The 57671-nt window shown below is 60.3% G+C and carries 36 protein-coding genes (2 of these 36 cut by a window edge); 25 read left to right on the top strand and 11 right to left on the bottom strand.

Features of this window, described 5'->3' with window-relative positions:
* On the bottom strand, nt 1–172 hold the beginning of the coding sequence (locus tag ABNP46_RS13110) for a questin oxidase family protein (protein ID WP_349918345.1). Its footprint begins 815 nt before the window's first position; only the first 172 of its 987 coding nucleotides appear in the window; the start codon lies at nt 170–172; its stop codon lies off the left edge, out of view.
* 72 nt (nt 173–244) lie between these two features.
* Here ABNP46_RS13110 and soxR point away from each other — a divergent pair, with 72 nt between their 5' ends.
* A complete protein-coding gene (soxR, locus tag ABNP46_RS13105) occupies nt 245–703 on the top strand; it encodes a redox-sensitive transcriptional activator SoxR (RefSeq protein ID WP_349918344.1) in 459 nt (152 codons plus the stop codon).
* Nucleotides 704–839: 136 nt separating this feature from the next.
* Here soxR and ABNP46_RS13100 read toward each other — a convergent pair whose 3' ends face one another.
* Both ABNP46_RS13100 and gltB read right to left on the bottom strand, forming a co-directional pair.
* The gene (locus ABNP46_RS13100) at nt 840–2255 is read right to left on the bottom strand and encodes an FAD-dependent oxidoreductase (RefSeq protein WP_349918342.1); all 1416 of its coding nucleotides are present in this window, start codon (nt 2253–2255) and stop codon (nt 840–842) included.
* Between the two features lie 12 nt (nt 2256–2267).
* Nucleotides 2268–6725: a glutamate synthase large subunit gene (gene gltB, locus ABNP46_RS13095; protein ID WP_349918341.1), complete on the bottom strand. Its 4458-nt coding sequence runs from the start codon at nt 6723–6725 to the stop codon at nt 2268–2270.
* A gap of 612 nt (nt 6726–7337) precedes the next feature.
* Here gltB and ABNP46_RS13090 point away from each other — a divergent pair.
* From ABNP46_RS13090 to ABNP46_RS13050, 9 genes are all read left to right on the top strand, one after another.
* Nucleotides 7338–8282: a TIGR01212 family radical SAM protein gene (locus ABNP46_RS13090; RefSeq protein WP_349918339.1), complete on the top strand. Its 945-nt coding sequence runs from the start codon at nt 7338–7340 to the stop codon at nt 8280–8282.
* A 351-nt stretch (nt 8283–8633) separates the two neighbouring features.
* Nucleotides 8634–10778 (top strand): type I secretion system permease/ATPase, encoded by a 2145-nt coding sequence (locus tag ABNP46_RS13085; protein ID WP_349918338.1) that lies wholly within the window; start codon nt 8634–8636, stop codon nt 10776–10778.
* Nucleotides 10771–12186 carry an HlyD family type I secretion periplasmic adaptor subunit gene (locus ABNP46_RS13080; protein ID WP_349918336.1) on the top strand — a complete coding sequence of 472 codons (1416 nt, stop codon included), beginning with the start codon at nt 10771–10773 and terminating at the stop codon, nt 12184–12186. Before ABNP46_RS13085 ends, ABNP46_RS13080 begins: the two co-directional genes overlap by 8 nt.
* 35 nt (nt 12187–12221) lie before the next feature.
* Nucleotides 12222–13553, top strand: coding sequence for a TolC family outer membrane protein (locus ABNP46_RS13075; protein WP_349918334.1), 1332 nt, complete (start codon nt 12222–12224; stop codon nt 13551–13553).
* A gap of 167 nt (nt 13554–13720) precedes the next feature.
* The gene (locus ABNP46_RS13070) at nt 13721–14419 is read left to right on the top strand and encodes a transglutaminase-like cysteine peptidase (protein WP_349918333.1); all 699 of its coding nucleotides are present in this window, start codon (nt 13721–13723) and stop codon (nt 14417–14419) included.
* Between the two features lie 3 nt (nt 14420–14422).
* A complete protein-coding gene (locus ABNP46_RS13065) occupies nt 14423–16348 on the top strand; it encodes an EAL domain-containing protein (RefSeq protein ID WP_349918331.1) in 1926 nt (641 codons plus the stop codon).
* 266 nt (nt 16349–16614) lie between these two features.
* Complete coding sequence (locus ABNP46_RS13060) at nt 16615–29469, top strand: retention module-containing protein (protein WP_349918330.1); 12855 nt, start codon at nt 16615–16617, stop codon at nt 29467–29469.
* Nucleotides 29470–29558: 89 nt separating this feature from the next.
* Entirely contained in the window at nt 29559–30113 is a 555-nt protein-coding gene (locus ABNP46_RS13055) for a hypothetical protein (protein ID WP_349918329.1), read from the top strand.
* A gap of 57 nt (nt 30114–30170) precedes the next feature.
* Nucleotides 30171–30872, top strand: coding sequence for an SIMPL domain-containing protein (locus ABNP46_RS13050; RefSeq protein WP_349918328.1), 702 nt, complete (start codon nt 30171–30173; stop codon nt 30870–30872).
* Nucleotides 30873–31028: 156 nt separating this feature from the next.
* On the opposite strand, the gene ABNP46_RS13045 is transcribed toward ABNP46_RS13050, so the two are convergent.
* Nucleotides 31029–31928, bottom strand: a complete 900-nt coding sequence (locus ABNP46_RS13045; protein WP_349918327.1) for a LysR family transcriptional regulator — start codon at nt 31926–31928, stop codon at nt 31029–31031.
* Between the two features lie 130 nt (nt 31929–32058).
* Between ABNP46_RS13045 and ABNP46_RS13040 the strand changes: the two genes are divergently transcribed.
* On the top strand, nt 32059–32733 hold the full coding sequence (locus ABNP46_RS13040) for a carboxymuconolactone decarboxylase family protein (protein ID WP_349918326.1): 675 nt from the start codon (nt 32059–32061) through the stop codon (nt 32731–32733).
* On the top strand, nt 32730–33140 hold the full coding sequence (locus ABNP46_RS13035; protein WP_349918325.1) for a cupin domain-containing protein: 411 nt from the start codon (nt 32730–32732) through the stop codon (nt 33138–33140). Before ABNP46_RS13040 ends, ABNP46_RS13035 begins: the two co-directional genes overlap by 4 nt.
* Nucleotides 33141–33209: 69 nt before the next feature.
* On the opposite strand, the gene ABNP46_RS13030 is transcribed toward ABNP46_RS13035, so the two are convergent.
* Entirely contained in the window at nt 33210–34586 is a 1377-nt protein-coding gene (locus tag ABNP46_RS13030) for an amino acid permease (protein WP_349918323.1), read from the bottom strand.
* Between the two features lie 358 nt (nt 34587–34944).
* Here ABNP46_RS13030 and ABNP46_RS13025 point away from each other — a divergent pair, with 358 nt between their 5' ends.
* Nucleotides 34945–35238 carry a hypothetical protein gene (locus ABNP46_RS13025; RefSeq protein WP_349918322.1) on the top strand — a complete coding sequence of 98 codons (294 nt, stop codon included), beginning with the start codon at nt 34945–34947 and terminating at the stop codon, nt 35236–35238.
* 123 nt (nt 35239–35361) lie between these two features.
* Here ABNP46_RS13025 and ppsR read toward each other — a convergent pair whose 3' ends face one another.
* On the bottom strand, nt 35362–36174 hold the full coding sequence (ppsR, locus tag ABNP46_RS13020; RefSeq protein ID WP_349918321.1) for a posphoenolpyruvate synthetase regulatory kinase/phosphorylase PpsR: 813 nt from the start codon (nt 36172–36174) through the stop codon (nt 35362–35364).
* A gap of 307 nt (nt 36175–36481) precedes the next feature.
* Between ppsR and ppsA the strand changes: the two genes are divergently transcribed.
* A complete protein-coding gene (gene ppsA / locus ABNP46_RS13015; protein WP_349918319.1) occupies nt 36482–38854 on the top strand; it encodes a phosphoenolpyruvate synthase in 2373 nt (790 codons plus the stop codon).
* A 243-nt stretch (nt 38855–39097) separates the two neighbouring features.
* On the opposite strand, the gene ABNP46_RS13010 is transcribed toward ppsA, so the two are convergent.
* Both ABNP46_RS13010 and asp read right to left on the bottom strand, forming a co-directional pair.
* A complete protein-coding gene (locus tag ABNP46_RS13010) occupies nt 39098–39553 on the bottom strand; it encodes a serine protease chaperone (RefSeq protein ID WP_349918318.1) in 456 nt (151 codons plus the stop codon).
* 18 nt (nt 39554–39571) lie between these two features.
* On the bottom strand, nt 39572–41446 hold the full coding sequence (gene asp, locus ABNP46_RS13005) for a serine protease Asp (protein WP_349918316.1): 1875 nt from the start codon (nt 41444–41446) through the stop codon (nt 39572–39574).
* A gap of 317 nt (nt 41447–41763) precedes the next feature.
* Here asp and modF point away from each other — a divergent pair, with 317 nt between their 5' ends.
* Complete coding sequence (gene modF, locus ABNP46_RS13000; RefSeq protein ID WP_349918314.1) at nt 41764–43224, top strand: molybdate ABC transporter ATP-binding protein ModF; 1461 nt, start codon at nt 41764–41766, stop codon at nt 43222–43224.
* Here the strand turns inward: modF and ABNP46_RS12995 are convergent.
* Complete coding sequence (locus ABNP46_RS12995; RefSeq protein WP_349922482.1) at nt 43217–43756, bottom strand: hydrolase; 540 nt, start codon at nt 43754–43756, stop codon at nt 43217–43219. The genes modF and ABNP46_RS12995 overlap by 8 nt on opposite strands.
* Before the next feature lie 550 nt (nt 43757–44306).
* Between ABNP46_RS12995 and ABNP46_RS12990 the strand changes: the two genes are divergently transcribed.
* Complete coding sequence (locus ABNP46_RS12990) at nt 44307–46352, top strand: EAL domain-containing protein (protein ID WP_349918312.1); 2046 nt, start codon at nt 44307–44309, stop codon at nt 46350–46352.
* 112 nt (nt 46353–46464) lie between these two features.
* The gene (locus tag ABNP46_RS12985; RefSeq protein WP_349918311.1) at nt 46465–46659 is read left to right on the top strand and encodes a hypothetical protein; all 195 of its coding nucleotides are present in this window, start codon (nt 46465–46467) and stop codon (nt 46657–46659) included.
* A gap of 83 nt (nt 46660–46742) precedes the next feature.
* Here ABNP46_RS12985 and ABNP46_RS12980 read toward each other — a convergent pair whose 3' ends face one another.
* On the bottom strand, nt 46743–47135 hold the full coding sequence (locus tag ABNP46_RS12980; protein WP_349918310.1) for a VOC family protein: 393 nt from the start codon (nt 47133–47135) through the stop codon (nt 46743–46745).
* Between the two features lie 361 nt (nt 47136–47496).
* Between ABNP46_RS12980 and ABNP46_RS12975 the strand changes: the two genes are divergently transcribed.
* Entirely contained in the window at nt 47497–48318 is an 822-nt protein-coding gene (locus ABNP46_RS12975) for a MetQ/NlpA family ABC transporter substrate-binding protein (protein WP_349918309.1), read from the top strand.
* Nucleotides 48319–48394: 76 nt separating this feature from the next.
* Here ABNP46_RS12975 and ABNP46_RS12970 read toward each other — a convergent pair whose 3' ends face one another.
* Nucleotides 48395–49117 (bottom strand): phosphatase PAP2 family protein, encoded by a 723-nt coding sequence (locus tag ABNP46_RS12970; protein ID WP_349918307.1) that lies wholly within the window; start codon nt 49115–49117, stop codon nt 48395–48397.
* 268 nt (nt 49118–49385) lie between these two features.
* Here ABNP46_RS12970 and ABNP46_RS12965 point away from each other — a divergent pair, with 268 nt between their 5' ends.
* From ABNP46_RS12965 to dedD, 7 genes are all read left to right on the top strand, one after another.
* Entirely contained in the window at nt 49386–50516 is a 1131-nt protein-coding gene (locus ABNP46_RS12965) for a 4-phosphoerythronate dehydrogenase (RefSeq protein WP_349918305.1), read from the top strand.
* Nucleotides 50517–50661: 145 nt separating this feature from the next.
* Nucleotides 50662–51678 carry an aspartate-semialdehyde dehydrogenase gene (locus tag ABNP46_RS12960; RefSeq protein WP_349918304.1) on the top strand — a complete coding sequence of 339 codons (1017 nt, stop codon included), beginning with the start codon at nt 50662–50664 and terminating at the stop codon, nt 51676–51678.
* A 285-nt stretch (nt 51679–51963) separates the two neighbouring features.
* On the top strand, nt 51964–54099 hold the full coding sequence (locus ABNP46_RS12955; protein ID WP_349918302.1) for a FimV/HubP family polar landmark protein: 2136 nt from the start codon (nt 51964–51966) through the stop codon (nt 54097–54099).
* A gap of 207 nt (nt 54100–54306) precedes the next feature.
* Nucleotides 54307–55116: a tRNA pseudouridine(38-40) synthase TruA gene (gene truA, locus ABNP46_RS12950; RefSeq protein WP_349918300.1), complete on the top strand. Its 810-nt coding sequence runs from the start codon at nt 54307–54309 to the stop codon at nt 55114–55116.
* 119 nt (nt 55117–55235) lie between these two features.
* On the top strand, nt 55236–56099 hold the full coding sequence (gene accD / locus ABNP46_RS12945) for an acetyl-CoA carboxylase, carboxyltransferase subunit beta (protein ID WP_349918298.1): 864 nt from the start codon (nt 55236–55238) through the stop codon (nt 56097–56099).
* A gap of 13 nt (nt 56100–56112) precedes the next feature.
* Nucleotides 56113–57366: a bifunctional tetrahydrofolate synthase/dihydrofolate synthase gene (gene folC, locus ABNP46_RS12940; protein WP_349918297.1), complete on the top strand. Its 1254-nt coding sequence runs from the start codon at nt 56113–56115 to the stop codon at nt 57364–57366.
* Between the two features lie 153 nt (nt 57367–57519).
* Nucleotides 57520–57671, top strand: partial view of a cell division protein DedD gene (dedD, locus tag ABNP46_RS12935; RefSeq protein WP_349918296.1) — the start only. 625 nt of this gene lie beyond the right edge of the window; 152 of the gene's 777 nt are visible here — the first part of the coding sequence; it begins with the start codon at nt 57520–57522; its stop codon lies off the right edge, out of view.

The raw sequence follows: 57671 nt of genomic DNA, 5'->3' as shown, positions 1-57671 counted from the left end.
CAGCGGGCAGGGCATGGGTGCGCTGCCAGTGGTTGAAAAATTGCCTCAACTGCAGCGGGGTCGCGCCCATCTCGTGCAGGGCGTGCAGCGCCATGGGGCAGTGATTGGTGGTATCACGGCCGTTGAGGGCGAAGGCCTGGTTGGCATCGAGCAGGGCATGGAGATTATCCATAATCGTTTGACTCCTTTTGTCGGGGGAGACAGGATTATGCAAGTTCAAGTTAACTTGAGATCAAGGACGAAGATGGATCGCAAATGGCTGGCCATCGGCCAGATAGCCAAACGCGCAGGGGTCAATGCCAGCGCCCTGCGTTTCTACGAGGAAAAAGGTTTGCTTGGCAGCGTGCGCAGCGAGGGAGGGCGGCGGCTCTACCCTCAGGATGCCCTGCGCCGTATCGCCTTCATTCGGGTGGCGCAGAGCGTGGGACTGAGCCTTGGGGAGATTGCCGAGGCCCTGGCCGGGCTGCCCGATGGCCGCACACCGGATCGCCACGATTGGAATGGGATCGCCGGCCAGTGGCAGGCGTTGCTCGATCGGCGTATCGAGACCCTGCAACTGATGAAACGCAAGCTCGGCGCCTGCATCGGTTGCGGCTGTCTGTCGCTGGAACATTGCGCCCTCTACAACCCGGAGGATAGGGCAGCCCACCAGGGAAGCGGCCCTCGCTATCTGCTGGGGGATCAAGCACCCACCGAGGATTGACCATGCAAGAGATGGATTGGCTAGGCCACGGTGCACTGGAAGCAGATTGTTGCGCTTTATCCTTCCTCTGAGGCGCATATAAAAAACAACCCCGCATGGCGGGGCTGTTTTTGGGGTAGGGGTTTCGAGCGGCCGCTTACACGGCCAGGTAGTCCATGATCCCTTCGGCGGCCTTGCGGCCCTCGTAGATGGCGGTGACCACCAGATCCGAGCCGCGCACCGCGTCGCCACCGGCAAACACCTTGGGGTTGCTGGTCTGGAAGGGGTAATCCGCCTGCTCGGGGGCCTTGATTCGATCCCGGCTGTCGAGGGCGATGCCGTATTCCGCCATCCAGGGCTGGGGGTTGGGCTGGAAGCCAAACGCCATCACCACCGCATCGGCGGCCAGCACCTGCTCGGAGCCTTCGATCACCACAGGGTTGCGACGACCGTTGGCATCGGGGGCGCCAAGGGTCGTGCTCACCACCTTGATACCGCAGGTGCGGCCATGGGCGTCCAGTTCAACCCCGATGGGTTGCAGGTTGAACATAAACTCCACCCCTTCTTCCTGGGCGTTTTTCACTTCCCGCTTGGAGCCCGGCATGTTCTCGGCGTCACGGCGATAGGCGCAGATGACCTTGTCGGCCCCCTGGCGGATGGCGGTGCGCACGCAGTCCATGGCGGTATCGCCGCCGCCGAGTACCACCACCTGCTTGCCGGCGAAGTCGATGTAATCGGCCTGGGCCTTCTCGAAGCCGAGCAGGCGGTTGGCGTTGGAGATGAGATAGGGCAGGGCGTCATAGACACCCGGCGCAGTTTCGTTCTCGAACCCGCCCTTCATGTACTTGTAGGTGCCGACCCCGAGGAAGACCGCATCGAACTCGCCGAGCAGATCTGCGAAGGTGACATCCTTGCCCACTTCGGTCTCGAGACGAAACTCGACGCCCATGCCCTCGAAGATCTCGCGCCGGCGCTGCATCACCTCCTTTTCCAGCTTGAAGGAGGGGATGCCGAAGGTGAGCAGGCCACCAATCTCGGGGTACTTGTCAAATACCACTGGGGTGACGCCGTTGCGGGCCAGTACGTCGGCACAGGCGAGGCCGGCCGGGCCGGCACCGATGACGGCGACCCGCTTGTCGGTCTTCACCACCTTGGAGAGATCCGGGCGCCAGCCCATCTCGAACGCCTTGTCGGTGATGTACTTTTCGATGTTGCCGATGGTGACGGCACCGAAGCGATCGTTGAGGGTGCAGGCCCCCTCGCACAGTCGGTCTTGCGGACAGACACGGCCACACACTTCCGGCAGGCTGTTGGTCTGGTGGGAGAGCTCCACCGCCTCCAGAATGCGCCCCTCGTTGGCCAGTTTCAGCCAGTTGGGGATGTAGTTGTGGACCGGGCACTTCCATTCGCAATAGGGGTTGCCGCAGTCGAGGCAGCGATCTGCCTGCATGCCGACCTGGGCCTGGTTGAAGGGCTCGTAGATCTCCACAAACTGGATCTTGCGGATCTTGAGCGGCTTCTTGGGCGGGTCGACCCGCTGGACATCGATAAACTGGAATACGTTCTGGCTCATAGGGTTCCCTCCTTATTGCGCCTGGATTCTGAGTTCTGCACTGGAACGGCTGGTGTGACCGAGCAGGGACTTGACGTCGCTGGACTTGGGTTTGATCAGCCTGAACTTGGGCACATAGGAGTCGAAGTTGGCCAGGATCTCCTCGGCGCGTGAGCTGCCTGTCTCGTTGAGGTGCGCCGTGATGATGCCGCGCAGGTGCTCCTGGTGGATGGCGAGGTCCGCCACGTCCAGCAGTTCCACCAGCTCGGGGTTGGTGCGTTTGGCAAAGTTGCCGCACTCGTCCAGCACATAGGCGAAACCGCCCGTCATGCCGGCCGCGAAGTTGACGCCGGTGGTGCCCAAAATGGTCACGATACCGCCGGTCATGTACTCACAACCGTTGTCACCGATGCCCTCGACTACCGCCAGGGCGCCTGAGTTGCGCACCGCGAAACGCTCCCCTGCGGTTCCCGCCGCATAGAGTTTGCCGCCGGTGGCCCCATAGAGACAGGTGTTGCCGATGATGGCCGCCTCGTGGGATTTGAAGGCCACGCCGAGGTGGGGTTTGACCACCAGCTTGCCGCCGGTCATGCCCTTGCCCACGTAGTCGTTGGCATCCCCGGTGAGTATGAGTTCGAGGCCGCCCGCGTTCCAGACGCCGAAGCTCTGGCCGGCGGTGCCGTTGAAGTGTACCCGCACCGGATCCGCCGCCATGCCCTGGTTGCCGTGACGCTTGACGATTTCCCCTGACAGGCGTGCCCCCACGGAGCGGTCGGTGTTGCGGATGTCGTAGCGGAACTCGCCGCCGCTCATGTTCTCTACCGCGCCCAGCAGATCCTCAACCATCTGGAGGTTGAGCGGCCCCTTGTCGAAGGTGGGGTTGTGCTGCTGGCTGAACAGGCTGGAACCCGCCGGTGCCACCGGGCTTGCCAGCACGCCGGACAAGTCCAGCTTGGACTGGCGGGCGGTGAGGCCGGGCAGGGCTTCGAGCAAGTCGGTGCGACCGATGAGGTCGGTGAGCTGGGCGACGCCAAGCTCTGCCATCAGCTCGCGGGTCTCCTCGGCGATGAACTGGAAGTAGTTCATCACCATCTCCGGCAGGCCGGTGAAGTGCTCCCGGCGCAGCTTCTCATCCTGGGTCGCGACGCCGGTGGCGCAGTTGTTCAGGTGACAGATCCGCAGGTATTTGCAACCGAGCGCCACCATGGGGCCGGTACCGAAACCGAAGCTCTCGGCGCCGAGGATGGCCGCCTTGATGATGTCCAGACCCGTCTTGAGACCACCGTCCACCTGCAGACGCACCTTGTGGCGCAGACCGTTGGCGACCAGCGCCTGCTGGGTCTCGGCCAGACCCAGCTCCCAAGGGGATCCGGCGTATTTGACCGAGGTCAGCGGGCTTGCACCTGTGCCGCCGTCGTAGCCGGAGACGGTGATGAAGTCCGCGTAGGCCTTGGCCACGCCGCAGGCGATGGTGCCGACGCCAGGCTCGGACACCAGCTTGACCGACACCAGGCAGTCGGGGTTGATCTGCTTAATGTCGAAGATGAGCTGGGCCAAGTCTTCGATGGAGTAGATGTCGTGGTGCGGCGGCGGGGAGATGAGGGTCACGCCGGGCACGGAATAACGCAGCTTGGCTATCTGTGCTGTCACCTTGTCACCGGGCAGCTGCCCCCCTTCGCCGGGCTTGGCGCCCTGGGCGACTTTGATCTGCACCACGTCCGCGTTCATAAGGTAGTGGGGAGTGACGCCAAAGCGCCCCGACGCCACCTGCTTGATGCGGGAGTTCTTCTCGGTGCCGAAGCGCTTGGGATCTTCGCCGCCTTCACCGGAGTTGCTCTGACCGCCGAGGCGGTTCATGGCGATGGCGAGCGCCTCATGGGCCTCGGGGCCCAGGGCACCGATGGACATGGCGGCGGAGTCGAAGCGCGGGAACATCCTGGCCGCGGGTTCCACCTCTTCCAGAGCGATGGGCGTCGTGCCCTTTTTCAGGGACAAGAGGTCGCGCAGGGTCGCCACCGGGCGCTCGTTGACCAGACGGGCGTACTCCTTGTAGTCGGCGTAGTTGCCGGAGCGCACCGCCACTTGCAGGGTCTGCACCACGTCCGGGTTGTAGGTGTGGTACTCGCCACCGTGGACGAATTTGAGCAGGCCGCCCTGAGTGAGCGGCTTGCGGCCGAGCCAGGCCTGGCGGGCCAGATTGACCTGATCCTGCTGGATATCGGCAAAATCGGCGCCCTGGATGCGGCTCGATACGCCGCGGAAGCAGAGCTCCACCACCGCCTTGGAGAGGCCGATGGCTTCGAACAGCTGGGAGCAGCGGTAGCTCGCCACCGTGCTGATGCCCATCTTGGACATCACCTTGTAGAGGCCCTTGTTGATGCCGTTGCGGTAGTTGAGCATGGCCTGGCGCAGGCTCATCTTGAGCACGCCTTCCTCGACCTGTTTGGCCAGAGTCTCGTAAGCCAGATAAGGATAAATGGCGGTTGCACCGAAGCCCAGCAGTACGGCGAACTGGTGCGGGTCGCGTACGCTGGCGGTTTCCACCAGAATGTTCGCATCGCAGCGCAGATTGTTGTCCACCAGGGTGCGCTGCACCGCCCCCACCGCCATGGCGGCCGGGATGGGCAGGGTGTCCTGGCTGATGTCTCTGTCCGACAGCACGATGAGCACTGTGCCGGCGCGGGCCGCGTCGGCGGCTTCACGGCAGAGGCGCTCGAGGGCCGCCTGCAGCCCCTCTTCGGGCTGGTAGTTGAGGCTCAGTACCGCGTGGCGGTAGTGCTCCCCTTCCAGGGCCAGCAGCTGGTGGAAGTCGGAGTAGAGCAGGATCGGCGACTGGAACAGCACCCGGTGGGCGTGGCCGAAGGTCTCGTTGAACACGTTCTGCTCGCGGCCGATACAGGTGGCCAGCGACATGACGTGGTTTTCCCGCAGGGGATCGATGGGCGGGTTGGTCACCTGGGCGAACATCTGGCGAAAGTAGTCGTACAGGGTGCGCTGGCTGGAGGAGAGCACCGCCATGGGGGTGTCATCCCCCATGGAGCCCACCGCCTCCTGGCCGTTCTCGCCGAGCACGCGGATCACCTGATCCAGCTCCTCGTAGGAGTAGCCGAACAGCTTCTGGTAGGTCTTGAGGCGATCGTCCGGGAACTCGCGGGCACCGGTGCTGGCGTCGTCCATCTGCTCGAACGGCACCAGGCGCTTGCAGTGCTTGTCCATCCACTGCTTGTAGGTGTGACGGCTCTTGAGATCGTCATCGATCTCGAAGCTGGTCCAGATCTTGCCGTTGCTGGTATCCACCACGAACAGCTCGCCCGGGCCGACCCGGCCCTTCTCCAGTACCTCGTCCGGGGTGTAGTCCCAGGTGCCCACTTCGGAGGCCAGGGTGATGAACTTGTCCTTGGTGATGACGTAGCGGGCCGGGCGCAGGCCGTTGCGGTCGAGGGCACAGGTGGCGTAGCGGCCATCGGTCATGACGATGCCGGCCGGGCCATCCCAGGGCTCCATGTGCATGGAGTTGAAGTCATAGAAGGCGCGCAGATCGTCATCCATGTTCGGGTGCTTCTGCCACGCAGGCGGGATCAGCAGGCGCATGGCGCGGAACAAGTCCATGCCGCCGGCGAGGAAGAGATCCAGCATGTTGTCGAGGCTCGAGGAGTCCGAGCCCGTGGTGTTGACGAAGGGGGCGGCTTCCTGCAAGTCCGGAATGAGCGGAGTGGCAAACTTGTAGCTGCGGGCCTTGGCCCACTGGCGGTTGCCGGCGATGGTGTTGATCTCGCCGTTGTGAGCCAGGTAGCGGAACGGCTGTGCCAACGGCCAGCGCGGGCTGGTGTTGGTAGAGAAACGCTGGTGGAACACGCAGATGGCGGCCTGCATGCGGATGTCGGCGAGATCCAGATAGAAGCGCGGCAAGTCCACCGGCATGCACAGCCCTTTATAGACGGTGACCAGGTTGGAGAGACTGACCACGTAGAAGTAGTCGTCGCTGATGCGCTTCTCGATGCGGCGGCGCACGATATAGAGGCGGCGCTCGAGATCCTTGTCGACCCAGCCCGGGGGGGCGTTGACAAAGACCTGTTCGATGCTGGGCAGTGAGGCCTTGGCGATGGGACCGAGTACATTGGTATCGATGGGCACCTTGCGCCAACCGACCAGACTCAAGGTCTCTTTCTCAAGCTCCTCGTCGATGATGTCGCGAGTGGCCTGGGCCAGGACGGGATCCGGGTTCAGGAACAGCATGCCGACCGCATAATTGCGGCCAAGGTGCCATCCCTTCTCTTCGGCGACAGCGCGATAGAAGCTGTCCGGTTTTTGCAGCAGCAGGCCGCAGCCATCGCCAGTTTTGCCATCGGCGGAGATACCGCCGCGGTGCTGCATGCGAGCCAAGGCTGACATCGCGAGACGGACAAGCTTGTGGCTGGCTTCCCCTTCCATGTGGGCCAACAGGCCGAAGCCACAGTTATCCCTCTCCAGCTTTGGATCATATAGTGACATTGCATTTCTCCCTTGCTCGGCCTTCCATCGCTCTGTCATCGACAGACTGCATAAATTGCGATTGGCTCTTGTGGTTCCGTCCGCCTGAGGTGGCGAATCTCCAAACTAATGGGAATTTTCGGCAAGGTCAATTGGACATCCCTGCTGTTTGCAATGTTACATCGGCATAACAAAATGCGGGATTGGGGGGGTAATTCTGATTAAACCTATATATTAATCTGATATTTATTTAAATAGTGGTTTTTTGCTCTGCCAATGGTGGGTTTGGTGGTTGACTGCATCGTGCCCGTTTCCTGTAGTAATCTTACCAATTCATCTCGTCAGGGGAGGGCGGGGATCACATTTCAGGATCCTGTGTCTTGCATTTACAGATTGCCGGGCTATATGGAAATTATTCATGATTAACAGTTGTTTATAGCCACTCCCGGTTTACCGCTGGCAACCTTGCCGGGAGAGAGAAGGTTTCCAAAAGTACCCTGAATAGCATGGTTGTGTATATTTATTCGTGAATTGATGAATATTTATATGATTTCTGGCCAAAGAGAGGCTTGATCCAGCTCACTCCCTCCCAAGGACCTAGCCCTTACAATGTCGCCTCATCACGGAGGCGTCATGCAGTTACACGAACTCATCAATACATTCGGCCAGGATCTCAAGCAGCGTCATGGCCAGAAGATCCATAAACTCTCCATTCACGGTGCCTTTACCTGCCCGAATCGGGACGGCACCCTTGGCCGTGGCGGCTGCACTTTCTGTAACGTCTCCTCTTTTGCCGACGAGTCGGCCCAGCAGCTTTCCGTCGTGCAGCAACTGCTGGCGAGGCGGGATGAGGTGACCCGCGCCAAGCGTTATCTCGCCTATTTTCAGGCCTACACCAGTACCTACGCCGAGGTGGAGTACCTGCAGCGCATGTATGAAGAGGCGTTGTCGGTGAGCGACATGGTGGGGCTCTGTGTCGGCACCCGCCCGGACTGTGTGCCGGATGCGGTGCTGGACTTGCTGGCCGGCTATCAGGCGAGAGGCTACGAGGTGTGGCTGGAGCTCGGGCTGCAGAGCGCCAATGACAAGACGCTGCAGCGGATTAACCGGGGTCATGGCTATGGCGCCTATGAAGATGCGGTGCGCCGCGCCCATGCCAGAGGCATTAAAGTGTGTGCCCACCTCATCGTCGGTCTGCCGGGGGAGGCGGCCATGGACAGCCTGGGGACTCTGCACCGCATCGTCGAGACCGGGGTGGAAGGGATCAAACTGCATCCGCTGCACGTGGTGGAGGGGAGCTCCCTTGGCAAGGCCTGGCAAGCAGGGCGTCTCGTGGTTCCGACCCTGGAGGAGTATGTTGCGGCAGCGGTGGCCATGATCCAGCACACTCCTCCCGAGGTGGTGTACCACCGCATCTCGGCATCGGCCCGCCGCCCGACCCTGCTGGCGCCTGCCTGGTGCGAGAATCGCTGGACGGCCATGGCCGATATCGCGGCGGAACTGAGTCGCATGGGCCCCCAGGGGGCCAGCCTGGGTCGACCCTTCTCCCTGCTGGGCACTAATGAGCAGTCACTCTAATTTCATCAAAAAAACAGGGGCTTATTAGAAGAAATTCAGTCTTTGCGGTATAGTTTCATTCAAGTCGCCTTGTTATCATGGTCGGCTTGAAAAATACATTGTTATCAATAAGCTTGTAGTGTTTACGAATCGGACAGGACGCGTCGGTATTCGGGCCGCCACCTCACGCCATCCGGGTTTCATATCCGGGGCCAGATGAGGGAGTGAGGCGCGTCATGGAAAGTCCTGTCACCGTGCGCTAATCAGGTTGTCGATCCCGGGGTCTGTACATGATGTCTTTTGCCGATCCCCGCCGCCTCGGGTGGCGACACTCCCGCGACAACCGTTTGAAATCATATTTAACGGGATGCTATGCAAGCAGAAACTAGCCGTATTGATGAGCTACTGGAATGCCTGGTCTTCTTGACCCGCTTTTATGGCGTACCCAACAGCCAGGATGCCCTGACCAACGGCTTGCCGCTGGTATCCGGCCGTCTGAGTACCGCACTCTTCAGCCGCGCTGCCGAGCGGGGAGGGCTCTCGGCCCGTGAGGTGATCCAGCCGCTCGAAAACATCTCTTCTCTGCTGCTGCCCTGCGTGTTGCAGACCCGCAACGGCGGGGCTTGCATCCTGCTGGAATGGAGTGAAGACAGAAGCCAGGGCAAAGTCATCTTTCCCCAGGCCGGTGATGCCGCCCAGTGGGTGAGCGTTGCCCAGCTCGGTGACGAATACAATGGCCGATGCTTCTTCGTCAAGAAGCAGTTCAAGTTTGACGAGCGCTCCCCCAAGGTCCTGGAGACCCGGGATGGCCACTGGTTCTGGAGCACGCTGTTCGAGTCCCGTGGTATCTATCGGGACGTGCTGATCGCCTCCATCCTCATCAACCTGTTTGCGGTGGCCAGCCCCCTGTTCACCATGAACGTCTACGACAAGATTGTGCCTAACCTGGCCTTTGACTCCCTCTGGGTGCTGGCGGTCGGGGCCATGGTGGTGTTTACCTTCGACTTCGTCATGCGCCAGTTGCGCAGTTACTTCATCGATATCGCGGGCAAGAAATCGGACGTGTTGTTGTCGGCCAAGATCTTCGCCAAGGTGATGGGGATGAAGATGGAGTCGCGTCCCGCCTCGACGGGGGCCTTTGCCAAACACCTGCAGGAGTTCGAGTCGGTGCGGGAATTTTTTACCTCCGCCACCGTCTCCACCCTGATTGATCTGCCCTTTGCCATCTTCTTCCTGTTCATCATCTGGATCTTCGCCGGTGTCATGGTAGTGGTCCCCATCGTCGCCATCCTGATCCTGGTTGCCTACAGCTTCTATATTCAGGAGCCCCTCAAGCAGTCCATTGAGGAAGGCTCCCGTCTCGCCTCCCAGAAGAACGCGAACCTCATCGAGAGCATCTCAGGCCTTGAGACCGTGAAGATCTTCGGCGCCGAGAGCCTGTTCCAGCACCGCTGGGAGCAGGCGGTATCCCATATCTCCACCTGGGGTGTGCAGACCCGCCGTATTACCAACTCCATGTCATCACTGGCGAGTTACATCCAGCAGGTGGTGACCGTGGGGCTGGTTATCGTCGGGGTCTATCAGATCTCGGAAGGATTGGTGACCATGGGGGGCATGATCGCCGCCGTCATGCTGTCGAGTCGCGCCATCGCGCCCATGGTGCAACTCTCCGTGCTCTCCACGCGCTATAACCAGGCCAAGTCGGCCCTCGAGATCCTCGAGAAGATCATGATGACCCCGGGGGAGCAGGAGGAAGGCAAGCAGTACATCCACCATCCGGTGATCCAGGGGCGCATCGAATTCGAGAATGTCTCCTTCAAGTACCCGGGGATGGAGAGCAGCACCCTGCACAACATCTCCCTGCGCATCGAACCCGGCGAGAAGGTGGCCATCATCGGCCGTATTGGCGCGGGCAAGACCACGCTGGAGAAGCTGCTGATGGGTCTCTATCGTCCGACCGACGGCTCGGTCAGGCTCGATGGTTTTGAACTGGATCAACTGCCGCCGGCGGCCATCCGCCGCAATATCGGCTGTGTGCCCCAGGACGTGACCCTCTTCTTTGGCTCGGTGCGGGACAACATCATGCTCGGCAACCCGCTGGTGGATGATGCGCGGGTGATGCGCGCCGCCAAGCGCGCCGGGGTGACCAATTTCACCAACCGGGATCCCAACGGGCTGGACAGACAGATAGGTGAAGGTGGACGCCAGCTCTCCGGTGGCCAGCGTCAGGCCATCTTGCTGGCTCGCTCCCTGCTCAATGATCCACCCATCCTGGTGATGGACGAGCCGACCTCCAACATGGACAACCAGTCCGAGATGCTGGTGAAGCAGGAACTGGCGCGGCTCGGGCCCGAAACCACGCTGATCCTCATCACCCACAAGACCTCCATGCTGGATGTGGCTTCCCGGGTGATCGTGGTGGAGCAGGGCCAGATAGTGGCCGATGGTCCCAAAGAGGTGGTATTGCAACAATTGAAGGAAGGCAAGGTACGCGTGCAGGAGACGGCCCATGGCTAACAACTGGTTCAAGAAAACGGCCCCCGACACCGTCCTGCCTTCCCCGGAACAGCTGGAGTTCGTGGATGACGGGGCCGCCGCCGTCCTGCTGACCACGCCGACCCGTGCCAGGGTTCTGCTGTGGGCCTGCTTCCTGTTCTTCGTGAGTGCCATCGTCTGGGCCGCCTGGGCGAAGCTCGATGAAGTCACCGTGGGCCAAGGCAAGGTGATCCCGTCTCGCCAGCTGCAGGTCATCCAGAACCTGGAAGGGGGGATCGTCAAGGAGATCTTCGTCAAGGAAGGGGACATCGTCGAAAAAGGGGAGCCTTTGCTGCGCATCGACGACACCCGCTTCAAGTCGGATTTTCGGGAGCGTGAGCAAGAGCTGGTGACCCTCAAGGGGGATATCGCCCGTCTGCGCGCAGAGATAAAGAGCGTGATCGTAAAGAATGAGCCGAATCTGGGCTGGCGTGAGCAAGTGGTCATCGACAAGCAGCCCATCGTCTTCCCGGATGGCTATGAGAATGTGTTCGCCGAATATGCGAACCGGGAGAAGTCGGTTCAGAACGATCGTCTCAACAATCTGCAGAACCAGCTTTATATCCTTGGTCAGCAGATAGAGCAGAAAGAACAGGAAACCATAGAGCTCAATGCCAAGATCCGCACCGTGAGCCGCAGCGTCGACCTGGCGCGTCAGGAGCTCAACATCAGCCGTCCGCTCGCGAAAGAGGGGATAGTGCCTCAGGTGGAGCTTATCAAGCTGGAGCGGCAGGTGAACGAGATGCAAGGGGAGCTGGAAGCCAATCGCCTGCTGATCCCCAAGCTCAACTCTGTGCTCCGTGAAACCATCTCCAAGCGCAATGATATCGCCCTGAAATTCCGGGCCGACTCCCAAACTGAGCTCAACGAGCGTCAGGGCAAGTTGGGTCAGCTCTCAGAGGGGCAGGTCGGGCTGCGTGACCGGGTCGATCGGACCAGCGTCATCGCCCCGCTCAAGGGCACCATCAAGAAACTCAAGATCAATACCCTGGGGGGCGTCGTGCAGCCCGGGATGGATCTGATGGAAATAGTACCGCTGGAAGATACCCTGCTGGTGGAGGCCAAGGTCTCGCCGAAGGACATCGCCTTCCTGCGTCCCGGGCTCGAGGCCGTGGTCAAGATAACGGCGTACGATTTCACTGTTTATGGAGGTTTACATGGCAAGGTTGAACAGATAAGCGCGGACTCCATTCAGGATGAGGAGGGCAACTCCTTCTATCTGGTGCGGGTCCGAACCGAGAAGAGTTATCTGGGCGATGAGCTTAACGCACTTCCCATCATCCCCGGTATGTTAGCCAGTGCAGATATCATAACTGGTAAAAAAAGTGTCTTAGACTACTTGCTAAAGCCGATCTTGCGGGCTAAGCAGTCGGCACTGAGAGAACGATAAGCCAACAATCTAAAAACAACATGACTGGAGATACCATGAAGAAGACGATTGTTGCCATGCTGGTCAGTGGCGCAGTGCTGTTCCCTGGCCTTGGCCAGGCTCAAACGCTGGAGCAGTCAGTGGCACAGTCACTGGCCACCCATCCTAAAATCAAGGAAGCTTTTGACCTCTATCAGGCACGACTGTATCAGCATGATGGAGCCAAAGGTGGCTATTATCCCACCATCGATCTGCGTGGCGGTGTCGGTTATGAAAAGACTGACAGCCCCTCGACCCGCGCTGCTGGCGCGAACTCGCAGACCATCGATGATTCCATGACTCGTAAAGAGGCCGGGATCAGTCTGCGCCAGATGCTGTTCGACGGCTTTGACGTCAGCAGCAACGTGGCCCGTACCGATGCCGCCGCCGAGGCCCAGCGCCTGGCCATGATCTCCGAAGCAGAGAATACCGCGCTGCGCGTGGCAGAGGTGTACCTCAACATGCTGCGTCAGCAGGAGATCCTGGAGCTATCCAAGCAGAACCTGGAGACTCACGAACAGATCCGCAGTGACATCCAGAAACGGACTGACTCCGGCCTGGGGTCGACCGCAGACCAGACCCAGATCGATGGTCGTGTGGCCCGAGCCTATTCCAACCAGGCGGCAGCCGAGAACAACTATCGGGATGCCGAGAGTGAGTTCATCCGTGTCGTGAACGAGGTACCCAAGGATCTGGTTCAGCCCGCGCCTAACAGCCAGCTGATCCCGGCGACCCTTGAAGATGCGCTCAAGACGGCGACCGAGCTGCATCCGACGCTGTTGTCATCCCTGCAGGATATCGAAGAGGCGAAATACCAGCACGAAGGGTCCAAGTCCGGCTTCTATCCGAATGTGGCATTCGAAGTGGATCAGAACTGGAACGAGGATATCGACGCGGTCAAGGGCCGTAACGACGACCTGACCGCCATGGTCCGGATGCGCTACAACCTGTTCCGTGGTGGCTCCGATCTGGCGGAAAGCAAAGCCACCTCGGCGCTCTATTCCCAGGCGAAAGACATTCACTTGAATGCCTTCCGTCAGGTGGAAGAGGGTACCCGTCTTGCCTGGAACGCCAAAGAGTCTCTGGCCAAGCAGAAGGTGTTCCTCAAGGAACACGTGGATGCGAGCTATGACACCGTTCAGGCGTACAAGAAGCAGTTTGGTCTGGGCCAACGGACCTTGCTGGACGTGCTGAACACGGAGAATGAACTGTTCGAAGCGCGTCGCAGCTACATCACGGCCGAGTATGACTCCTTGCTGGCGGACTACCGGATCCTCAACGCCACCGGGGGTCTGCTCAATGCCATGAACGTGCAGCAGCCAGCCGATTGGCAGGCCAACAACAACTGATGTCCATCCCGTTGACATGAGTTCAGACAAAGCAATGGCTGCAGCTCGCTGCAGTCATTCTTTTATGTTGTTGTCTCACGGGACGTTTTGATGCACTGCCGCAGGGGAAGAATGTGACGTTCGGCTACAAAGCAAGCAGCAACGGGATGACCAGGTGGGGACGGCTTATGCGTCTGTCTCTGCGTGGTTCTCGTTCGATGCTCTGGTTGTGCCTGCTGTCGCTCCCCTTGCTGCTCAATGCCAGCCAGCCTCTCTCATCGGAAGATCTCAAACTGGTCAAGCGTGCGGAAGAGACCTATGGCGTGAGGGCAGGCAAGCGGGTGACCGGTTGGCGCACCCTGGCCATGCAGAATCGGGATGCGGGCCTGTCGGATCGGCAGAAACTGGAGAAGGTGAACCAGTTCTTCAATCAGATGCGCTTCATCGACGACATCAAGCTGTGGCACAAGAAAGATTATTGGGCGACCCCGTTGGAATTTTTGGGGGCTGCCGGCGGAGATTGTGAAGACTTCAGCATTTCCAAATATTTTACGCTGCTGGAGCTTGGCATCCCGGATGAAAAAATGCGAATGGTATATGTCAAGGCATTGGATTATAACCAGTTTCATATGGTGGTTGCGTATTATGAGACGCCCGCCTCCGTGCCATTGATTTTGGACAATCTGGTCGGCGCCATTCGACCGGCCAGTCAACGGGCGGATCTGCTGCCCATTTACAGCTTTAACGGTAGTCACTTGTGGTTGATGAAGGCGCGTGGACAAGGGGAATTGACCGGACAGTCGTCACGCTTGGGATTATGGAATGATTTACGCAATCGCATGACTTCGGGGCGATTGGCTCGGCCAGTGCTGAATTTGGATGATTAACCTATGACGCTCTACAGACAATTATTGGCAACCATGTTGCTTCTGTTCGGATTGCTGTTTGCCGCCACCTATTGGGTGCAGTTCAATTCGACCCGCAACTATCTGGCACAGCAACAGGAAACCACGGTGATCAACACCGCCACCTCCCTGGGGCTGGCGTTGACGCCTTATCTGGAGAATGGCGACAAGGTCAGCGCCGAGTCGGTCATCAAGGCCGTGTTCGATGGTGGTTATTATCAGCTGGTGCGTCTGGACTTGCTGGCCTCCAAGGATGTGATCGAGCTGGATAACACCAACAACATCCAGGGAGTGCCCCAGTGGTTCATCGGATTGGGATTGTTTCCTGAGGTATCCAACGAATCTATTTTGACCTCTGGCTGGTTGCAGCTTGGCAAACTGAAGGTCGTGGGCCATCCCGGGCAGGCCTACTACGAACTCTGGGAAGGGATGAGTAAGCTGGCCAGCTGGTTCCTGATCGGGTTCTTGATCACGACCATCTTGTTGATGCGGGCCCTGAATTATCTGCTCAAACCCCTCAAGCTCATCTGCGATCAGGCCGTCGAGATTGAATTGCACCACTTCGGGCATGCCATCCCGGAACCCAAGACGCGTGAATTGAAGCAGGTGGTACAAGCCATCAACATCCTGTCCAGCAAGCTGGCCGTGCAGTTCAAAGAACAGGCCGACGAAGCGGAAAATCTGCGTGCCCGCGTCTATGTGGATGCGGTCTCGGGTCTTGGCAACCGCTCCTACTTTGTGGGGCAGGTCAACGCCTGGATTGCCGAGGCAGGGCAGGGCGGCGTCATGCTGGTCGCCGTGGACATGCTGGATGATCTCTATCGGGAAGAGGGGTTCGCCGCCCGGGACAACATGGTGAAATCCATCGCCCAGGTGCTCAAAGAACTCCTCAATGGTTGGGATGGATCCGCGCTGGCTCGGATCTCGGCCACCGAATATGCCCTGCTTTGTCCGACCGATGATCTCTCCCGCCTCAAGGAGCTGGCCGAGACCATCAATAGCCGTATCGCGGATCTGGTCGTGAACCCCATGGGTGAGGGGCGTGCGCTCTCCGTCATCGGCATCGCCGGGCGCGATGGCAGCGACGATCTCTCCGCTCTGCTGACCAAGGCGGACAATGCCCTCGGCAAGGCGCGCAACGAACGCCGTGGTGCCGTGGTGATGGAAGGTGGCACAGAGCAGGGGCTGATGGGCCGTCTGGCCTGGCGCGACCTGGTACAAGATGCCATTGCCAGAAGCTTGTGGCGCTTCAAGGCGCAGCCTGCCTGTCGCTTTGACGATGGTGCCCGGCTGCATGCCGAGCTGTTCGCCTCCATTTCGCGAGACGGGACGGATTACTTTGCCGGCCAGTTCCTGCCGGCCATCGAGCAGTTCAAGATGGGACCCGAGTTCGATCAGGCCGTGCTGGAGGCCTGCGTTCCGTTGCTCCAGCAGCAACCCGATCTGGTGCTCGCCGTCAACATCACCGCAGGTTCACTCTGTTCCGATGAATTCCTGAGCTGGTTGCGAGACTATCTGGGCCAGCATGGGGAGCTCAAAGAGAAGCTGCTGTTTGAAATTCCCGAGGCCGCCATCATGAAGCACAAGGATCAGGTGGCTGTCTTGGTCAGCGTGCTGCAAGAATATGGCTTCCAGTGGGGGGTCGATCATTATGGTCGCCACTTCCAGTCACTGGGCTATCTGGAAGAGTTGGCTCCGGCCTATGTCAAGGTGGATCACGGCTATACCAGCCAGATCATGGAGCCGGGGGCTGATACCTCCTTCCTGGCGGCGGTTTGCCGTGCGGCTCACAATGCCGGCGTCATCACCATCGCCACGCGGGTGGAGGATGAGCAGCAGGTCGAGATGCTGGCCAAGTTGCACATCGATGGTTATCAGGGCTTCGTCCATCCGGCGTTCCCGCTCTCCTGAGCAATATCAAAATCCAAATGGGCCCCATTGTGGGCCCTTTTTTATATCCATTTAGAATAAGCTTTCGTTTTTTTGGGTTGGTATCGATGAATGGGGTAGATGTCGATTTGTTAATCTATTGATTTATTTGTGTAAAAATTCACCATTCGATTCGCTGCATCAGAGTGGGGTGAACAGTTTCAAATCAGTACATTTTTGCAACGGAAGCCGACGGGGGGGAAATCTAAGGTGTATGCATCAAGATTTGTCACCCTGGAGCAATGGATATGCGTACCCAAATCATCGACAAGGCCGTCGTCGTCTCATCCGTAGAAGGCAATGTTCAGATCCTGCTGGCCGATGGCAGCAGTCGTCCCCTCCAGCCCGGAGAGATATTGCAGCCAGGGGCCAAACTCAACATCGCCGACGACGCCAAGCTGATGCTGGCCCCTTATGATGACGGCCCCAATGTTGCGCCAGAGGCCCCAGCCCCCACGGATGCGCCAGCACAGGGAGATCCTTCCTCATCGGCCGAGAACAAGGATGTCTCGCCAGAAATCGCCGCGTTGCAAAAATCCATACTGGAAGGGGTTGACCCGACCAAGAACTTCGAAGCCGCGGCTGCGGGCGGCGCTCCGGCCGCTGGTGGTGGTGGTGGCGGGATTGGCGGGGTAGCCGGCGCTAGCGGCAATGGCGGTTTTGTCGTCATCGACCGCATTGGTGATGCCACCATTGCTAGCGCGGGCTTTGATACCAGCCATGACGCGGCTGCCGGGCAAAATCCGGTACAAGCAGATGATCTGCTGCCTGACAACCAACTCGACGATCTGGATGAGTTCGCCGTGACGCAGGAAGATCAGTCCGTCAGCGGCGACCTGCTTGCCAACAGCACCAACCCTGATGGTCCCTTTGGGGTGTCGATCCTCACCTACAGCTGGGGCAACAACATCGGCGTGCCAGCCGGGGTGGCAACCACGCTGGACGGGATAGGCACGCTGATCATCAATGCCGATGGGACCTATACCTTCACTCCGGCCCTCAACTATACGGGCCCGGTTCCCCCGGCCGATTACATCGTCACGGATGGGGCCGATACCAATCCTTCGACACTGATCATCACCATCACTCCGGTAGATGAAGGGGTCTCTCTCGGCGGGTTGGCGGTGGAGGGGGGCGAGCTTCTCCTCAATGAAGCCGCCCTGGCCGATGGCAGTGCACCGGATGCCGCGGCTTTGACCAAGGGCGGTACCTTTACCTTCAATGCGGCCGACGGGATCCAGAGCCTGACCCTGGGTGGGGTGACGCTCATCAGCAATGGTCAGGTCATCACCAGTTTCCCGCAGACCATCCCAAGCCCGCTGGGCAACCAGTTGCTGGTGACCGGTATCAGTTACAACCCGGTGACCGGTGTCGGTAGCGTCAACTACAGCTATACCCTGAGCGACAATGAGTCTCACACCCAGCCAGCCAATGACACGGCGCTGACCGAGAGCTTCGGTGTCGTGTTGACAGACAGCGACGGTGACAGTACCAGCGCCAGCCTGGATGTGGTGATCCTCGATGACGTGCCGAGCGTGTCTGTGGTGCCAGGTTCTGCCGAGCTGGGTGTGCTCAGCGTGGACGAGAGCCTGCCGCAACTGGGCGGTGCGGACAACGACGGCGTTGCCAGTGTGACGCTGGCGGCCTCAGTGGTGCAGGCCCAGTTTAGCCATGCCTTCGGGGCTGACGGGGCGGGCAGTATCGGCTACAGCCTCTCTCTTGGTGGCAACAATGTAGCGAGTGGTCTCTATGCGGTCGATCCGCAAGCTGCCAATGGTCAGGGTACCCAAATCGTGCTCAACCAGGTCGGCAATGTCATCACTGGCAGCGCCAACGGGGTGAGTTATTTCACCCTGACCATCAACCCTGCCACTGGCGCCGTGACCCTGACCCTGCTGGACAATATCTGGCAAGGGGATACCAGCAGCAATGATGACAGCGTCAGCCTGACCCTCGGCAGTGGCATCTTGACACTGGTGCAGACGGTGACCGACTCCGATGGTGACAGCGCCAAGGCCAGCCTGGATCTGGGGGCGAGTGGCGTGTTCCGCTTTGAAGACGATGGCCCGACGTCCGGTCTGGCCCCCGAGTTCCAGCGCCCCGGACTCGTGACGGTCGATGAAAGCCTGCCTGCACTGGGTGGTGCCGGCAACGACGGTATTGCCAGTGCGACCCTGACGGGGGCGGCCGTGCAGTCCCAGTTCAGTCATGTCTTCGGCGCCGATGGGGCTGGCAGCGTACGCTACAGCTTGATGCTCAATGGCGGCAACGTAGCCAGCGGCCTCTATGCCGTTGACCCCTCTGCCGCCAATGGCCAGGGTGCCCAGATCCTGCTCAATCAGGTGGGGAATGTCATCACCGGCAGTGCCAACGGGGTGAGCTATTTCACCCTCACCATCGATCCGGCCAGTGGTGCCGTGACCCTGAATTTGCTGGATAACATCTGGCATGGCGATACCGGCAATCATGACGACAGCGTCAGCCTGACCCTGGAGAGCGGTATCCTGACCCTGGTGCAGACGGTCACCGATGCCGATGGCGACAGCGCCAAGGCCAGTCTGGATCTGGGGGCCAACGGTACCTTCCGTTTCGAAGATGATGGCCCGACCACAGGGCCGGCTAGCGAGGCCCCGCGTCTGGGCTCTGTCACCGTGGATGAGAGCCTGCCTGCCTTGGGCGGTGTATACAGCGATGGCGTGGCCAGCGCGACCCTGGCGGCGGCCGCCGTGCAGGGACAGTTCAATGCGGCATTCGGCGCTGATGGAGCTGGCAGTATCGGCTACAGCCTGTCCCTCAGTGGCAGCGACGTGGCGAGCGGCCTCTATGCAGTCGATCCTTCTGTTACTAACGGTCAGGGGGCTCAGATCCTGCTGAACCAAGTAGGCAACGTCATCACCGGTAGCGCCAACGGGGTGAGCTATTTCACCCTGACGATCGATCCGGCCAGCGGCGCCGTGACCCTGAAGCTGCTGGACAATGTCTGGCACGGCAACACCAGCAACCCGGATGACAGCGTCAGTTTGACCCTAGAGAGCGGTGTGCTGACCCTGGTGCAGACAGTCACCGACGCCGATGGCGACAGTGCCAAGGCCAGCCTGGATCTGGGTGTGAATGGCACCTTCCGCTTCGAGGATGACGGCCCGACAGTCTGCCAGGTTGACGAAGCCCCGAGCCTTGGGACTGTCAAGGTGGACGAGAGCCTGCCGGCCCTGGGCGGTGCATACAACGATGGCGTTGTGAGCGCGACTCTGGCAGCCGTGACGGTGCAAGCACAGTTCAGCCATGCCTTCGGTGCCGATGGCGCCGGTCATATCGGCTACAGCCTGGCGCTCAGTGGCAGCAACGTGGCGAGCGGCCTCTATGCAGTCGATCCCTCTGCCGTCAACGGCCAGGGGGCCCAGATCCTGCTGAACCAAGTAGGCAACGTCATCACCGGCAGTGCCAACGGGGTGAGCTATTTCACCCTCACGATCGATCCCGCCAGCGGTGCCGTGACTCTGAAATTGCTGGACAACGTCTGGCACGGCAACACCAGCAATCCCGATGACAGTGTCAGCCTGACCCTGGAGAGCGGTGTCTTGACCCTGGTACAGACAGTCACCGATGCCGATGGCGACAGCGCCAAGGCCAGCGTGGATCTGGGTGTGAATGGCACCTTCCAATTCGAGGATGACGGTCCGACCGTCTGCCTGGCTGCCGAGGGGCCAAGCCTCGGGGTCGTGAAGGTCGATGAGAGCCTGTCGAACCTGGGCGGTGCATACAACGACGGCATTGTCAGTGCGACTCTGGCAGCCGCGACGGTGCAAGCTCAGTTCAGCCATGCCTTTGGTGCCGATGGTGCTGGTAGTATCGGCTATAGCCTGGCGCTCAGTGGCAGCAATGTGGCGAGTGGCCTTTATGCAGTCAACTCCTCTGCCGCCAACGGTCAGGGGGCTCAGATCCTGCTGAACCAGTCTGGCAATGTCATCACCGGCAATGCCAACGGCGTGGACTATTTCACCCTGACCATCAATCCCGCCAACGGCGAAGTGACTCTGAAACTGCTGGACAACGTCTGGCACGGCAATACCAGCGATCCCGACGACAGTGTCAGCCTGACCCTCAAGAGTGGCATCCTGACCCTGGTGCAGACCGTGACTGATGCCGATGGTGACAGTGCAAAAGCTAGCGTGGATCTGGGGGCCGGTGGCGTGTTCAGCTTCGAGGATGACGGCCCGACCGTTTGTCTGACAGAGGGGGCCCCACGCCTGTTGGCGACAGTGGATGAAAGCTTGCCCGCCCTGGGCGGCGCGGATAGTGACGGCATCGCGAGTGCTACCCTGACCGCAACCGCAGTGCAAGGTCAGTTCAGTCATGTGTTTGGTGCCGATGGTGCCGGCAGCGTCGGCTACAACCTGGTACTCAGTGGCAGCAACGTGGCGAGTGGCCTCTATGCAGTTAATCCCTCTGCCGCCAACGGTCAGGGGGCACAGATCCTGCTGAACCAGTCTGGCAACGTCATCACCGGCAGTGCCAACGGAGTGAACTACTTCACCCTGACCGTCGATCCTGTCACGGGTGCCGTGACCTTGACCTTGCTGGACAACGTCTGGCACGGCAACACCACCAGTTCGGATGACAGCGTCAGCCTGGCGCTCAAGAGCGGTATCCTGACGCTGGAGCAAACGGTAACCGATGCCGATGGCGACAGCGCCAAGGCCAGCCTGGATCTGGGGGCCGGTAAGGTGTTCAGCTTCGAGGACGATGGTCCGCAGTTGCGGGACCTGCAAGGTGGTGGCATCAGAGTACAGGTACAGGAAGATGCGCTGACGCTGGCTGGCGGCGCGCCCCACGAGGGCAATCATGAAAATGCCGGGCAGACCACCACGGCCAGTGATACTACGGGTTCCCTCAATACCCTGGTGAACTTCGGGGCAGACGGCCCCGGTGCATTCAGCCTCTCCAACAATGTCAGCTCCCTGACCGCGCAAGGATTGAGCAGCGGTGGCATGGCGCTGAGTTACAACGTCGTGGGCAATGTGCTGACGGCCTCGGCCGGGGGGACGGTTATCTTCACCCTGGCGGTGGCCGCCGATGGCGATTACACCTTCACCCTGAAGGGACCGCTGGATCACCCCGTCAAGGAAGGGTTGCCCAACGGCGACAATGAACTGCTGCCCGTGCCCATCGATTTCTCCGGGGTGCTGGTTGCGACCGATGGGGATGGCGACAAGTTATCCGGTTTTGGCAAAGGCGCCTTTGTTGTCGATGTGCAGGATGATATTCCGGTGGCCCAAGATGACTATGCCACCGTGCTTGCGGGGCAGTCCCAGAACATCAACATGGTGTTTGTACTCGATTTCAGCGGCAGCATAGATAACAACGAACTGAACGCCATGCTCGATGCGGTGCGTACCGCCGGGCAGACCCTGTTCAACACCTCGGGTGGTCAGGTCAAGATCCAGATAGTGGCCTTCGCCAGTGATTCTATTGGTTACCCTGTTGTCGACAATGTCACGGCGTTTACAAATTTGGTGAACTCGCTGAACCCGCAAGAAGGCGGTACGCGACCGCTTAACAGCAATACCAACTTCACCGACGCCATCGAACAGACTATGGACTCTTATACCCCGCTTCCGGGGTGGAATAATCAAGTGGTCTTCATCAGTGATGGCAATCCTAATGAGGGGAATGTGCCAGGTAACTCGTTACAACCTAGCACTGCGAATGACTGGAACACCTTCGTCGACAGCAAAGGTATCACTGTCACCACTATCGGTATCGGCGACGGAATAAACGATACCCGCCTACAGGATGTGGACCTCGATGCAGGTCCGAACAATACCCCGTTGCGGGTGAACGATTTCGGTGATCTGGTCGATACCCTGCTTAATCAGGTGATTGGTGGTCTGGTACAGGGCAACGTGCTCAATGGCTCCAACAATGTGGTTGGCGGTGGGGATGATGATGCCTATGGTGCCGATGGCCCGGGTTATATCCAGTCCATCAAGATTGGGGCGATCACCTACAGCTGGGATGGTGTGCTCGACGGCGATCAGCAACTGACTGCCGTGACCACTCCCGCGGGTGGCAAGTTGAGTTTCAACTTCTCCACCGGTGCATGGAGCTATCAGGCTCCCGCCAATGTGAATGGCGATCTGACCGAGGACTTCCAATACACCATCATCGACAAGGATGGCGATCCGGCCACCGCAACCCTGCACCTCTATGTCGAGGATGTGGGGTCGGTGGAAGGCTATGTGGATGAGGATGAGCTGCCCACAGGCATCACCGACAACGATGGCGTCACCAACAGTATCAGCGGCAGTGTTGCGCCGCTGATCGTCGGTCCGGACAACTCCGCCACCATCAGCCTCAACACCAACACCAGCGGCGTGACTGCGGCCAGCTCTGGTGGCGTAGCATTGGTCTATACGGTTGTCGGCGACACCCTGACTGCCACCGCCAATGGGGCGACAGTCTTCACGCTCCAGGTTGGTTCAAATGGCAGCTATCAGTTCAACCTGGTCAAATCGCTGGATCATCCGCTGGGTAACGGCGATGACAGCGAACTGCTGACCCTGGATTTTACCAGCATCCTGAAGGCGACAGGCGGCAGTGGCACCCTGGCTGGCAGCTTCCTCATCCATGTGGAAGATGACGTGCCCAAAGCAAACGATGAAAACGGCGGCACTGTCACCGAAGACGTAGCGGGCAGCCTGGGCGGCAACGTACTGAGCAACGATGCCTCCGGTGCGGATACCCCGGCTGCCTTCGTGGGCTGGAGTGCGACCGGTCACAACAACAGCTCGGCAGTAGCCTCCCTGAATACCTATGGCAGCTTCGTGCAAAACGGTGATGGCAGCTGGACCTACGTGCTGGACAACAGCCGCCCGGCTACCCAGGCGCTGGGGGCGGGGTTCAACCAGAGCTACGACGTCTGGTACACCATGAAGGATGCGGATGGGGACGAGAGCACTGCCAAGCTGACCATCACGGTCAAGGGGGCGAACGATACCTCTACCGTGGTAACGGTGGCAGCGACCGGTCCGGACCATCTGGTGTACGAGTCTGGTCTCAATCCGAACGGCTCCAATGCGGCGGCCACTACCGAAACGGTGCCAGGCAGCTTCACGGTGTCGGCCTCGGACGGTATCTTGAACGTGGTGATAGGCGGAACGACCTATACCCTGGCGCAACTGCAAGGCTTCAACGGCAGTCAGAGCGTGAATACCGGGGAAGGGATACTGACTCTGCTGAGCTACAGCGGTACCGCCAGTGGTGGGACGGTGAACTACAGCTACACCCTGAGCGCGACCATCGACAATGACAGCAAGCTGGGCGCGACGGGTACTGAATTTGACGACAGCGTGACCATCACGGTGAACGGGGTGGGTGGTACCACGGCGAGTGACCAGCTGATAGTGCGCATCGTGGATGACACGCCGACGGCGATGAGCGACAGCAACCCGAACACTGCGAGCGAGAGCAACCTGACGCTGACCGGCAACGTCATCACCAACGACGTGCAAGGGGCAGATGGTGCGGCGGTGACCGGCGGTACCCTGAGCGGTACCTATGGCAGCCTGGTGCTCAATGCCAACGGCACTTATACCTACACCCTCAATCCGGGCGACGTGGACTTCAAGGCGCTGACCGGGGGCAGTGTGGGTAGTGAAGTGTTCACCTACACCCTGACCGATGCGGACGGTGATGTGAGCACGGCGACCCTGACCCTGAGCATCAAGAACGACGATGACGGGGTGACCATCACCAACCTGACACCCAAGGCACAGGGCGGGGATGCCATCGTGTACGAGGATGACCTGCTGTCCACCCGGGGAGCGGGGGAATCAGCGGGGTCGGACAGCAGCAAAGAGTCGACCACTGTCACCGGCAACTTCAATATCAGCGCGCCGGACGGGGTGAAGACCCTGAGCGTGGGGAGTCTGCTTATCGTCAACAACGGGGTGGTGGCGAGCTTCCCGCAGAGCGTGACGACGCCGCTGGGCAATACCCTCAAGGTAACGGCGTACGACCCGGCGACGGGGCTGGTGAGCTACAGCTACACCTTGTTGGACAACGAGGCGCACCCGACGGCCAATAGCACCAACAGCCTGTATGAAGACTTCACCGTGACCCTGGTGGACAGTGACAATGATGCGGCGAGCAGCACCCTGAGCGTGCAGATTGTCGATGACGTCCCGACTGCGGTGAACGACAGCAACCCGAACACCGCGAGCGAGAGCAACCTGACGCTGACCGGCAACGTCATCACCAACGACGTGCAAGGGGCAGATGGTGCGGCGGTGACCGGCGGTACCCTGAGCGGTACCTATGGCAGCCTGGTGCTCAATGCCAACGGCACTTATACCTACACCCTCAATCCGGGCGACGTGGACTTCAAGGCGCTGACCGGGGGCAGTGTGGGTAGTGAAGTGTTCACCTACACCCTGACCGATGCGGACGGTGATGTGAGCACGGCGACCCTGACCCTGAGCATCAAGAACGACGATGACGGGGTGACCATCACCAACCTGACACCCAAGGCACAGGGCGGGGATGCCATCGTGTACGAGGATGACCTGCTGTCCACCCGGGGAGCGGGGGAATCAGCGGGGTCGGACAGCAGCAAAGAGTCGACCACTGTCACCGGCAACTTCAATATCAGCGCGCCGGACGGGGTGAAGACCCTGAGCGTGGGGAGTCTGCTTATCGTCAACAACGGGGTGGTGGCGAGCTTCCCGCAGAGCGTGACGACGCCGCTGGGCAATACCCTCAAGGTAACGGCGTACGACCCGGCGACGGGGCTGGTGAGCTACAGCTACACCTTGTTGGACAACGAGGCGCACCCGACGGCCAATAGCACCAACAGCCTGTATGAAGACTTCACCGTGACCCTGGTGGACAGTGACAATGATGCGGCGAGCAGCACCCTGAGCGTGCAGATTGTCGATGACGTCCCGACTGCGGTGAACGACAGCAACCCGAACACCGCGAGCGAGAGCAACCTGACGCTGACCGGCAACGTCATCACCAACGACGTGCAAGGGGCAGATGGTGCGGCGGTGACCGGCGGTACCCTGAGCGGTACCTATGGCAGCCTGGTGCTCAATGCCAACGGCACTTATACCTACACCCTCAATCCGGGCGACGTGGACTTCAAGGCGCTGACCGGGGGCAGTGTGGGTAGTGAAGTGTTCACCTACACCCTGACCGATGCGGACGGTGATGTGAGCACGGCGACCCTGACCCTGAGCATCAAGAACGACGATGACGGGGTGACCATCACCAACCTGACACCCAAGGCACAGGGCGGGGATGCCATCGTGTACGAGGATGACCTGCTGTCCACCCGGGGAGCGGGGGAATCAGCGGGGTCGGACAGCAGCAAAGAGTCGACCACTGTCACCGGCAACTTCAATATCAGCGCGCCGGACGGGGTGAAGACCCTGAGCGTGGGGAGTCTGCTTATCGTCAACAACGGGGTGGTGGCGAGCTTCCCGCAGAGCGTGACGACGCCGCTGGGCAATACCCTCAAGGTAACGGCGTACGACCCGGCGACGGGGCTGGTGAGCTACAGCTACACCTTGTTGGACAACGAGGCGCACCCGACGGCCAATAGCACCAACAGCCTGTATGAAGACTTCACCGTGACCCTGGTGGACAGTGACAATGATGCGGCGAGCAGCACCCTGAGCGTGCAGATTGTCGATGACGTCCCGACTGCGGTGAACGACAGCAACCCGAACACCGCGAGCGAGAGCAACCTGACGCTGACCGGCAACGTCATCACCAACGACGTGCAAGGGGCAGATGGTGCGGCGGTGACCGGCGGTACCCTGAGCGGTACCTATGGCAGCCTGGTGCTCAATGCCAACGGCACTTATACCTACACCCTCAATCCGGGCGACGTGGACTTCAAGGCGCTGACCGGGGGCAGTGTGGGTAGTGAAGTGTTCACCTACACCCTGACCGATGCGGACGGTGATGTGAGCACGGCGACCCTGACCCTGAGCATCAAGAACGACGATGACGGGGTGACCATCACCAACCTGACACCCAAGGCACAGGGCGGGGATGCCATCGTGTACGAGGATGACCTGCTGTCCACCCGGGGAGCGGGGGAATCAGCGGGGTCGGACAGCAGCAAAGAGTCGACCACTGTCACCGGCAACTTCAATATCAGCGCGCCGGACGGGGTGAAGACCCTGAGCGTGGGGAGTCTGCTTATCGTCAACAACGGGGTGGTGGCGAGCTTCCCGCAGAGCGTGACGACGCCGCTGGGCAATACCCTCAAGGTAACGGCGTACGACCCGGCGACGGGGCTGGTGAGCTACAGCTACACCTTGTTGGACAACGAGGCGCACCCGACGGCGGGTGGCAACAACAGCCTGTATGAAGACTTCACCGTGACTTTGGTGGACAGCGACAACGATGCGGCGAGCAGTACCCTGAGCGTGCAGATTGTCGATGACGTACCGGTTCAACCTGCCGATATCAATACGAGGATCGAGGAGTTCTCGAATCCGGGGACCAATCTGATGATCATCCTGGATACCTCGGGCAGTATGGATGAACCCTCAGGCGTTGCTGGATACGCTACTCGAATGGCTATTGCTAGAGCATCCATTTTGCAGCTTATCAATGACTACGATGATGTAGGGAACGTCATGGTAAGGCTGGTTGGGTTTGCCAGCACTGCAACGACCAATTTCCTTGGTTCTGGAGATATCTGGTTGACTGCGACCCAGGCGCTCAATGTCATCAACTCCATTACCGATACACTTGGCAATGGCGGTACTGACTATGACGACGCATTGATAAAAGCCATGTCGGCCTACAACTCAGCTGGAAAGATCATCGGTGGGCAAAGCGTACTGTACTTCCTCTCAGATGGTGAGCCAACGGAGAGCACTAACTGGTCTGGGGTTGCAGGGACGGGTAGCAGTGGTATCAATGCTGCCGAGCAGTCTGCTTGGCAAACATTCCTGACCAACAATGATATCAAGTCCTATGCGTTGGGTATGGGAACGGGAGCTACTGCTCCAGCCTTGGAGCCCATCTCTTACAATGGTGCGACTGGGACTGAACAGCCAGCCATTATTGTGACGGACCTGAGTCAATTAGCCAGCACGCTGTCGGGAACTGTACAGGTTCCAACAACAGGAAATCTGTTGGTAGATGCGGGCGTCGTGTTTGGTGCCGATGGTCCTGCGGCTTTGCCCATCACCAGCATCTCGCACGATGCCGATGGCAATCCGGCCACACCGGACGTGATTTATACCACCGCCTACTCCGGCTATAACGCCACAACCCATGTGCTGACGATTCCAACCCATGGTGGTGGGACTCTCTCAGTCAATCTGTTGACGGGTGCTTATAGCTACAGCTTGTCGCTGGATGTGGCCAATGACTATACCGAAACGTTCCGCTACACCATCAGTGATGCCGATGGGGATGTGAAAACCGGCGTGTTGAATCTGATCACGACGGATTCTAGTGAGGTCATTGTCTATGACAATAGCAATGATGCACTGGTGTATCAGGTCATGGTACCTGGGGCGACAACTCCCACCACACTGGCTGATTTTGGCAGTACCAGTAACAGCGCGAATAGCGGTGCAGGCTACAACCCCTGGGTCTATGACACCAACGGCACAGGCATCAGTGTGATCGATCTGGGAAATAACTCGATTGCCACAGCCGTGGCCAGTAATGGAGACAAATGGGTTGTCAGCACATTGAACGGCACAACTCTGGATGGCGGTGTCAGCAACGGTTCGCTGTCACTGGTGGACTCCAATGACGATGGGGTTGGGGCGGCACAACTGGTCACACCGGAATTTGCCACCACGGCGCTGGCGACGACGTTGAGCTTCCAGTACGACAGAAGCAATGTGAATGGCAATGATACCGTGGCATGGAATCTGTACAAGTTTGATGGCACTAACTGGATCTCGCTCTCCGGAGCTGGCCTGAGTGGCATCCTGTCCAGTGATCCCGGTGCAATGACCACGGTCACCACGGCAACGCTGGATGCGAATGCACGTTATCGAGTCTATTTCTCCGTCAATGACGGTGGTGGTAACAGCGATTCAACATTGCAACTGGATAACATCAAACTCAACGTCACTGCTGCCGCCACAGCTGCAATTGCCATCATGGTGGCACAGGGCAATGTGTTGACGGATCCTAATCACAACCTCATGAGCAGTGATCCCTGGGGAGCGACCGATTCCCTTGGCAGTGAAAATTCGGTACTCAAGATCTGGAATGGCAGCAGCTATGTGTCGGTGACAACCAGTCAGACGGTGACCGGTCTCTATGGGTCACTCCAAATCCAGAGCGATGGTTCTTACACCTATACCCCGAACTCTAACCTTGCCAACCAAGGGAAATCGGATGTTTTCACCTATCAGGTGGTACAAAACGATGGGGATCAGGATACAGCCCAGCTGACCATCAACATAGGTGCAACTGCCGCGACCGTGCCAACCCCCATTGAAGGAACCAGTGGGGACAATACCCTCAATGGTACGGTTGTCGACGATGTGCTGCTTGGTCATGATGGCAACGACATCATCCATGGTAATGGGGGGAATGATCATATTGAAGGTGGGGCCGGCAATGATACCCTGTACGGCGATAGCGGCAATGATGTATTGCTGGGGGGACTTGGTACCGACATTCTGGATGGTGGAATCGGTGACGACACGCTGCTCGGTGGACTGGGGGCGGACACCCTGACAGGGGGAGCAGGTAAAGATACCTTCAAGTGGTTGGCTGGTGATGCCGATGGCAGCACCGACAAAATCACCGACTTCACCCTGGGGACGGGGAGCAGTGGTGATGTACTGGATTTGTCCCAGCTTCTGGACAACGTGCCAGCGAGTGCCAACAACAGTGCCTTGGCCAGTGCTCTGAATAGTTATCTGACGTTCGATACAGTCAATAACAAATTGACGATAGATACCAATGGCAGCGCTGCGGGAGGTGGGCAGCTGACCGTTCAGTTCCAGGGAGGGCCAGACCTGACCCATGGAGGGAGCACGCTCACCAATCAGGACATCATCAAGCAACTGCTTGACGATGGTAACCTCAAGGTGGACCAACATCCTTGATGACGCAGACAGAGGGCAGGTTCGCCTGTCCTCTGTCGTTGGCGCCAGAAGGACGTTAAGATAGGCCAGATCAACGTTGTGAGGATGATATGGGTCCATTCAATTGGGTCGACATCGATGGCATTCGCTATAGCTGGGATGGGCAGGACAACATCGTCTGCTCCGGCCGCTTTGGCTATCAGGCGTCGATGACGGGTGACAGGCTCAATGGCCTGGAGCTGGAGACGGAAGACGGTGAGGTAGCGGGATCCCTCAACGTGGATTTCGCCGCGTCCAGCATCAGTTTCAGCCCGGTGGAGAGTGTCCCCATGCCTCACATGGTGGTGCTGGTCGGTCATGAATGGGGGCAACAGGAGTATGCCCTCTCGAGCTTGAGTGACAATGCCCTGCACGGCTTTCTCGGCCAGGAGGATGAACTGGACTGGCATTCGCTGGCGGTAGTGACGGCTTCCGAGCCCATGTCCCCGCCGCAAGGTCACGTTCTGTCGTGGGACGCCTTCCACTTCGAAGAAGATGAACTGCTCGGTGCACCGGCATCCGTGGTCGCGGTGAGCTCGCATGGTTCCCTGAATGGCGAGATCAGCATCAATATCGACATGACCAATCAGGTGTTGGAGCAGCTCCCTCCCTTGCACGATATTTGAATCTCATTCGGCGATGGGCATAATGACCTCAATCCAATCGATTGAGGTTTTTTTTCTATGTGGCGTCCCCTTCTTACCCTGTCTGCCCTGGTTGTCAGTGCCCCCCTGTTTGCCATTGAAGTGCCCCAGGCACCGCATCTGGTGGTCAGCGGTTATGCCGAGCAGAAGGCCGAGCCCGACATGCTGACCCTCAATGTCGCCGTGACCGCACTGGAGAAGCAGGGCATCAAGGCCAAGCAGCAGGTGGATACCAAGGTGGCCGCCTTCTTTGGCCAGCTGGAGAGCCTCGGCATCAAGCGCAGCGACGTGGAGGCCGGCAACCTGGTGATCTCCCCCGAGTATCAATATCCCCAGAACAAGCAGCCGGAGATGGTGGGTTATCGTGCCCAGCGCCAGCTCTCGGTCAAACTCTATCAGCTCGACAAGCTGAGCCAGCTGATGGACACCGCGCTCAAGGCCGGTCTGGAATCCGTCTCCCAGATTGAATACGGTCTCAAGTCCCCGCAGATAATCAAGGAGCAGGCCCGCCTTGGCGCCGTCGCTGATGCCACCAGCAAGGCGGAATCCTTGGCAAAAGCCTTTGGCATGAAGCTGGGCAAGGTCTACAGCGTCGAGTACCGCAACAGCTCGCCGGTGCCGGTGTACAGCCGGGCCATGAAGGCCGCCGCTGCGCCGTCCGCCGACATGGTGGAGAACAGCTACCAACAGCAACAGATCAGCATCACGGACAACGTGGAAGCCGTCTTCCTGCTGGAGTGATGACCCAGCCTGAATGCCTGTTTATACCAAGCCCGAGGCTCATCCCTCGGGCTTGTTGTTTCAGGTGGGCCGTGTCAGCGGATAAACACTCAGGCGGGGGGGAGGGGGCGATGCGGTACTCGTTGTTATCTGATGCCGAGTCCGCAAATCTGGGGATCAGCCCCGCTTGTGCCAGCGCAGGGCATCGATGACGAGTTCAAACGCCACCGGAAGGTGTTTACGGCTGGGATAATAGAGGTAATAGCCCGGAAATAGCGGGCACCAGTCGGTCAGCAGCGAAACCAGCTCGCCGGATGCCACCTCCTTTGCGACCAGATCGCTCGGGATATAGGCAATGCCACAACCCTCCCGGGCCGCCTGGATCATCAAGAAGGTATTGTTGAACACCGTCTGTCCCGCCACCTGCACGCAAAGAGGGTGATTATCCTGCTCAAACTCCCACCCATAGAGGGAACCCCGGGTCGGCAGCCGCAGGTTGATGCAGTTATGTGCCATGAGGTCCCGGGGGGCGATGATGGGATCCTTGCCGAAGAGATAGGCAGGGGTTGCCACCACCGCCATCCGGATATCCGGTGTCATGCGCACGGCAATCATGTCCTTGTCGACCTGATCCCCCATCCGTACCCCCGCATCGAACTGCCTGGCTGCGATATCCGTCAACTCGTAATCCATGCTGAACTCCACCCGGATATCCGGGTGCTCCCTCAACAGGGGCTGCAGACGGGGCAACAGCACGGTCGAGATGGCGTGATCGTTGGCGGTGATGCGTACCGAGCCGGCGGGTTTGTCACTGGCGGTGCGCAAGGCGGCTAGTTCGGATTCAATTTCGTCCAGCCGGGGGGCCAGCATGCTCATCAGACGGTGACCCGCGTCGGTCGGGGAGACGCTGCGCGTCGTGCGGGTCAGCAAGCGTACGCCGAGGCGATCCTCGAGGGAGAGCAAGGTATGGCTGAGGGCCGAGCGGGATACGCCAAGCAGGGTGGCCGCCCGGGTGAAGCTGCGCTCTCTCGCCACTGTCACGAAAGCCTGGAGATCGCCGAGTTTCTCTTTGGTCATGATTGGTGAGTTATCTGCACAGGTGTGTGTTGATTTGCCCATCTTATCATCCAATCTGCCTTTCTCTACACTGCCGTTGTTGGGATGGCTGCAGCGCGCCGCCCAGTCTTGAACCCTGTCTGGAGGTGAGATGATGAGCAATCCCTTGAGTGAGCAACAACAGGCGATGATCCCCATCGCGGCATTCACTGCAAAGGGTGACATGGCTGCGCTCGGCACGGCGCTGCACCATGGGTTGGATGTGGGCATGACCATCAACGGCATCAAGGAGATCCTGGTGCAGCTCTATGCCTATGCCGGATTTCCCCGGAGTCTGAACGCGCTCTCGGCATTCATGGCAGTCCTGGCGCAGCGCCAGCAACAAGGTCTGACAGACGAGGTGGGCAGGGAAGCCACCCCTCATCCCGAACCGTGGGACGCTCTGGTGGAAGGGACCCGCAACCAGACTCGACTGGTGGGTCAGCCCGTGACGGGGGCGTTGTTCGCGTTTGCCCCGGCCATCGACGGTTTTCTCAAGTCCCATCTTTTCGGGGATATTTTCCAGCGCGATGTGCTCGACTGGCAGACCCGGGAGCTGGCAACCATAGGGGCGCTCGCCGCCATGGCGGGGGTCAACAACCAGCTGAAGAGCCATCTTGCGATGAGTCTGAACACTGGGTGGACCGTGGCACAGCTGCGGGGATACGTGAGTACCCTGAAGGCAAGCTGCGGGGATGAGATGGGTCGCAATGCCGAGGCGGTGCTCAATGAGCTGCTGGCGAGTCAGCAGACGGGAGACGCAGGGTCTGGCGAGGAAAAACGATGAACACTGAATTTGACGGGAACGGGCTCTTCCCCAAAGGAGCCAGGAACGAGGCCTATGCCCAGTACTTCACCGGTACCAGTTATCTGGCGATGCTCTCCACCCAGGGCGTCACCATCGGCAACGTGGTGTTTGAGCCGGGCTGTCGCAACCACTGGCATGTTCACCACCAAGGCGGGCAGATCCTGATCGTGACCGGCGGGCGAGGGTGGTACCAGGAGTGGGGCCAGGCTCCCCGTGCACTGGCGGCGGGGGATGTGGTCCATATCGCGGCGGGTGCCAAGCACTGGCACGGGGCCAGCGCCGACAGCTGGTTTGCACACCTGGCCATCGAAGTGCCGGCCGAAGGGGCGAGCAACGAGTGGCTGGAACCTGTCTCCGATGCGGCGTACCAGGGGCTGTCCCGATGAAGTGGCGGGGCGCCACAGATGAAAAAAATGCCGGTCATCGACCGGCATTTTTCATGGGGAGGGGGGAGCTCAACCGAGGTTGGCGGCCACTCTGCGCTGGCTCTTCTGCTTGAGCAGGTAGCCGATACCGAGTAGCAGTACCCAGGCCGGGATCAGTTCGACCGAGATGCGGGTGCCGTCGTTCATGTACATGATCACCAGAATGGCGGCCATGAAGGCGAGGCAGAGATAGTTGCCAAACGGGCTCCACAGTGCCTTGAACTTGGGAGAGACCCCCTCGGCGGCCTTGACCTTGCGGAACTTCAGGTGCGCCAAGCTTATCATGGCCCAGTTGATGACCAGCGCCGAGACCACCAGGGACATCAGCAGGCCAAAGGCCTTGCCCGGGATCAGGTAGTTGATCAGCACGCACAGCAGGGTGGCGGCGGCGGAGATGGTGATGGCGGTCAGCGGCACCCCGCGCTTGTTGGTCTTGAGCAGCGTCTTGGGGGCGTTGCCTTGCTTGGCGAGGCCAAACAGCATGCGGCTGTTGCAGTAGACACAGCTGTTGTAGACGGACAGCGCGGCGGTCAGCACCACCAGATTCAGCACGTTGGCCACCAGGTTGCTGTCCAGGGCGTGGAAGATCATCACGAACGGACTGCCACCTTCGACCACCTTGCCCCAGGGGTAGAGGGAGAGCAGCACGGTCAGGGCACCGATATAGAAGATGAGGATGCGGTAGATCACTTGGTTGGTGGCCTTGGGGATGCTCTTCTCGGGGTTGTCCGCTTCCGCCGCCGTGATGCCGACCAGTTCAAGGCCGCCGAAGGAGAACATGATGAAGGCCATGGCCATCACCAGACCACCGACGCCGTGCGGGAAGAAACCGCCCTGGGCCCAGAGGTTGCTGACGGTGGCTTCGGGGCCACCGGCGCCGGAGAACAGCAGGTAGCCGCCAAACCCTATCATGCCGAGGATGGCCACGACCTTGATGATGGCGAACCAGAACTCCATCTCGCCGAACGCCTTGACGTTGGAGAGGTTGATGGCGTTGATCAGCACGAAGAAGAAGGCCGCCGACATCCAGGTCGGGATCTCGGGCCACCAGTACTGCACATAGATACCGACCGCGGTCAGCTCGGCCATGCTCACCAGCACATAGAGCACCCAGTAGTTCCAGCCGGAGGCGAATCCGGCGAAGTCACCCCAATACTTGTAGGCGAAGTGGCTGAAGGAGCCGGCGACCGGCTCTTCCACCACCATTTCGCCGAGCTGGCGCATGATGAGGAAGGCGATGAAGCCACCGATGGCGTAGCCCAGCAACACGGCGGGGCCCGCCATCTTGATGGTGTCGGCAATGCCGAGAAACAGGCCGGTACCGATGGCACCACCCAATGCGATGAGCTGGATATGGCGGTTTTTCAGGCCGCGCTTGAGCTCTTCGCCGTCTTGCTGAAGATCCATTCTTCCTTCCTTAGGTCGCTGAGGTCACGCGGTTTTCATCGTGCCAGACGGCCCGCATCCTGTGGGCCGGCTCAGCACGTCGTGCCGAAAACATGACAAAAACCGTATTAATTTCGTTACGGATTGCCGCCTGCGGTTTTTTGTAGCGGCTATCAACCCGAGCAGAATAATGATAAACGCCCGCTCATGCACCTGTTTTCCTTGGTTTCGGCTGCCAATTCCGGCTTTACGCAGGGTTTTTATGATCTGGAATGGGGTTTTTGAAGTGATTGATGGTTTGGTGAGCAGTCGGGCGTGGCGATATTGACGGATTCTGATGTTTGTGCGCAATTGTCTCTTTTCTATGAAAGGGACTCATATGATAGAGAAAGTTGTCGGCGGGCTCGTCATGGCCGCACTCTGGTTCGGGATCTGGCTCTCCCCCATGTTGCTGACCATGGCGGGGGCCTGCCTCATGGTATGGGGCTGGCAGGGGGCGGACTATCTGGTGGCCAACATCGCCATGGTACTGACGCTGGCCGCCGGGGCCGGGTTGCTCCCCGCCTGCTGGTTGAGTGAGCGGGTACGCAAGGGGACGGGGTTGCTGACCCTCCACGGCTGGCTGATGAACAACAAGGAGCTCAACAAGCCGGGTGCTGATCCCCTGCCATAAGGGTTTTTTGACGCGACACAGTGCCGACCCGCCCTGTGGGCACAGTGTCTCTCTCATTTTTCTGTTCATTTATATTGCCACCCACATGGTGGTTGGCATTTTATTCTGCAATTGATCGATATGTCAGCACAGTTGGCGGCGCAATCCAGTCGCCTCCAGGATCTTGGCGCTGATCTCCTCCACCGAGTGGGAGCTGGTATCGAGGAAGCGGATCGCCTCCTGGCGGAACAGCCGCTCCACGCTTGCCAGCTCCTGCTCGCACTGCTCAAGGGATGAATAGCGGCTGTTGGCCCGGCGCTGGTTGCGGATCTCGTGCAGCCGCTGGGGCGCGATGGTGAGGCCGAACAGCTTGTGGCGATTGGCCTTGAGGGGCGTGGGCAGATCGAGCGAGCCCATGTCCTGTTCGATGAAGGGGTAGTTGGCGGCGCGGATGCCAAACTGCAGCGCCAGATAGAGGCTGGTCGGCGTCTTGCCGCAGCGCGATACCCCGATGAGGATGATGTCTGCCTCGTCATACTCCCGGGTGGTGATGCCATCGTCGTTGGTGAGGGCGAAGTTCACCGCCTCGATGCGATCGTCATAGAGCTTGCGGTTTTCCATGCCATGGGTGCGGTGCAGCCTGGGCTCGGCCTTGATCCCGAGCTCCTGCTCCAGCGGACTCACGAAGGTGTTGAGAAAGTCGTGGCTGCTGGCCTGGGCCTTGAGTACTTCGTCGCGCACCTGCTGATCGACGATGGTGTGAAACAGGATGGGACGCACCCCGGTCTGGCGAAACTGCTCGTCGATGCGCATCCGCACCTGGCGGGCCTTCTCCTGGGTTTCCACGAAGGGAATGGTGACCTGCTCGAACGCCAGGGGAAACTGGCTCAGCACGGCATGACCGAACACTTCGGCGGTGATGGCGGTGCCGTCGGATACATAGAATACGGTGTGCACTGGGAACTCCTGTGAAGTGCGAGGGCAGGGGAGGATGATTTAAGTATCTCTCGAAACCATACCCGTTTTGTCAACCGGTCTGCCGTTGCCAAGTTGTGAACTCGCTTGCAAACCTGAGTCGTTACCTTTTTGTGTCGCCATTGTAGAATGTCTGTGTTAAACGACCATCCCCAAATCTTGCGTGGGGATTTTTTTGACAATAAATAGAAAACGTTTTCATGGTCGTTGGCAACACACACATACAAAAACACATGATTTGGCACAGCAGGTGCTTGGCACCCTGGCCCACCAACCTGGAGACATGCAAATGCAACAGTACGTACTCTGGTACGAACAGCTCGGAATGCAGGATGTAGAGCGCGTTGGCGGCAAGAATGCGTCCCTTGGCGAGATGATCAGCAACCTCGCCGGCGCCGGCGTATCCGTGCCCGGCGGGTTTGCGACCACTGCCTTTGCGTTTAACGAGTTTCTGGAGTTAAGCGGTCTCAACGGCAAGATCCACGACTTGCTCGACAGCCTGGACGTGGATGACATCGCCGCCCTCAACAAGGCCGGTCAGCAGATCCGTGACTGGGTCGTGGAAGCGCCGTTCCAGCCCGCGCTGGAGCAGGCCGTGCGCGATGCCTACACCAAGCTGAGTGCCGGGCTCGAGGCTTCCTTTGCGGTGCGCTCTTCCGCCACCGCCGAGGATATGCCGGATGCCTCCTTCGCCGGCCAGCAGGAGACCTTCCTCAACGTGCGCGGCATCGACGCCGTCATGGTTGCCATCAAGCATGTGTTTGCCTCCCTGTTCAACGATCGCGCCATCTCCTACCGGGTGCATCAGGGGTACGATCACAAGGGGGTGGCGCTCTCGGCCGGGGTACAGCGCATGGTGCGCTCGGATCTCGCCGCCTCCGGCGTCATGTTCACCCTGGATACCGAATCCGGCTTCAATGACGTGGTCTTCATCACCGGTGCCCAGGGACTGGGCGAAATGGTGGTGCAGGGGGCCGTGAACCCGGATGAATTCTACGTCCACAAACCGACCCTCAAGGCCGGCCGCCCTGCGGTGGTGCGCAAGACGCTCGGTTCCAAGCTCATCAAGATGACCTACTCGGATGATGCCGGTCATGGCCGCCAGGTGAAGATCGTCGACACCCTGGATGCCGAGCGCAACCGCTTCTGCATCACCGATGAAGAGGTGATGGCGCTGGCCAAGCAGGCCCTCATCATCGAGCGACACTATGGCCGCCCGATGGACATCGAGTGGGCCAAAGACGGTCAGGACGGTCAGCTCTACATCGTCCAGGCCCGTCCAGAGACGGTGCGCAGCCGCCAGGAGGCGAACACGCTTGAGCGTTTTGCCCTCAAACAATCCGGCAAGGTGCTGATCGAAGGGCGCGCCATCGGCCACAAGATTGGCTCGGGCCCGGCGCGGGTCATCTCCTCCATCAGCCAGATGGATGAAGTACAGCCCGGTGATGTGCTGGTCACCGACATGACGGATCCGGACTGGGAACCCATCATGAAGCGGGCCTCCGCCATCGTCACCAACCGTGGTGGCCGCACCTGTCACGCCGCCATCATCGCCCGTGAACTGGGGATCCCGGCCGTGGTGGGTTGCGGCAACGCCACCGACCACATTGAGGATGGTCGCCTCATCACCGTCTCTTGCGCCGAAGGGGACACCGGCTTCATCTATGACGGCGAGCTCGACTTCGACGTGGCGGTGACCGAGGTGGGCAACATGCCGCGCCTGCCCATCAAGGTGATGATGAACGTCGGCAACCCGGACCGCGCCTTTGACTTCGCGCAGTTGCCCAACGCCGGTGTGGGTCTGGCTCGCCTCGAGTTCATCATCAACCGCATGATAGGGGTCCACCCCAAGGCGCTGCTGGAGTTTGACAAGCAGACTCCTGAGCTCAAGGCCACCATCAGCAAGATGATCGCGGGCTACGACAGCCCCCGGGAGTTCTACGTCGCCAAGCTGACCGAAGGCATCGCCACCCTGGCGGCCGCCTTCTGGCCGGAGCGGGTCATCGTGCGGATGTCGGACTTCAAGTCCAACGAGTACGCCAACCTGGTGGGGGGTCGAGGTTACGAGCCTCACGAGGAGAACCCGATGATCGGTTTCCGTGGCGCCTCCCGCTACATCGCCGACAGCTTCCGCCCCTGCTTCGCCCTGGAGTGCGAGGCGATGAAGCGGGTACGGGATGTGATGGGCCTGACCAACGTCGAGGTGATGATCCCCTTCGTGCGCACAGTCGGTGAAGCGGAGCAGGTGGTGGAGATCCTGGCGGAGAACGGTCTGCGCCGTGGCGAGCGGGGCCTCAAGGTCATCATGATGTGTGAACTGCCCTCCAATGCGCTGTTGGCGGACAAGTTCCTCGAGCACTTCGACGGCTTCTCCATCGGCTCAAACGACATGACCCAGTTGACTCTGGGTTTGGACCGGGATTCCGGCCTCATCGCCCACCTGTTCGATGAGCGCAACGAGGCGGTCAAGGCACTGTTGTCCATGGCCATCCAGGCTGCCCGCAAGGCCGGCAAGTATGTGGGGATCTGCGGCCAGGGCCCGTCCGATCACCCGGACTTCGCCGCCTGGCTGGTCGAACAGGGCATCGACTCTGTATCCCTCAACCCGGATACGGTCGTCGACACCTGGCTCTATCTGGCCGAGCAACACAAGGCCGGCTAAGCGCGCTCACGACGCTTCGAGAATGACAAGGCGCCCAATGGGCGCCTTTTTTATTGCGCTCTGAACGGTGAGTGGCTGCCCCAATACCCCGGAGCAGGGGTTCAAGGCTTGCGTTCCTTGTCTCTCTGTTTGCAGGACTGGTTGATAGGGGGATGGCATGGAGTGAAAAGAAGAGGAGAAAGGAAAAACAAGGGGGCCATGGGCCCCCTTGTTGTTTTGGCGTATTCCGGTGCGAGAACGCGCTTATTTAGGCTGCTGCTCGGGGCCACCCAGTTCGATCTGCACCTCGACACCCTCCTGCTTGAGCTGGCTGGCGATGGCGTTGAGATCGGCGCCCGGCTTGGCTGTCAGCAGGGCGATGCCGCCACTGCTCTGTTTGAAGTGCAGGCCATGGCGGCTCGCCAGGGATTTGGCTTGCGTATCGTCAGCCGCCACCAGCAGGGTGCCGCTCACCACCAGCTCGGGGCTGGCCACCCCGTGCAAGAGGATGTCGCCACTGCGTAGCCCCGGTTGGGATGCCTTGCCATCCAGACTGCGGGCAACCCGTTTCTTGCTGCCGTTGTCCGGGGTGAAGTAGGTCTGACCATTGACTTCGATGGCGCGGTATTGCTTGCCATCTATGGTGACGGACTCGTCCGCCAGAACTGGCAGGGCGGTCAGCAAGCCTGCCAGGGTGAGGCCAAAGAGGATCTGTTTCATGCTATGACTCCTGTGCTGTTAGGTACGGGTCGGCTCGTGGCCGAGCACCCGCAAAGACCAGTCGATGAGCTGGCCCGGTTGGCTGTTGTTGCGTTCGGTCAGGGTGCTGCGCACCCTGGTGTCAGGATTGAACAGCGAGACCTGGCGCGTGCCATTGGCCACGTCGGTGACTTCCAGTCGCCATTCCCCTGCCGCAGTCTCCCCGTAGAATTTGTGGGAGAGCAGGCGCATGTCGCGCATCCCGGCGGTGCGTATTGTGCCGGTTTGCTGACGTTCGAGAGACTGGCCAACCAGGCTGTTGTAGGGGTTCAGCAGCACGCTGCGGGTCCCGGACGGGGAGACGAGTTCGATCAGCAGGTCGGGCAGACGTTGGTGATCCAGGCTGACCTTCACCTGTACCGCCTCCACGGTGAGGGCTTGAGCCAGCTGGATGTTCGAGGTGGTCGGCGCGCTGCCCACATCCGGGATGGCGCCTGCGGCGCCACGCACCGTCACTTTCTGCCAGGGTGACTGGATCAGCGCCGGCAGAGGGTCATGGGTGGCGGCACTGACCAGTGCCTTGTTCACATCGATGAGGCCGAAGCCATAGGTCGGGCTGAACCAGAGACCGGCGGCGTTGCGCTCCCAGCCTTCCAGTCCGGTGACCTGGCGTAGCTGGCCGTTGGCGGTGGTGTAGTTGACGCGCACCGGCGCCTGGGCGGCTTCGATGCGGGTGGCATTTCTGGCCAGCAGATCACGCAGATCGCGCACCGACAGATCCGGGTAAGCGGACATCAGCAACGCCATGGCGCCCGCCGTGTTGGGAGTGGCCGAGGAGGTACCGTTCATGGTGCCGTTGTAGTCGCAGCCGGCATCCAGCGCCGGGTTATTGTGCAAACGGTTGGTGGTCTGGCGATCCATCCGGTTGTAGCCCATGTCACAGCCAGGCAGATCCGTGGTCACCATGGCGGGGGCGTCGGTGCCGTATTCCCCACCGGGGGCGCTCAGGAAGACGTTGCTGCCGACGCTGGAGTAGGAGGATCGCACGCCATCGGCGTTGCTGGCGCTCACGACCAGGTTCCAGAAGTTGCTGTTGGAGGGATCCAGGTTGCTGTTTTCAAACGGCAGGGCGGGGTTGTTGCCGCTGCGATTGAACACATAGTCGCCGGAGGCAATCCGGTTGAAGCCGTTACCCGCTGCCTTGATGTAGGCAGCGCCGTCGGCTTTCTGGGTCATCTGCTCCATCAGGGTGTCGAGCTGACGACGATTGAGGTCATCGCTGCCACGGGGGGTGACGAGGCTCATGCCGTAGCTCTGGTTGAAGACCCGGTTGTCACGGCTGGCCTGACTGTCACCCAGGGCATAGAGCCAGTCCCGCTGCAACTGCCGGCTGGCGGGATCGAGCAGGTTGAAGCCCTGCAGTTGGGCCGCCGGTGCCACGCCCCGGCTGCCGATGGCGTTGTCCACCGCGGCGATGATGCCTGCTACCGAGGTGCCGTGGGCGGTGTTCGCCGTGGTGGGAGTGGGATCATTGCCGCCGGTCACCACGTTCTTGGAGCCGGGACGAATGTTGTCCGCCAGATCCGGGTGGGCGATGGCCAAGCCATCGTCCACCACAGCCACGTTGATCCCCTGGCCCAGCACGGCGGTGCGGTGGGCCCACCAGAGGTTGAGGTCATTGCCCGCCACGCCCCCCCGGGCGCTGAAGGCGTTCTGACCGCTGTTGAGCAGGTGCCATTGCTGATCCTGCAAGGGGTTGATGCCGGGCAGGCAGCGCTCTGCGCTGCTGCGACCGGTGTCGAGTCCGGCTTCGTTGCCGCCAAGGGGCAGGCAGTGCTCGCTGGCTTGTACCGAGGCTATCGGCAGGGCCGAGAGCAGCCCTGTGATTGCCAATGCTAACGTTGTTTTTCTCATTGATAAACTCCATCTTAAGGGCGCACCGTCCGAGGTGCGCTGGCATCTATACATGAGAATGACCGATTCAAAAGACTCTCAATGCAGAGTTGTGAATGGCTTCATATAAATCTCATTTGGCCCCATATGGGGGTATAAATGGGATGGAGATCATGTTTTATTGCGAGCTATTCGCATTCAACGCTAATGATCATTTTGTTTATAAATTCCTCTGTTTTTAATACTCGGTAGAGAGATGTCGTCGAGGTGTGTTCCACGGCTGTGAGCGGCTGCGATCCCTGTTAAGGTAACGGCAGACGGATCAACAGGATGGACTCATGACCCTATTGCAGTGGCACTCGGCCAGGCTGGCCCTTCGCAATGACCAAACCCTCTTCATTCCCGACCTGACCCTCTCCCCCGGCGAGTGCTGGGCCTTCGTGGGCAGCAATGGCAGCGGCAAGACGGCGCTGGCCTCTGCCTTGTGCGGAGAGCTCGGCGTGCGCGCCGGCCAGGCATCCGGCACGCTGGCGGCAGTGCGGCTGTCGTTCGAGTCGCAGCAACAACTGGGTGAGCGAGACTTCCAGCGGCGCAACACCGACATGCTGGGGGAGGATGAGGAGGCAGGCTACAGCGTCGCCAGCCTGATGATGGAGGAGGGGGAGGACGAGCACGCGGCGCGGGCTCTGCTGGCACGCTTTGGCATAGCCGCGCTCTGGGAGAGACCCTACCGATACCTCTCGAGCGGCGAGGGGCGCAAGTTGTTGCTGGCTCGCGCCCTCTTGTCCGGGCCCGAGCTGCTGGTACTGGACGAGCCGTTCGACGGGCTGGATCAGGGGTCGCGCCAGGAGCTGATGAGGTTGCTGGCAGAGCTGGTCTCACAGGGGCAACGACTGGTGGTGATCGTCAACCGCTTCGATGAAATCCCCCCGTTTGCGAGCCACCTTGGCCTGCTCGGGGATCGCAATCTGCTGTTGTCGGGCACGCGGGAGGCGGTGCTGGCGAGCCCGGAAGTGGCCCAGCTGGCGCGAGCCGAGGTGATCCACCCCGATCTGCCCCCGCCGCCCACGACCCCGGAACCACTCCCCCCCGGCCCCCGGGTACGGATGCGCCAGCTGCGGATCGCCTATGGGGAGCAGGTGGTGATCGATGGGCTCGACTGGACCATAGAGGTGGGGCAGCACTGGCAACTGGTCGGGCCCAATGGCGCCGGCAAATCGACCCTGCTCTCCCTCATCACCGGGGATCATCCCCAGGGCTACAGCAATGATCTTCAGCTGTTTGGCAGGCGGCGGGGCAGCGGCGAGAGCATCTGGGAGATCAAGCGCCACATCGGGATGGTGAGCCCGGCTCTGCACCTGGATTATCGCGTCAGCGGCTCAGTGCAGACGGTGATATTGTCGGGTTTTTACGACTCCATCGGCCTCTATGCCCGGCCCGGGGATCGCCAGCTGGCACTGGCCGATCAGTGGTTGACGCTGCTTGGGCTGGCGCAGCAGGGGGCGCAGCCATTTCACAGTCTCTCCTTTGGCCAGCAGCGGCTGGTGCTCATCGCCCGCGCCCTGGTCAAGCATCCGCCCCTGCTCATCCTGGACGAACCGCTGCAGGGATTGGATCCCCTCAATCGCCACCTGGTCAGGGCCATGGTGGGACGCCTGCTCGGCGAGGGGACTCAGCTGCTGTTCGTCTCCCATCACGCCGAGGATGCGCCTCCCGGCCTCACTCACCGGCTGAGCTTCGTGCCCGATGGCGAAGGGGGCTATGACTACCTGCAGGAGCGACTGGGGGAGGCTATCTGACGAGGGCCAGGATCTCGCGAAACGCCGGATCGCGGCAATCCCCCAGCAGCTCGTAGAGGCACATCTCCACCGAGGTGAGGGCTGCGCCGCGGGCCGCCAGCTGGCCGATGGCGAGCGCCCGATTGGCGGGATCGCGGGATGAGACCGCATCGGTCACCAAGGATACCCGGGCGCCATTACCGAGCAGCCCCAGCACGCTCTGATAGACACAGATATGGGCCTCGATGCCGCACACTAGCCAGTGGCGAACGCCGCTCTCGGCCAGCACCGCCGCCACCTGGGGTTCCCCGAGGGCACCGAAGCTGAACTTGGGGAGCACGGGGCTGCCGGTTTGCAGGGGTTGCAGCTCGGGCACGGTGGCGCCAAGCTTGTCCGGGTTCTGTTCCAGCCAGACTACCGGCAGTCCCAGCGCCTTTGCCCCTTTCACCAGTCGGGACGTGTTGGCGATGAGCCGATCGCTCTCATTCACCAGCCGCGCCAGTTTGCCCTGAATATCGACAACCAGCAGGCCATACCCATCACGTTCTTTCATCATTTATCCTCCCGGAATGAACATTGCGAAACATTGCCATATGAACCTTTAGAAGCATACAGTTTGATACAAAACTGGCGAAGACATGAGGCGGATCTGGATGCTAGGATGCCATGGGTTTATTTATCATCACTCCTTTTTTAATTATTTATCTGTGCCTGTTTCTGATGGGCATGCTATCAATGACTGCTGCGATTGCCCATTATCAAAAATATTGCAATGATGTAATCAGTTTGGGTTTTAATAATAATTTCTTCACACTTTTAAAAACTCACCTGAAATCAAACGGGTGAATTAAATTTAAATAATAATTACTCATTATTATAGGCGTGGGCGTTCATGGCCTGTGTTTATGACAACAGTGTCCAGATTTCAAGTCAGGTAAGCCAGACATGGCTTGATGGCGTCCTGTCTACTGCGTGCCAGCGTATGTAGAACAGTGTTGTGCCCCACCATGTGGAACATGAATTACTTGACCGACATCAATATTTAAATAACCCGCCCAGACGAGAAAGTCGGGCGTATCAGCCACATAAATAGAAAGCCTCTTATGAAGACAACATTTTCATTACTGGATCTGCTGGCAGCCTGGAGAGAGAGGCTTTTTGCAAATCGTTACCTGAATGCCATTATTGCCGCCGCCATAGCGGTAGTGCCATTGCAAATCATTCGTGGTCTCACGGTGGCAGCGCTTCTCATTTATCCGAATGCTGCGCTGGATAATATTCAAAAGGGGCTGGTTGTTGTTATTCCCGCGTTGATCAATGCCTTTATCTGTCTGCATTGGGCGGCGAAGAATCGGTTCTCATTTACTCATTCGCTCACAATCGGCGTCGGTACGCTATTGATCATGAGCTGTCTGATAAACAACACCGATGACCCTCTCAGGCATTTCACCATCCCCGTCACAGTGTTGTCAGCCCTGGCGAGCTGCCGTTTGTATGAGCTGATCAGTCGCGAGCTCAACAGCAGAACGAGCTGGGTCGAAAGCAGCTATCGCTTCCTCATCTCGATCTCCATCTATTTCACTATCGTCCTGATGGTGGGCGGGCTGGCAGGGGTTGCGGGGCGAAGCTTCTTTGCCTGGTTCGATGCGCTTCAACTGGCTGACATGGATCTCAGCCTCTCACCGACTTATGGCCATGGGCTCGTCCACCTGTTGAACTACACCCTGCCCTGGTTTTTCGGCCTGCACGGCAGCATCGTGTTTATCGGTGCCGAGCACTCGCTGAGCATCATGACCCATGCCAATCTCGCGGCCTGGGCAGCGGGCAAGGCCGAGTTGAATATCCTCAGCCTCCAGTTTTTCGATGTCTGGTGCAACGTGGGCGGTACCGGCAACACCTTGAGCCTGGCGATTGCCGTGATGCTCAAGGGGGATCACCGCAGCCGTACGCTGCTGCCAGTCAGCCTGCCGCTGGCCATGCTCAATATCAATGAGCCCCTGATCTTCGGTCTGCCCATCGTGCTCAACCCGCTGATGCTCATACCCTTCATCCTGACTCCCGTGATGACATACAGCCTGGCCTATCTCGCCACCAGTCTGGGCAGGATCCCCCATCTGTCGTCGACCGTTGGCTGGTCTGTGCCGGTGGTGCTGAACAGCTGGATTGCGAGTGGTCACTCCTATGCCGCCGTGCTGTTTCAACTGATGATGGTCGCACTCGGAGGGGTCATCTACACCCCCTTCCTGACGGCTGGTCAGCACAAGGTCTCCACGCTCGGTTCGGTGGATAACAACAGCATCATTGCACCGCTTGAAAACTTCTGCCCCGTCTCCAGGGACATGATGCCCAATTACAAGAACCTCGAGGAGGAGCAGGCCTGGCGAGATGCAAACAGCAGTATCGACAGGCTCAATGCAAGCGGTACCTTCGTCCTCTTCTTCCTGCCCCAGGTGTGCGTTCACAGCGGCAAGATCAAGGGGGCAGAAGCCTTGCTGCGTTTTCGCACCAATGGCGGAAACATACAGCCGCCGACCTTCCTCAAACACTATGAGCGCCTGGGCCTGATGAGCGAGGTCGACTTCTGGGTGATGCAGAGCACGGTCAATTACATTCACGACTCGCTGAGCGAGGCGAAGTCCCTGACCATTTCGGTCAATGTCTCTCCGCAAACGCTGGTCGACAAGCGGTTGTTCCCGGTGATTGACCGTATCCTGAACCGTCCCTTGCCCAAGGGGTGCAAGCTGGAGTTCGAGATCACCGAATCCCAAAAGGTGACGGATCATGAGAAGGTGACCCGGGTTCTGCATGAGCTGTCAAAACGCGGCATCAGGTTGGCGCTGGATGATTTCGGCTCCGGCTACTCGACCCTCAATTACCTGACCCGATATCCCCTCGACAAGATCAAACTCGATCGCTCACTGGTGCTGGGACTGGTACGTCCCGAAGGGTTCAAGTTTTTGCGCCAGGTGGTCAAGCTCTGCGAGCTCAATCGCAGAGCCTTGTTGATTGAAGGGGTGGAAACCGAGGCGGAATTAAAACAAGTGGAAGCCGCGGGTATTTCTCTGTGTCAGGGATTCTTCTTCCACCGCCCCATGTCCGGAACGGATTTTTGTCAGCTGATTGTGCCGCCGCCCAGGGTCGTCGCGTGAGATTACCAATCACATTATTAATGTTGTTTTATATATGGCATTAAAGCTGTTTTACTTTTTTAAATTTCGTAATTTTTGACTTGTTAAATTTATTATTTGAGATGGTGCGGTCATGCAGAAAATAATGCTGTTGTCGGTGATCGCTCTGATGACCGGCTGTGCCAACCCCGCCCAGCGCATGGCCGATTGTCGGGCCCAGAGGATCAGTAAAGACACCTGTTACCTGGCAGAGCAGAATAGCCAGGCTGCCATCCTCGGCGCCGCCGAGAAGCAGGCGATGGAAAACGCCAGCAAGGCGGTCAAATAACCGCGCAAGACAAGCCGATGTGTAGTTTCCAGGCCCCGCACTTCATGAGTGCGGGGCTTTTCGTTGGTTCAAATCTCACAGTTCTAGGCCACTGCCGGACCCTGTTGTTTGTCATCCAGATAGGCGAGCGCCTCGATATTGTTGCCGTCCGGATCGTGCAGGAAGGCGGCGTAGTAGCCGGGGGCATAGTGGGGCCTCAGCCCCGGTTGCCCGTTGCAGCGAAAGCCTGCCGCCACCCCGTCCCGGTGGAACGCATCCACAGGAGCCTGGCCGTTGGCAGCGAAGGCGAGGTGGCAGGGCGTGCTCTGCTCACCCTGCTCGATGAGAAAGCTCACCTTGTCATGGTTAACCCGGCCAAAACCGGCGGCCATCTCATCTGCCCATTTGAGTTCTATGGACAGGGGAACCAGCACGGTTTGGTAGAAGCGTCGGCAGTCATCGAAGTGCACCACCTTGATCTCGACATGATCGAACACTGCTGCTCCTTGTGGGGTTGGAGGGTCGGTTGCCGCCTAGGCGACGATAAGGGGAGATCCACCAGGCACTGGGTGCCCCATCGCTACCATAAGACACTTTCGACGCTGGTGGGGGAGAGTAAAATGCATAACTGTGTCTCTTATCAAAGATTTTCCTGGCTCATGCCTCAGGGGAAGGGGGACAGGCTTCTCCATCATTCGGGCAAGCTCATCCGGTTTTGTTGCTTGGCGAAGGGGAAAAGCTCTGCTATGGTGGCCTCACTTAGCCATTTGGATGGCTAGATGGTTGTGGTGGTTTGCCTTCAGGGCGATTTACCCAACCCGGCCACCGTTTCGATGATTATTTTGACAGGGAGTCCCCATGCAGCGTCGTTCCTTCTTCACCCTTTCCGCCCTTGCGCTGCTCGCCAGCACTCTGCCGTTGTCCGCCTTTGCCATCGATGAGGCGAAGAAGGAGATCGTCATCGGTACCACGGTCGGGGACTTTGCCGACATGGTGACCGACTCCATCAAGCCGCAGCTCGAAGCCAAGGGCTACAAGGTGAAACTGGTGGAGTTTACCGACTACGTGACTCCCAACATCGCCCTGGCGGACGGCTCGCTGGATGTGAACTGCTTCCAGCACAAGCCCTATCTGGAGAGCTTCGCCAAGGACAGGGGCCTGTCGCTGAGCCCCATCACCCAGGTGCCGACCGGCCCCATGGGGCTCTATTCCGGCAAGAAGGGCAAGCTCGCCGAGGTGGGCGAGGGCAGCACGGTCGCCATCCCGAACGACCCCACTAACCAGGCGCGTGCCCTGTTGATGTTGCAGGATCTCGGCTGGCTGACCCTGAAAGAGGGGATCAATCCCTTGAAGGCGAGCGAGTTCGACGTGGTGAAAAATCCCCACGAGATCAAGCTGGTGCTGCTGGAAGCGGCGCAGCTGCCTCGCTCCCGGGAAGATGTGGACTTCTCCGTCATCAACGGCAACTTCGCCGCCTCCAGCGGCATCCCGTTCAGCTCCGGACTTTTCCTCGAGCGCAGCTACGACTTCATCAACTGGGTGGTGGTGAAGAGCGCCGATGCGGGCAAGCCGTTTGCCAAGGACGTGATCGACGCTTACAACTCCGCGGCGTTCAAGACCTATGCGGAGCAGCGCTTCAAGGGCTACAAGTACCCGGAAGGCTGGCAGAGCAAGGGCTGATAACCCGCACGGCGGAGATCAAAACGGGCACCCTGGGGTGCCCGTTGTCATTGGCGCGCGGCGCTCACTGCGCTTGTCAGTAGCGATGCAGCCACCAGCGGGCCCCCAGCAGGGCGGTGACACTGCCGAGCAGGGCGCTCGCCAGCACATCCAGCGGCCAGTGCATGCCGATCAGGGTGCGTGACAGGGCGATGGCCAGTGCCCAGAGGGGTAGCAACCAGGCACCGCTGGGGGCGCGCGCCAGCCAGATCAGGCCGAAGAACTGGGCGAGGCTGATGGCGGCGATGCTATGACCGGAGGGGAAGGCGTAGTTCACCCCGCCCTGCCAGTGATTGCCGAGCCAGGCGGGCAGCGCCAGCAGCTGGCTGGCGGCGTGGACCTGCTCGGTGCGAAGGGCACTGCTGCCCTCGTAGAACTGGCGGATATCGGGGATGAGGTTCTGCCCCGCCAGCCAGAGCAGATAGGGGCGCGGCTCCTCGGTGAGCTGCTTGATGAGGCTCTTGATGAGCCAGTCCCCGGCCAGCACGGCGAACAGGGTGGCGCACAGGGCCAGCAGGGCGGGCAGGCTGAGCGTCAGCTTGTGTCGGGTCAGCAGCACCAGTCCCAGGGTGCTGATGGCGATGCCGGGGATGTCCACCATGCGGGAGAGGGCATAGGGCCACCAGAGCCAGGCGGACTGCAGGGCATCGCTCAGGAAGGGATGCCAGGGCAGGCAGGCCAGCAGGGCCAGCGGCAGGATCAGGGCGGCGCTGAATCTCAATACCTGGCGGCGCGGCAACGAAGAGGAAGAGGTCGGCATCATCGGGCTCATCTGGTGGGCGGCGTGGCGGCCGCCAAAAAAGAGGCGTCATTGTGCCAGCCAGGCCCTCGAGGTCAAGGTGCCAAGGCCGGCCAACAACATGTGGTTACAATTGGCTGGCCCCGGACAAGGGGGAGGGGGGGGAGCCCTGGTGCCGGGGCTGTGGTGGTGGACGAGCCTGAATTAAGCCTCTGAAACTCGGGGCGCTTTGCGCTAGAATGGCGCCCCCGTGGCCGGTTGTGGGCCATCGAGTTCATAAGAGAAACTGATGAAAATCGTTGTTGATGAAAATATGCCCCATGCCCGGGAGCTGTTTGCGGAGTTTGGCGAGGTGATCCCCCTGCCCGGACGACAGATCTCGGCGGCGGATCTGCAGGATGCGGACGTGCTGCTGGTGCGTTCCGTGACCCGGGTGGATGCCAGCTTGCTCGCCAACTGCCCCAGACTCGGCTTCGTCGGCACCGCCACCATCGGTCGGGATCACGTCGACAGCGCCCTGCTGGCGGCGCGGGGCATTCCCTTCTTCAGCGCCCCCGGTTGCAACAAGTACTCGGTGGGAGACTATGTGATCTCCGCCCTGCTGGTGCTGGCTGAACGCCATGAGCTGACGTTGAGCGAGATGAGCCTCGCCGTCATCGGCGCCGGCAACACCGGCGAGTGCGTGGCGGGCAAGGCCGAGGCTCTCGGCATGCGAGTGCTGCGCTGCGATCCGCCCCGTGCTCGCGCCGCCAGTGCGGGCGAGGCGACCCATTTCGTCGACTACCAGACGGCCCTTGGCGCCGACATCGTCAGCTTCCACGTGCCCATCACCCACGGCGGCCCGGATGCCACCTTCCACCTGCTGGGGGAGCGGGAGATCGCCACCCTGCCTGCGGGCAAATTCCTCATCAACGCCGCCCGCGGCGAGGTGTGGGACAACCAGGCCCTGCTCGCCCGCCAGCAGGGAGATGCGCCGCTGCGACTGGTGATGGACGTGTGGGAAGGGGAACCCAAGCCATTGAGGGCCCTGGTGCCTTATACCGAGCTGGCCACCCCGCACATCGCCGGCTACAGCCTGGAGGGCAAGGCCCGCGGTACCTGGATGCTCTATCAGGCGCTCTGTCAGCAACTGGGACGCCCCCCGCGCCAGGATCTGCAAGCCCTGCTGCCGGCTCCCGAGGTGCGTGAACTGACCCCCGGGGTGGCGACGGATCAGGCCTTGCTCAAGCAACTCGTTCACCTCATCTATGACGTGCGCCGGGACGATGCCCGTTTTCGCAATCGCCTCCATCAGGCCGGCAGCTTCGATGAGCAGCGCAAGCAATACCCGGAGCGGCGGGAGTTTTCCTCCCTGCGCCTCACGGGCCCCTTCGCCGGGGACGCCCTGGCCCGGCTGGGGTTCACCATCCAGCCCGACTAGCGCGGGCGTCATGAATACATGTGGGCGGGCCTCTTTGCGGGGCCCGCCCTCGCTGGGCTTGGCGCCATGCCAAACTCGTTATCGGGCAGCGCCGTCTGCCACAGGGTGATGCCAGTGCGTCACCGGACCATTTAGAGGAGAGAACATGAGTCAGCAATTCAACGTAGCGGTATTGGGCGCGAGCGGCGCCGTGGGTGAAGCCATGATCGAGATCCTGGAAGAGCGTGCCTTCCCGGTGGCGACCCTCTACCCGCTGGCCTCCAGCCGCAGCGCTGGCGACACGGTGCGCTTTGGTGGCAAGAACGTCGAGATCCTGGATGTGGAGGAGTTTGACTGGAGTCAGGTACAGATAGCCCTCTTCTCCGCCGGTGCCGAGGTCTCCGCCAAGTGGGCGCCGATTGCCGCCGAACATGGCTGCATCGTCATCGACAACACCTCCTGCTTCCGTTACGACGAGGACATCCCCCTGGTGATCCCCGAGGTGAACCCGGACGCCCTGGCCGATTTTCGCAATCGCAACATCATCGCCAACCCGAACTGCTCCACCATCCAGATGCTGGTGGCGCTGAAGCCCCTGCAGGACGAGGTGGGGATCGCCCGCATCAACGTGGCGACCTATCAGTCCGTCTCCGGCTCCGGCAAGGAGGGGGTGAGCGAGCTGGCGGGCCAGACCGCCCATCTGCTCAACGGTCGCCCGGTGGAGCCGAGCCTCTACCCGCAGCAGATCGCCTTCAACCTCATTCCGCAGATCGACGCCTTCACCGACAACGGCTACACCCGGGAAGAGATGAAGATGGTGTGGGAGACCCAGAAGATCCTGGGAGATGCCAGCATCGCCGTGAACCCCACCTGCGTGCGGGTGCCTGTCTTCTACGGTCATGCCGAAGCGGTGCACGTCGAACTGCACCAGCCGCTCGATGCCGAGCAGGTCAAGGATCTGCTGCGCAATGCGCCAGGCGTGACCCTGTTCGATGATGACGCCGACTATCCGACCCCGGTGCGCGACGCTACCGGCAAGGATGAGGTGCTGGTGGGACGGGTGCGCCAGGATATTTCTCATCCCAGCGGTATCAATATGTGGATCGTGGCCGATAACGTTCGTAAGGGCGCGGCGACCAACAGCGTGCAGATTGCCGAACTGTTGGTGCGCGACTACCTCTGAGTCCATTGATGGTGCCGGGTGGGGAGGGAGCCCCGCCCCGTGCGCCGGTCGGCATCAGGGGGCTGGGGTGTGACTGATGGCGTCGACAGGCAATGTGACAATGTCACGTGAGATCAGTGAATTAAGCTTTTTTCTCGCCGGATCTCGGTGCGCTGGCACGAGTTGAAGGCTAAATGTGTCGGATCACTGGCTTGAGACTCACGCCTGATTTATATTGAGCCGATTGTTTTGGGGTAACTATCCAGATTTTTCAATGTGATAGGGCCGTCATACGAAGGAACGAACATGGGACATTCCCGCATAACGCTGGCAACGCTACTGGCATTGGGTCTTCTGGGTACGGTTCAGGCCGACGACGGGGGACGCGAGCCTTTCTTCGTGGAGCTCAAGGGACCGGATGGCTCGCCGCCCCCCGCCGTGCAGCCACAGCCCCAGGCTCAGCCGGTCGCCCCCGTCACCTTGCCCAAGGTGCAGCCCATCGTCCGTCAGGTGCCGAGCACCCAGGCCGGCAGTTATGGTCCGGTTCGTTCCACCGATACCCTCTGGAGCCTCGCGAGCAAGCATCGCCCCTCCAACCGGGTGACCGTCTACCAGACCATGGTGGCGATCTACGACAAGAATCCCCGCAGTTTTGCCGATGGCAACATCAATCACATCCTGGTGGGTTCCCGCATCCTGCTGCCGACGGCAGCCGAAGCAGGCCGCATCACGGACGCCGAGGCCCGTCGCCGCTTCAACAGTGACAACGCCAGCTGGAAGGGGCTGAGCCCCAAATATCTGGCCAGCAAGCAGGCCGAAACCGCCAAGGCTCACCCCAAAGCCGCGGCCGTGCCCGCCAAGGCGCCAGTCGCCAAGGCGGCTCCCCTTCCGGTGGCCCCCAAGGTGACGTCGCCGCAACCGGCGAGCGAGGTGAAGGCGATTGCCAAGACCGCCGAGCCCGTTGTTACGCCGGTGAGTGCAGCCGCCGGCACGGCGCCAGCCCCGCTGCCTGCCGATGTGGCGGCGCCGGTCGGCAAACCGTCCACCGAGATGGCGCTGGCACTGGAAGATGCCAACGCCCAGCTCGGCCAGGTCACCGAGATGAACCACAGGCTCAAGCTGCGCCTGCAATCTCTGACCGAAGAGGTGGAGACCCTCAAGGCCCAGTTGCAGGATCAGACGGCGCTGCAAAAAGAGGTGGCCGAGCTCAAGGCCCAGCCAGTGCCTCCCGTGGTGGCCCCCGAGCCCAAGCAGAACTGGGTGATGGAGCTGCTCTCCTCGCCGCTCAACCTCGCCATGATCATCTTGCTGCCTGTGCTGCTGGTGCTGGCGCTGGTGACGCTCTGGCTGCGGGCTCGTGCCCGGCGAGAGCTGGAAGAGCAGGAGAAGAGCCTCTCTGAATCCACCGCCATGGTGATGGGGGACGAGAACAGCGAGTTCGATCAGCTGATGACGGTGGGCATCGCCGATGACGAACCCATGCGCCCCATGCCGGATCTGAACGGTCCGGAGGCCGAGCGGGCGCTGGATGAAGGCCAGGGCAAGAATGATGTCATCTTCAGCGATGACGGTGAGCTGGCCCTCTCCGCTTTCGACGTTGAACCTGCGGTCACCACGGCAAATCGTGACCCGGATCTGGTACCCGAACTGGATCTGGCCCACGAGGGTGACTTCGACATAGAGTCCGAGCCGGATCTCGATCTCTCCCGGGAGTTCGATGCTCCCAAGCGGGCGGCCGATGAGGTCATGAGCGAAGAGGAGCTGCAAGCGGCGCTCTTTGCCGATCTGGATGCGGACCTCGACGCCGATGCGGCCACTGTGTCTGACGGGGCCCAGCGCAGCCGGGACGACGATCCGGCCAATTTCGACCTGAGCGATTTCGAGTCGGCCTTCGACGAGCCTGTCGATGACAAGGCGGTGGCGCCCAAGGATGCCGCAGCCTATGGCAAGAGCGACGTGGACGACATGCTGGCGGAGCTCGGTCTCGAGCCCGAGCCGAAGCCGGCCGCGAAGCCAATGCCGCAGGACGCCTGGGATCCCAACGAATTGGCCCTCGCCGATTTCGAGGATGCCTTCACCGAGGTGGAGCCCCACGCGGAGCAGCCACATGAGGTTAAGCCCCGCGAACAGGCTCAGGCGAACGACTTTGTGGAGATAGACAAGTTATTGGCGGAGGCCAATGCCAGCAACGCCGAGCAGGAGCCGTATCAGGGCTTCTCCCTGGATGTGGGGCTGGATGGTTTCCCCGAGGTATTGCCGGAGTCCACCGGTTTTGACGTGGATGCGGACGATGGCGGTGTGGGGGCCAAGCTGGATCTGGCCCGCGCCTACCTCGAGATCGACGACAAGGAGAGCGCCCGCGAGCTGTTGCAAGAGGCGGCGGCCCAGGGCAGCGAGCACCAGCGCAACGAGGCTGAAAAGCTGCTCAAACGGCTGGGATAAGCCTGACCATCGATTGCAAGGCAGCCTGCGGGCTGCCTTTTCGTTTCAGAAGCGGCCTGCTCGTCTGCCAAGGCTTGGGCCCTCAGGGGGAGAGCGCCCGGCCGTGGGCCCCCGCCTGCTTGAGGTCACGGGTTTGGGACTTTTGCCCCGAGCGGGTATAATCCGCCCCGTTTCTTTCATCCTTTCCCCAGAAGACAAGTTTCATCCATGCGAATTGCCCTAGGTATTGAATATGACGGCAGCCGGTATTTCGGCTGGCAGCGTCAGCGAGAAGTGATCAGCGTCCAGGAAGAGCTTGAAAAAGCCATCAGCCGCATCGCCAACCATCCGGTCTCCATCCAGTGCGCCGGGCGGACCGACGCCGGGGTCCACGGCACCGGTCAGGTGATCCACTTCGATACCGAGTCCAATCGTGCCGAGTCCGCCTGGACGCTGGGCCTGAATTCCAATCTGCCGCCGGACATCGGGGTGCGCTGGGTCAAGGAGGTGGATGAAAACTTCCATGCCCGCTTCAGCGCCACCGCCCGCCGCTATCGCTACATCATCTACAACCACAACTACCGCCCGGCGATCCTGGGTAGCGGCGTCAGCCACTATCACGAGACCATAGACGCGGCGCTGATGCATCAGGCGGGCCAGAGCCTGCTCGGGGAGCATGACTTCAGTACCTTCCGGGCCATCGCCTGCCAGTCCAACACCCCCTGGCGCAACGTGACCCACCTGTGCGTCAGCCGCTCCGGTCCCTATATCGTGCTCGACATCAAGGCCAACGCCTTCCTGCACCACATGGTGCGCAACATCACCGGCTCCCTGTTGCTGGTGGGGCAGGGGCAGAAACCGGTGGAGTGGATTGCCGAGGTGCTGGCCCAGAAGGATCGCAACCTGGCCGGCCCCACCGCCAAGGCGGGAGGCCTCTATCTGGTAGACGTGGATTACCCGGCCGAGTTCGGCCTGCCGCAGTTGCCACTCGGTCCGCTCTGGCTGCCGGACTCGGCACCGGGTACGACCAGTTTTTAGTAACTGGGCCCGAAAATTTGTGGTTTAATGACCCGTTATTTATTGCCATCGAGCCCTTAAGTCATTGAACAACCAAGGCCCGATGTGTTTTGTCAGGCACAAAAGCATTAAGGAATTCCATGAGCTGGCTTGAGAAGATCCTTCCCAAGAGCAAGATCACTACACCGCGTCGTCACAACATCCCGGAAGGGGTGTGGACCAAGTGCACGTCTTGCGAACAGGTACTCTACCGGGCAGAACTGGAGCGCAATCTCGAAGTGTGCCCCAAGTGCGATCATCATATGCGGATCAGTGCCCGCGCCCGTCTCGAGAGCTTCCTCGACGTAGAAGGCCGCAGCGAGGTTGCTGCCGAGCTGGAGCCGCAGGACATCTTGAAATTCAAGGATTCCAAGCGCTACAAGGATCGTTTGTCTGCCGCCCAGAAAGAGACGGGAGAAAAAGATGCGCTGGTGGTGATGAAAGGAACCCTCAAGGGGGTACCGGTCGTCGCCTGTTCGTTCGAGTTCTCCTTCATCGGTGGCTCCATGTCCTCCGTGGTCGGTGCCCGCTTCGTGCGCGCCGTCGAGGAGAGCATCAAGGAAGGTCGTGGCCTGGTCTGCTTCTCCACCTCCGGCGGGGCGCGCATGCAGGAGGCACTGTTCTCCCTGATGCAGATGGCCAAGACCAGTGCGGCGCTGGACCGACTCACCAAGGCCGGTCTGCCCTTCATCTCCGTGCTGACCGACCCCACCATGGGTGGCGTCTCCGCGAGTCTCGCCATGCTGGGTGACATCAACGTGGGCGAGCCCAAGGCGTTGATCGGCTTCGCCGGCCCGCGCGTCATCGAGCAGACCGTGCGCGAGAAGCTGCCGGAAGGCTTCCAGCGCTCCGAGTTCCTGCTGGAGAAGGGCGCCATCGATCTCATCATCGACCGGCGCGAGATGCGTGACCGCCTGGCCGGCCTGCTGGCCAAGCTGATGAACACTCACGTCATCGAAGAGTGAATCGAGCCGTAAGATGAGTTCACAGATGCAATCTTCCCAAAGCCGGTCGCTCAGCGACTGGCTTTCTTATTTGGAGCAGATCCACCCGGTCAATATCGACATGGGGCTGGATAGGGTCGGTGCCGTCGCGCGCCGCATGGGGCTCACCGAACTGCCGTTCAAGGTCGTGACGGTGGCGGGTACCAACGGCAAGGGTTCCTCCTGCGCCATGGCTGCCAGCATACTGATGGCGGCCGGTTACAAGGTCGGCGTCTACTCCTCGCCGCACCTGCTGCGTTTCACCGAGCGGGTGCGACTCGATGGTGCCGAGCTGCCCGATGAGGAACACTGCGCCGCGTTTGCCGCCGTGGAGGCCGCCCGCGCCGAGATAGCGCTCACCTTCTTCGAGTTCGCGACCCTGGCCGGGCTCTGGCTGTTTTGCCGTGCCGCGCCGGACGTGCTCCTGCTGGAAGTGGGGCTGGGCGGTCGGCTCGATGCCACCAATGTGGTGGAATCCGATGTGGCCATGATCACCTCCATCGCGCTGGATCACTGCGACTGGCTCGGGGATACCCGGGAGGCGGTGGCGGTTGAGAAGGCTGGCGTCTATCGCAAGGGAAAACCCGCCATCAGCGGCGAGCCCAACCCGCCCGCCACCATCGCCAGCGAAGCGCACCGTCTGGGTGCCTGTCTGCGCCAGGTCGGGGTGGATTTTCATGGGGATGAGCAGGGCGATCACTGGGATTACCATGGCCTGCACCACTGGCAGGGTTTGCCCAAGCCCGCCCTGCCGCTGATGAACGCGGTGACGGTGCTGGCGGCGCTCGAATCCCTCGGCTTGCCGTTGCCGGAGGCTGCCATTCGCCAGGGGCTGGCGGATGCGCGCCTCGCGGGACGCATGCAGCGCCTGCAACAGGATCCCCTGGTCATCGTCGATGTGGCCCACAATCCCCATTCGGCGGCCTATCTTGCCAGCCAGCTGCGCCAGATCCCCTGCTCGGGGAAACGACGTGCCGTGGTCGGCATGCTCAAGGACAAAGACATGGCGGGCTCCCTGGCCGAGCTGACGGGGCTCATCGATGAGTGGTATCTTGCGAGCCTCCATGGCCCCCGCGCCGCCGCCTCGGCCCAGTTGGCGGCCGCCCTGCATGAGCAGGGACCGGGCGCACAATTTGCGTCAGTGACCGAGGCTTATGGGGCTGCACTGGCCGCATCGAGTCCTGATGATATGGTCATTGTGTTCGGCTCGTTTTACACTGTCGCCGAGGTGCTGGCGACGAAGGCCTGATGGGCTGGTCGCGAGCCTGGACTTTTGGCATCAGATGCCTAACAAGATCGCATGGGTAGCAGTTCATCTGGTCTCGATGCCACTGGGTGGTCAGTTATCACTGAAATCTGCAGAAATAGCAGTGCATTCTAAGTAACATGGGTGGGAATTAACTTGGCTTCTAAGTTTCAAAACAGATTGGTGGGGACCGTCATCCTGGTCGCCCTGGTGGTCATCTTTCTGCCGGATCTGATGGATGGCAACAAGCTGGAGCAAAAGGACGAGGCCTTTGCCAATATCCCCCTGCGCCCCGAGCTGGAGCCCGC

Source organism: Aeromonas veronii (genome assembly GCF_040215105.1).
Classification (GTDB): Bacteria; Pseudomonadota; Gammaproteobacteria; order Enterobacterales; family Aeromonadaceae; genus Aeromonas; species Aeromonas veronii_G.
This window is presented reverse-complemented; position numbering and strand designations above follow the sequence as displayed.

What these genes read in the sequence shown, in the direction of transcription:
- soxR (WP_349918344.1), top strand. Translation starts at nt 245, where the DNA reads ATGGATCGCAAATGGCTGGCCATCGGCCAGATAGCCAAACGCGCAGGG.
- ABNP46_RS13100 (WP_349918342.1), bottom strand. Translation starts at nt 2,255, where the DNA reads ATGAGCCAGAACGTATTCCAGTTTATCGATGTCCAGCGGGTCGACCCG.
- gltB (WP_349918341.1), bottom strand. Translation starts at nt 6,725, where the DNA reads ATGTCACTATATGATCCAAAGCTGGAGAGGGATAACTGTGGCTTCGGC.
- ABNP46_RS13090 (WP_349918339.1), top strand. Translation starts at nt 7,338, where the DNA reads ATGCAGTTACACGAACTCATCAATACATTCGGCCAGGATCTCAAGCAG.
- ABNP46_RS13085 (WP_349918338.1), top strand. Translation starts at nt 8,634, where the DNA reads ATGCAAGCAGAAACTAGCCGTATTGATGAGCTACTGGAATGCCTGGTC.
- ABNP46_RS13080 (WP_349918336.1), top strand. Translation starts at nt 10,771, where the DNA reads ATGGCTAACAACTGGTTCAAGAAAACGGCCCCCGACACCGTCCTGCCT.
- ABNP46_RS13075 (WP_349918334.1), top strand. Translation starts at nt 12,222, where the DNA reads ATGAAGAAGACGATTGTTGCCATGCTGGTCAGTGGCGCAGTGCTGTTC.
- ABNP46_RS13070 (WP_349918333.1), top strand. Translation starts at nt 13,721, where the DNA reads ATGCGTCTGTCTCTGCGTGGTTCTCGTTCGATGCTCTGGTTGTGCCTG.
- ABNP46_RS13065 (WP_349918331.1), top strand. Translation starts at nt 14,423, where the DNA reads ATGACGCTCTACAGACAATTATTGGCAACCATGTTGCTTCTGTTCGGA.
- ABNP46_RS13060 (WP_349918330.1), top strand. Translation starts at nt 16,615, where the DNA reads ATGCGTACCCAAATCATCGACAAGGCCGTCGTCGTCTCATCCGTAGAA.
- ABNP46_RS13055 (WP_349918329.1), top strand. Translation starts at nt 29,559, where the DNA reads ATGGGTCCATTCAATTGGGTCGACATCGATGGCATTCGCTATAGCTGG.
- ABNP46_RS13050 (WP_349918328.1), top strand. Translation starts at nt 30,171, where the DNA reads ATGTGGCGTCCCCTTCTTACCCTGTCTGCCCTGGTTGTCAGTGCCCCC.
- ABNP46_RS13045 (WP_349918327.1), bottom strand. Translation starts at nt 31,928, where the DNA reads ATGACCAAAGAGAAACTCGGCGATCTCCAGGCTTTCGTGACAGTGGCG.
- ABNP46_RS13040 (WP_349918326.1), top strand. Translation starts at nt 32,059, where the DNA reads ATGATGAGCAATCCCTTGAGTGAGCAACAACAGGCGATGATCCCCATC.
- ABNP46_RS13035 (WP_349918325.1), top strand. Translation starts at nt 32,730, where the DNA reads ATGAACACTGAATTTGACGGGAACGGGCTCTTCCCCAAAGGAGCCAGG.
- ABNP46_RS13030 (WP_349918323.1), bottom strand. Translation starts at nt 34,586, where the DNA reads ATGGATCTTCAGCAAGACGGCGAAGAGCTCAAGCGCGGCCTGAAAAAC.
- ABNP46_RS13025 (WP_349918322.1), top strand. Translation starts at nt 34,945, where the DNA reads ATGATAGAGAAAGTTGTCGGCGGGCTCGTCATGGCCGCACTCTGGTTC.
- ppsA (WP_349918319.1), top strand. Translation starts at nt 36,482, where the DNA reads ATGCAACAGTACGTACTCTGGTACGAACAGCTCGGAATGCAGGATGTA.
- ABNP46_RS13010 (WP_349918318.1), bottom strand. Translation starts at nt 39,553, where the DNA reads ATGAAACAGATCCTCTTTGGCCTCACCCTGGCAGGCTTGCTGACCGCC.
- asp (WP_349918316.1), bottom strand. Translation starts at nt 41,446, where the DNA reads ATGAGAAAAACAACGTTAGCATTGGCAATCACAGGGCTGCTCTCGGCC.
- modF (WP_349918314.1), top strand. Translation starts at nt 41,764, where the DNA reads ATGACCCTATTGCAGTGGCACTCGGCCAGGCTGGCCCTTCGCAATGAC.
- ABNP46_RS12995 (WP_349922482.1), bottom strand. Translation starts at nt 43,756, where the DNA reads ATGAAAGAACGTGATGGGTATGGCCTGCTGGTTGTCGATATTCAGGGC.
- ABNP46_RS12990 (WP_349918312.1), top strand. Translation starts at nt 44,307, where the DNA reads ATGAAGACAACATTTTCATTACTGGATCTGCTGGCAGCCTGGAGAGAG.
- ABNP46_RS12985 (WP_349918311.1), top strand. Translation starts at nt 46,465, where the DNA reads ATGCAGAAAATAATGCTGTTGTCGGTGATCGCTCTGATGACCGGCTGT.
- ABNP46_RS12975 (WP_349918309.1), top strand. Translation starts at nt 47,497, where the DNA reads ATGCAGCGTCGTTCCTTCTTCACCCTTTCCGCCCTTGCGCTGCTCGCC.
- ABNP46_RS12970 (WP_349918307.1), bottom strand. Translation starts at nt 49,117, where the DNA reads ATGCCGACCTCTTCCTCTTCGTTGCCGCGCCGCCAGGTATTGAGATTC.
- ABNP46_RS12965 (WP_349918305.1), top strand. Translation starts at nt 49,386, where the DNA reads ATGAAAATCGTTGTTGATGAAAATATGCCCCATGCCCGGGAGCTGTTT.
- ABNP46_RS12960 (WP_349918304.1), top strand. Translation starts at nt 50,662, where the DNA reads ATGAGTCAGCAATTCAACGTAGCGGTATTGGGCGCGAGCGGCGCCGTG.
- ABNP46_RS12955 (WP_349918302.1), top strand. Translation starts at nt 51,964, where the DNA reads ATGGGACATTCCCGCATAACGCTGGCAACGCTACTGGCATTGGGTCTT.
- truA (WP_349918300.1), top strand. Translation starts at nt 54,307, where the DNA reads ATGCGAATTGCCCTAGGTATTGAATATGACGGCAGCCGGTATTTCGGC.
- accD (WP_349918298.1), top strand. Translation starts at nt 55,236, where the DNA reads ATGAGCTGGCTTGAGAAGATCCTTCCCAAGAGCAAGATCACTACACCG.
- folC (WP_349918297.1), top strand. Translation starts at nt 56,113, where the DNA reads ATGAGTTCACAGATGCAATCTTCCCAAAGCCGGTCGCTCAGCGACTGG.